54 protein-coding genes and 1 pseudogene (1 of these 55 running past the window's edge) are annotated in these 57,245 nt (G+C 71.5%); 15 read left to right on the top strand and 40 right to left on the bottom strand.

The genetic code is table 11. The features are described from left to right. Both D6B71_RS23685 and D6B71_RS00275 read left to right on the top strand, forming a co-directional pair. Positions 1-1,678, top strand: the 3' portion of a protein-coding gene (locus D6B71_RS23685) for a M4 family metallopeptidase (RefSeq protein ID WP_126688165.1). It extends 1,214 nt beyond the left edge of the window; only the last 1,678 of its 2,892 coding nucleotides appear in the window; the start codon falls outside the window, past its left edge; it ends in the stop codon at positions 1,676-1,678. Positions 1,679-1,780: 102 nt separating this feature from the next. Further along, positions 1,781-2,422 carry a lysoplasmalogenase gene (locus tag D6B71_RS00275; protein ID WP_121250888.1) on the top strand — a complete coding sequence of 214 codons (642 nt, stop codon included), beginning with the start codon at positions 1,781-1,783 and terminating at the stop codon, positions 2,420-2,422. Between the two features lie 15 nt (positions 2,423-2,437). Here D6B71_RS00275 and D6B71_RS00270 read toward each other — a convergent pair whose 3' ends face one another. The 4 genes from D6B71_RS00270 to dapA all read right to left on the bottom strand — a co-directional run bounded on the left by D6B71_RS00270 (position 2,438) and on the right by dapA (position 7,149). Continuing rightward, entirely contained in the window at positions 2,438-3,139 is a 702-nt protein-coding gene (locus D6B71_RS00270; RefSeq protein ID WP_121250886.1) for a potassium channel family protein, read from the bottom strand. Beyond that, entirely contained in the window at positions 3,132-4,310 is a 1,179-nt protein-coding gene (locus D6B71_RS00265) for a TrkH family potassium uptake protein (protein ID WP_240640902.1), read from the bottom strand. Before D6B71_RS00265 ends, D6B71_RS00270 begins: the two co-directional genes overlap by 8 nt. Before the next feature lie 246 nt (positions 4,311-4,556). Next, complete coding sequence (locus tag D6B71_RS00260; protein WP_121250884.1) at positions 4,557-6,242, bottom strand: ribonuclease J; 1,686 nt, start codon at positions 6,240-6,242, stop codon at positions 4,557-4,559. 10 nt (positions 6,243-6,252) lie between these two features. Beyond that, positions 6,253-7,149, bottom strand: a complete 897-nt coding sequence (dapA, locus tag D6B71_RS00255; protein WP_121250882.1) for a 4-hydroxy-tetrahydrodipicolinate synthase — start codon at positions 7,147-7,149, stop codon at positions 6,253-6,255. Between the two features lie 208 nt (positions 7,150-7,357). On the opposite strand from dapA, the gene D6B71_RS00250 reads away from it, so the two are divergent. Beyond that, positions 7,358-7,894: a flavodoxin domain-containing protein gene (locus D6B71_RS00250; RefSeq protein ID WP_121250880.1), complete on the top strand. Its 537-nt coding sequence runs from the start codon at positions 7,358-7,360 to the stop codon at positions 7,892-7,894. A 15-nt stretch (positions 7,895-7,909) separates the two neighbouring features. Here D6B71_RS00250 and D6B71_RS00245 read toward each other — a convergent pair whose 3' ends face one another. The 6 genes from D6B71_RS00245 to gcvT are packed head-to-tail and all read right to left on the bottom strand — an operon-like array spanning position 7,910 to position 12,513. Further along, complete coding sequence (locus D6B71_RS00245; protein ID WP_121250878.1) at positions 7,910-8,845, bottom strand: LLM class F420-dependent oxidoreductase; 936 nt, start codon at positions 8,843-8,845, stop codon at positions 7,910-7,912. Positions 8,846-8,887: 42 nt separating this feature from the next. Next, a complete protein-coding gene (locus D6B71_RS00240) occupies positions 8,888-9,400 on the bottom strand; it encodes a dihydrofolate reductase (RefSeq protein ID WP_121250876.1) in 513 nt (170 codons plus the stop codon). 19 nt (positions 9,401-9,419) lie between these two features. Beyond that, positions 9,420-10,247, bottom strand: coding sequence for a thymidylate synthase (locus D6B71_RS00235; protein WP_121250874.1), 828 nt, complete (start codon positions 10,245-10,247; stop codon positions 9,420-9,422). A gap of 30 nt (positions 10,248-10,277) precedes the next feature. Then, positions 10,278-11,111, bottom strand: a complete 834-nt coding sequence (locus D6B71_RS00230; RefSeq protein ID WP_121251803.1) for a PhzF family phenazine biosynthesis protein — start codon at positions 11,109-11,111, stop codon at positions 10,278-10,280. An 18-nt stretch (positions 11,112-11,129) separates the two neighbouring features. Next, positions 11,130-11,387 carry a hypothetical protein gene (locus tag D6B71_RS00225; RefSeq protein WP_121250872.1) on the bottom strand — a complete coding sequence of 86 codons (258 nt, stop codon included), beginning with the start codon at positions 11,385-11,387 and terminating at the stop codon, positions 11,130-11,132. A 4-nt stretch (positions 11,388-11,391) separates the two neighbouring features. Continuing rightward, complete coding sequence (gene gcvT, locus D6B71_RS00220; RefSeq protein ID WP_121250870.1) at positions 11,392-12,513, bottom strand: glycine cleavage system aminomethyltransferase GcvT; 1,122 nt, start codon at positions 12,511-12,513, stop codon at positions 11,392-11,394. A 43-nt stretch (positions 12,514-12,556) separates the two neighbouring features. Here gcvT and D6B71_RS00215 point away from each other — a divergent pair, with 43 nt between their 5' ends. Further along, positions 12,557-14,056: a leucyl aminopeptidase gene (locus D6B71_RS00215; RefSeq protein ID WP_121250868.1), complete on the top strand. Its 1,500-nt coding sequence runs from the start codon at positions 12,557-12,559 to the stop codon at positions 14,054-14,056. Positions 14,057-14,172: 116 nt separating this feature from the next. On the opposite strand, the gene D6B71_RS00210 is transcribed toward D6B71_RS00215, so the two are convergent. Further along, complete coding sequence (locus D6B71_RS00210; RefSeq protein ID WP_121250866.1) at positions 14,173-14,532, bottom strand: hypothetical protein; 360 nt, start codon at positions 14,530-14,532, stop codon at positions 14,173-14,175. Between the two features lie 238 nt (positions 14,533-14,770). On the opposite strand from D6B71_RS00210, the gene lpdA reads away from it, so the two are divergent. The 3 genes from lpdA to D6B71_RS00195 all read left to right on the top strand — a co-directional run bounded on the left by lpdA (position 14,771) and on the right by D6B71_RS00195 (position 19,200). Continuing rightward, positions 14,771-16,153, top strand: coding sequence for a dihydrolipoyl dehydrogenase (lpdA, locus tag D6B71_RS00205; RefSeq protein WP_121250864.1), 1,383 nt, complete (start codon positions 14,771-14,773; stop codon positions 16,151-16,153). Positions 16,154-16,227: 74 nt separating this feature from the next. Further along, positions 16,228-18,048, top strand: coding sequence for a 2-oxoglutarate dehydrogenase, E2 component, dihydrolipoamide succinyltransferase (gene sucB / locus D6B71_RS00200; protein WP_121250862.1), 1,821 nt, complete (start codon positions 16,228-16,230; stop codon positions 18,046-18,048). A gap of 261 nt (positions 18,049-18,309) precedes the next feature. Continuing rightward, entirely contained in the window at positions 18,310-19,200 is an 891-nt protein-coding gene (locus D6B71_RS00195; protein WP_121250860.1) for a TIGR01777 family oxidoreductase, read from the top strand. Between the two features lie 21 nt (positions 19,201-19,221). Here the strand turns inward: D6B71_RS00195 and D6B71_RS00190 are convergent, their stop codons facing one another. After that, the gene (locus D6B71_RS00190; RefSeq protein ID WP_121250858.1) at positions 19,222-19,734 is read right to left on the bottom strand and encodes a GNAT family N-acetyltransferase; all 513 of its coding nucleotides are present in this window, start codon (positions 19,732-19,734) and stop codon (positions 19,222-19,224) included. Between the two features lie 10 nt (positions 19,735-19,744). Continuing rightward, entirely contained in the window at positions 19,745-20,389 is a 645-nt protein-coding gene (locus D6B71_RS00185; protein WP_121250856.1) for a hypothetical protein, read from the bottom strand. 106 nt (positions 20,390-20,495) lie between these two features. On the opposite strand from D6B71_RS00185, the gene lipB reads away from it, so the two are divergent. The 5 genes from lipB (at position 20,496) to D6B71_RS00160 (ending at position 25,081) form a co-directional block, all read left to right on the top strand. Continuing rightward, a complete protein-coding gene (gene lipB, locus D6B71_RS00180; protein WP_206051485.1) occupies positions 20,496-21,227 on the top strand; it encodes a lipoyl(octanoyl) transferase LipB in 732 nt (243 codons plus the stop codon). 101 nt (positions 21,228-21,328) lie between these two features. Next, a complete protein-coding gene (locus tag D6B71_RS00175; protein ID WP_121250854.1) occupies positions 21,329-22,300 on the top strand; it encodes an ABC transporter ATP-binding protein in 972 nt (323 codons plus the stop codon). Continuing rightward, positions 22,297-23,295 carry a hypothetical protein gene (locus D6B71_RS00170; protein ID WP_121250852.1) on the top strand — a complete coding sequence of 333 codons (999 nt, stop codon included), beginning with the start codon at positions 22,297-22,299 and terminating at the stop codon, positions 23,293-23,295. Before D6B71_RS00175 ends, D6B71_RS00170 begins: the two co-directional genes overlap by 4 nt. 65 nt (positions 23,296-23,360) lie before the next feature. Continuing rightward, positions 23,361-24,308, top strand: a complete 948-nt coding sequence (gene lipA / locus D6B71_RS00165; RefSeq protein WP_206051484.1) for a lipoyl synthase — start codon at positions 23,361-23,363, stop codon at positions 24,306-24,308. A 65-nt stretch (positions 24,309-24,373) separates the two neighbouring features. Beyond that, positions 24,374-25,081 (top strand): DUF4191 domain-containing protein, encoded by a 708-nt coding sequence (locus D6B71_RS00160; RefSeq protein ID WP_121250850.1) that lies wholly within the window; start codon positions 24,374-24,376, stop codon positions 25,079-25,081. A gap of 91 nt (positions 25,082-25,172) precedes the next feature. On the opposite strand, the gene D6B71_RS00155 is transcribed toward D6B71_RS00160, so the two are convergent. Both D6B71_RS00155 and D6B71_RS00150 read right to left on the bottom strand, forming a co-directional pair. Then, complete coding sequence (locus D6B71_RS00155; protein ID WP_121250848.1) at positions 25,173-26,042, bottom strand: SCO4651 family lipoprotein; 870 nt, start codon at positions 26,040-26,042, stop codon at positions 25,173-25,175. 78 nt (positions 26,043-26,120) lie between these two features. Then, positions 26,121-26,537 carry an RDD family protein gene (locus D6B71_RS00150; RefSeq protein WP_121250846.1) on the bottom strand — a complete coding sequence of 139 codons (417 nt, stop codon included), beginning with the start codon at positions 26,535-26,537 and terminating at the stop codon, positions 26,121-26,123. Positions 26,538-26,767: 230 nt separating this feature from the next. On the opposite strand from D6B71_RS00150, the gene glnA reads away from it, so the two are divergent. Further along, positions 26,768-28,192, top strand: coding sequence for a type I glutamate--ammonia ligase (gene glnA, locus D6B71_RS00145; RefSeq protein ID WP_121250844.1), 1,425 nt, complete (start codon positions 26,768-26,770; stop codon positions 28,190-28,192). An 848-nt stretch (positions 28,193-29,040) separates the two neighbouring features. Here glnA and D6B71_RS00140 read toward each other — a convergent pair. The 19 genes and pseudogenes from D6B71_RS00140 to D6B71_RS00045 all read right to left on the bottom strand — a co-directional run bounded on the left by D6B71_RS00140 (position 29,041) and on the right by D6B71_RS00045 (position 48,655). Then, on the bottom strand, positions 29,041-30,018 hold the full coding sequence (locus tag D6B71_RS00140) for a baeRF3 domain-containing protein (protein WP_240641016.1): 978 nt from the start codon (positions 30,016-30,018) through the stop codon (positions 29,041-29,043). Between the two features lie 223 nt (positions 30,019-30,241). After that, complete coding sequence (locus tag D6B71_RS00135) at positions 30,242-30,862, bottom strand: hypothetical protein (RefSeq protein WP_126688163.1); 621 nt, start codon at positions 30,860-30,862, stop codon at positions 30,242-30,244. A gap of 533 nt (positions 30,863-31,395) precedes the next feature. Continuing rightward, positions 31,396-31,689, bottom strand: a complete 294-nt coding sequence (locus D6B71_RS00130; protein ID WP_121250838.1) for a helix-turn-helix transcriptional regulator — start codon at positions 31,687-31,689, stop codon at positions 31,396-31,398. Positions 31,690-31,793: 104 nt separating this feature from the next. Beyond that, positions 31,794-32,279 (bottom strand): annotated as a pseudogene (locus D6B71_RS23250) (universal stress protein). Between the two features lie 276 nt (positions 32,280-32,555). Next, positions 32,556-32,882, bottom strand: coding sequence for a monovalent cation/H(+) antiporter subunit G (mnhG, locus tag D6B71_RS00115; RefSeq protein WP_121250832.1), 327 nt, complete (start codon positions 32,880-32,882; stop codon positions 32,556-32,558). Then, entirely contained in the window at positions 32,879-33,160 is a 282-nt protein-coding gene (locus tag D6B71_RS00110; RefSeq protein WP_206051483.1) for an MrpF/PhaF family protein, read from the bottom strand. Before D6B71_RS00110 ends, mnhG begins: the two co-directional genes overlap by 4 nt. Beyond that, positions 33,157-33,540 (bottom strand): Na+/H+ antiporter subunit E, encoded by a 384-nt coding sequence (locus tag D6B71_RS00105; RefSeq protein ID WP_164519482.1) that lies wholly within the window; start codon positions 33,538-33,540, stop codon positions 33,157-33,159. Before D6B71_RS00105 ends, D6B71_RS00110 begins: the two co-directional genes overlap by 4 nt. Next, entirely contained in the window at positions 33,537-35,084 is a 1,548-nt protein-coding gene (locus D6B71_RS00100) for a monovalent cation/H+ antiporter subunit D family protein (RefSeq protein ID WP_121250830.1), read from the bottom strand. The genes D6B71_RS00105 and D6B71_RS00100 overlap by 4 nt, the downstream gene beginning before the upstream one ends. Continuing rightward, entirely contained in the window at positions 35,081-35,425 is a 345-nt protein-coding gene (locus D6B71_RS00095; RefSeq protein ID WP_121250828.1) for a sodium:proton antiporter, read from the bottom strand. The genes D6B71_RS00100 and D6B71_RS00095 overlap by 4 nt, the downstream gene beginning before the upstream one ends. Then, positions 35,422-38,154: a hydrogen gas-evolving membrane-bound hydrogenase subunit E gene (gene mbhE / locus D6B71_RS00090; protein WP_206051482.1), complete on the bottom strand. Its 2,733-nt coding sequence runs from the start codon at positions 38,152-38,154 to the stop codon at positions 35,422-35,424. The genes D6B71_RS00095 and mbhE overlap by 4 nt, the downstream gene beginning before the upstream one ends. A gap of 42 nt (positions 38,155-38,196) precedes the next feature. Beyond that, positions 38,197-39,285, bottom strand: coding sequence for a calcium/sodium antiporter (locus tag D6B71_RS00085; RefSeq protein ID WP_240640901.1), 1,089 nt, complete (start codon positions 39,283-39,285; stop codon positions 38,197-38,199). A gap of 501 nt (positions 39,286-39,786) precedes the next feature. Further along, positions 39,787-42,489: a cation-translocating P-type ATPase gene (locus tag D6B71_RS00080; protein ID WP_121250824.1), complete on the bottom strand. Its 2,703-nt coding sequence runs from the start codon at positions 42,487-42,489 to the stop codon at positions 39,787-39,789. After that, on the bottom strand, positions 42,486-43,964 hold the full coding sequence (locus D6B71_RS00075) for a V-type ATP synthase subunit B (RefSeq protein WP_240640900.1): 1,479 nt from the start codon (positions 43,962-43,964) through the stop codon (positions 42,486-42,488). Before D6B71_RS00075 ends, D6B71_RS00080 begins: the two co-directional genes overlap by 4 nt. Continuing rightward, complete coding sequence (locus D6B71_RS00070) at positions 43,961-45,787, bottom strand: V-type ATP synthase subunit A (RefSeq protein WP_121250822.1); 1,827 nt, start codon at positions 45,785-45,787, stop codon at positions 43,961-43,963. The genes D6B71_RS00075 and D6B71_RS00070 overlap by 4 nt, the downstream gene beginning before the upstream one ends. Next, positions 45,784-46,146: a hypothetical protein gene (locus D6B71_RS00065; protein WP_126688162.1), complete on the bottom strand. Its 363-nt coding sequence runs from the start codon at positions 46,144-46,146 to the stop codon at positions 45,784-45,786. The genes D6B71_RS00070 and D6B71_RS00065 overlap by 4 nt, the downstream gene beginning before the upstream one ends. A gap of 62 nt (positions 46,147-46,208) precedes the next feature. Next, positions 46,209-47,093: a V-type ATPase subunit gene (locus tag D6B71_RS00060; protein WP_121250818.1), complete on the bottom strand. Its 885-nt coding sequence runs from the start codon at positions 47,091-47,093 to the stop codon at positions 46,209-46,211. Beyond that, entirely contained in the window at positions 47,090-47,686 is a 597-nt protein-coding gene (locus D6B71_RS00055; RefSeq protein WP_121250816.1) for a V-type ATP synthase subunit E family protein, read from the bottom strand. The genes D6B71_RS00060 and D6B71_RS00055 overlap by 4 nt, the downstream gene beginning before the upstream one ends. Before the next feature lies 1 nt (position 47,687). After that, positions 47,688-47,909, bottom strand: coding sequence for an ATPase (locus D6B71_RS00050; protein ID WP_053208071.1), 222 nt, complete (start codon positions 47,907-47,909; stop codon positions 47,688-47,690). 5 nt (positions 47,910-47,914) lie between these two features. Next, a complete protein-coding gene (locus tag D6B71_RS00045; RefSeq protein WP_121250814.1) occupies positions 47,915-48,655 on the bottom strand; it encodes a V-type ATPase 116kDa subunit family protein in 741 nt (246 codons plus the stop codon). An 82-nt stretch (positions 48,656-48,737) separates the two neighbouring features. Here D6B71_RS00045 and D6B71_RS00040 point away from each other — a divergent pair, with 82 nt between their 5' ends. Next, complete coding sequence (locus D6B71_RS00040; protein WP_121250812.1) at positions 48,738-49,721, top strand: hypothetical protein; 984 nt, start codon at positions 48,738-48,740, stop codon at positions 49,719-49,721. Between the two features lie 254 nt (positions 49,722-49,975). Here D6B71_RS00040 and D6B71_RS00035 read toward each other — a convergent pair whose 3' ends face one another. From D6B71_RS00035 to D6B71_RS00020, 4 genes are all read right to left on the bottom strand, one after another. Continuing rightward, entirely contained in the window at positions 49,976-50,359 is a 384-nt protein-coding gene (locus tag D6B71_RS00035; protein WP_121250810.1) for a hypothetical protein, read from the bottom strand. Between the two features lie 2 nt (positions 50,360-50,361). Beyond that, on the bottom strand, positions 50,362-51,051 hold the full coding sequence (locus D6B71_RS00030) for a V-type ATP synthase subunit D (RefSeq protein WP_121250808.1): 690 nt from the start codon (positions 51,049-51,051) through the stop codon (positions 50,362-50,364). Positions 51,052-51,314: 263 nt separating this feature from the next. Next, complete coding sequence (locus D6B71_RS00025) at positions 51,315-52,412, bottom strand: baeRF3 domain-containing protein (protein ID WP_126688160.1); 1,098 nt, start codon at positions 52,410-52,412, stop codon at positions 51,315-51,317. Then, positions 52,409-53,368, bottom strand: coding sequence for a TerC family protein (locus tag D6B71_RS00020; RefSeq protein WP_121250804.1), 960 nt, complete (start codon positions 53,366-53,368; stop codon positions 52,409-52,411). The genes D6B71_RS00025 and D6B71_RS00020 overlap by 4 nt, the downstream gene beginning before the upstream one ends. A gap of 214 nt (positions 53,369-53,582) precedes the next feature. On the opposite strand from D6B71_RS00020, the gene heR reads away from it, so the two are divergent. Beyond that, positions 53,583-54,383: a heliorhodopsin HeR gene (gene heR / locus D6B71_RS00015; protein ID WP_164519481.1), complete on the top strand. Its 801-nt coding sequence runs from the start codon at positions 53,583-53,585 to the stop codon at positions 54,381-54,383. A 2-nt stretch (positions 54,384-54,385) separates the two neighbouring features. Here heR and D6B71_RS00010 read toward each other — a convergent pair whose 3' ends face one another. Both D6B71_RS00010 and D6B71_RS00005 read right to left on the bottom strand, forming a co-directional pair. Then, positions 54,386-55,831 (bottom strand): hypothetical protein, encoded by a 1,446-nt coding sequence (locus D6B71_RS00010; protein WP_126688159.1) that lies wholly within the window; start codon positions 55,829-55,831, stop codon positions 54,386-54,388. A 134-nt stretch (positions 55,832-55,965) separates the two neighbouring features. Then, positions 55,966-56,376 carry a DUF2784 domain-containing protein gene (locus D6B71_RS00005; RefSeq protein WP_164519480.1) on the bottom strand — a complete coding sequence of 137 codons (411 nt, stop codon included), beginning with the start codon at positions 56,374-56,376 and terminating at the stop codon, positions 55,966-55,968. Positions 56,377-57,245: the final 869 nt, after the last annotated feature.

The following is a 57,245-nucleotide window of genomic DNA, read 5'->3' as shown; positions in this document are numbered from 1 at the left end:
CGAGAACTCCGAGAACAACCAGGCGCCGCGACCGGTCGGTCTCTGCTCGCAGTACACCCGCGGCCACGTGGGCCTGACGATCAACTCCCCCGAGTCGGTCGCCGGCCCCTGCGAGGCCGCCCCGGCGTCGTTCGGCCCGACGTTCACCAAGGAGGGCGTCACCGCCGACGTGGTGGTCGCCAAGGACGCCTCCGGCGAGGGCGACACCGACACCAACGGCTGTGACGACTTCACCAACGCCGCCGACATCGCCGGCAAGTGGGCCTACGTCGACCGTGGCGTGTGCACGTTCGCCAGCAAGGCCGAGAACGCCGAGGAGGCCGGCGCCACCGGCATCGTGATCGGCAACAACGACCCCGAGGCGCCCGAGCCGTTCTCGATCAGCGGCACGGCCGACATCTACGGCGTGATGGTCAGCACCTCCGACGCCGCGAAGTTCCGTGAGGCCGGCACGCTCAACGTGACGGTCAAGGACATCGACGAGGACGAGAAGGTCGACTCCCACCGTTGGCTCTCGGGCGAGAACGACCGGGCGTTCGGCGGCGCGATCCGCGACATGTGGAACCCGACCTGCTACGGCGACCCCGGCAAGGTCTCCGACGCCGAGTACAAGTGCAGCACCGACGACCAGGGCGGGGTGCACAGCAACTCCGGCGTGCCGAACCACGCCTACTCCCTGCTGGTCGACGGCGGCGACTACAACGGTCAGAGCGTGCCCGGCATCGGGCTGACCAAGGCCGCGCACCTCTTCTGGCGCACCCAGGCCAACTACCTGACCCCGACCTCGGACTTCACCGACCTGGCCGACGGTTTGGCCGCGTCCTGCGCCGAGCTGACCGGTCAGGCGATCAACGAGCTGTCGGTCGCGACCAGTGACCAGCGTCCCTCCGACGAGGTCATCTCCGGCGAGGACTGCGCGGCGGTGTCGGCGATGACCGCGGCGGTCGAGCTGCGCCGGGCGCCTGAGCAGTGCGACTTCGAGCCGCTCCTGGCCAAGGGCGCCCCGGGCGCCTGTGGCAAGGGCACCCGCACTCGCACGGTCTTCAAGGAGGGCTTCGGCAAGGGGCTCAAGGGCTGGAAGCGGAGCAGCACCGTCGTCTACGACGGCGGCCGCAGCTTCCCGTGGCGGGCCACCGCCCAGGCCCCGGCCACCGGCAGCAAGGTCGCCTACGCCCCGGCCCCGGACGCCGGCGACTGCTCGACCGGCCCGAACGACATCTCCAGCTCCAACGGGCTGATCAGTCCCCGGGTGAAGGTGCCCGGCGGCGTCGGCCGGTTCCTGGAGTTCCGCCACTACGTCGCCACCGAGGCCGGCTACGACGGCGGCACGGTCATGGTGAAGGTGAACAAGGGCAAGTGGAAGGTCGTCCCCGCCGGCGCCTACGAGTTCAACGAGCCCGGGCAGATCGCCTCGGCCGCCGAGGGCAACACCAACCCGTTGGCCGGCGAGCCCGGCTTCACCGGCACCGACGGCGGCGTGGTCACCGGCTCCTGGGGCACCTCGATCGTCAACCTCAAGAAGGTCGGCGTGAACGCCGGCGACAAGGTGCGGGTGCGCTTCGAGATGGGCCGTGACGGTTGCGGCGGCATCGACGGCTGGTACGTCGACGACGTGAAGGTGGTCGTCTGCAAGGCCGGCAAGGGCCGCGCGGCGGTCGCGGGCCGCGAGAACGGCTGAGCGCAGCGATCTCGTAGCACGAGCAGCACCTGGAGAGGCCCGTCGGACACCGTCCGACGGGCCTCTCGTCGTCCCGGTGCCGGGCACTGGCATGCTGCCCCGGTGCCCGCCGAGATCGCGTTGACCGCCTGTGCCGTGCCCGCGGTCGTGGACTGGTGGGCCGTGGCCCGCGGCCACCGCGAGCTCGAGCGGTGGGCCAAGCCCGCCACCCTGCTCGCGCTACTGCTGACCGTGGCCCTGCTGGGCGGAGCCGACACCAGCGCCGGCCGCTGGCTGCTGGTCGCGCTCGCCTTCGGGCTGGCCGGCGACGTCGCGCTCCTCTCCGACTCGCTGCCCCGGTTCCGGGCCGGCCTGGCGGCCTTCCTGGTCGGTCACCTGGCCTACCTGGCCTGCTTCGCCGCGCTCGGCCTGCCCGCCCCCCGGTGGGCCTGGCTGGCGGCGCCGGTGCTGCTGGCCGTCGCCTACGCCATCCGCGACGTGCTCCCTTCGACGCACCGCGAGGAGGGGTGGGCGCTCGCGGTGCCGGTCGCGGCGTACTCCCTGGTGGTCGGGGCGATGCTGGTGCTCGCGTGGCTGACCGGCATCTGGCTGGTCGCTCTCGGAGCCACCGTCTTCGTGGTCAGCGACGCCGTGCTCGCCGTGGACCGGTTCGCCCGGCCGGTGCGCCACGGCCACCTGGTGGTGATGGTGACCTACCACGTCGGGCAGGGACTGATCGCCGCGGGCGTGCTGCTCGCGACCTGACGCGGCCGCGGGCGGTCAGTCCCGGGAGTTCCGACGCCGAGGACGTTCGCCCGGCGGGGACGTGCTGGCAAACGCCTCCACCTGTGCGGTGGCACCCGCCACGATGATCTCGTCTCCGGCGCGGAGGACGGTCTGGGCCGTGGCGTAAGTGAACTCCCCGCCGACCGGCTTGACGCCGACCACCGTGACGCCGTACTCCTCGCGCACCCCGTAGCCACCGAGGCTACGGCCGTACAGCGCCTGCGGTGCGGTGGTCTTGGCGAAGGCATAGCCCTGGTCGAACTCGATGTACTCGATCATGCCGCCCCGCACCAGGTGGGCGACGCGGCGACCCATGTCGTGCTCGGGACGCACCACATGGTGCACGCCGATCTGCCCCAGGATCCGGGCGTGGGCCGCACTGATCGCCTTCGCCCACACCGTGCGCACGCCGAGCGACAGCGCGACCGACGCCGACAGGATGCTCGACTCCAGGTCATTGCCGACACCGACCACGGCGACGTCGAACTCGCCGACCGAGAGCTGCCGCATCGCTTCCTCGTCGGTGGTGTCGGCCTCGACGACGTGGGTGAGGCGCCCGGCCAGGGACTGCACGATCCGGGGGTCGGCGTCCACGCCGAGCACCTCGACGCCGTCCGCGGCGAGCTCCAGCGCGAGCGAGCGGCCGAACCGCCCCAGGCCGCGCACGACGACACCGTTGGTGAGCTTGCTAGCCAATGATCGGCCGTCCTTCCGGGAGGCGGTGCAGCCTGCCGCGCTCGCGGAGTGCGAGGGCGGAGACCAGAGTGATCGGGCCGAGCCGGCCCAGGAACATGAGGACCACGAGCACGAGCTGGCCGCTGGTGGGCAGGGCGGCGGTGATGCCGGTCGACAGCCCGACGGTCGCAAAGTCCGAGACCACCTCGAAGAGCACCTGTTCGGTGGCGAAGTGGGTGATCTCCAGCATCAGCCAGGTCGAGGAGACCACGGCTCCGAGGGCGAGCAGTGCCACGGTCAGGGCCTGCCGGACCGCACGGTCGCCGATCCGGCGCGAGAAGACCTCGACGTCCCGCTCACCTCGCACCTCGGCCCAGATCACGAACAACAACAGGAAGAAGGTCGTCACCTTGATGCCGCCGGCGGTGCCGGCCGAGCCACCGCCGATGAACATCAGCATCTCGGTGCCCAGCAGGGTGCCCTCGCGCATCTGCCCATAGTCGACGCTGTTGAAGCCTGCCGTGCGCGGCATCACCGCCTGGAAGAACCCGGCGAGCAGCCGCCCCGGGGCGTCGAGCGAGCCGAGCGTGCCGGGGTTGGTCCACTCGTTGGCGGTCACGAAGACCGTGCCGAGCACCAGCAGCGCCGCGCTCACCGTCAGCGTCATCTTGGTGTGCAGGCTCCACCGTCGCGGCTCGCGAAGGTGTCGTCGCAGCTCAAGCCAGACGGGGAAGCCGAGGCCGCCGGCGATCACCGCGAACGCGATCGGCAGGCAGATCCAGGGGTCGGTGGCGAATCGCGTCAGGCTGTCCGACCAGAGCGCGAAACCCGCGTTGTTGAACGCCGAGACCGCGTGGAAGCCGCCGAGGTACGCCGCGCGGCCCCAGGGCTCGTCGTAGCCGAGGGCGAAGCGCAGGATGAGCGCGACCGCTGTGAGCAGTTCGAAGAGCAAGCTGATCAGCACCACGCCCTTGACCACGGTGCGCACCTCGCCGAGGCCGGTGGCCTTGGTCTCCGCGGCGGCGGTGATTCGCGAGCGCAGGCCGAGCCGGTGCCAGACCAGCAACCCCAACAGCGAGGCGAGCGTCATGATGCCGAAACCACCCACCTGGATCAGGGCCAGGATCACGCCCTCGCCGAACGTCGACCAGTAGCTGGGCGTGTCGACGACCGCGAGCCCCGTGACGCACACGGCGCTGGTGGAGGTGAACAGCGCGACACGAACGGGGCGCCGCCCTCTCCGGTGCGGGCGACGGGCAGCATCAGGAGGACGGTGCCGAGCAGCACGGCCGCCGCGAAGGCCGCAACCACCACTTGTGCGGGGTGGCGCAGCGGCCGGCGGGGAGCGCGGCCGCGAGCACGCGGGGAGAGCACCGGCACGCGCCGAGGCTACGCCCGGGGGCCGGTCGGGCCGGCCACCGGCGTCTCGACACGACTCTCAGGCCTCGAGCACCACCGGAATGATCATCGGCCGCAGCCGGTGGGTGTTGCTCACCCAGCGGCCGACCACCCGGCGTACGGTCTGCTGGAGCTGGTAGGAGTCGGTGTTGCCCTCGGCGATCGCGCGGTCCAGGGCGTCGACGATCGGCTGCTTGATCGCCTCGAACTCCTCGTCGCCGAGCACGTTGCCGCGGGCGTGGATCTCGGGACCGGACGCGACCTTGCCGCTGACCGAGTCGATCACCACGATCACCGAGATGAACCCCTCCTCGCCCAGGATCCGGCGGTCCTTGAGGTCGGACTCGGTGATGTCGCCCACCGAGGATCCGTCGACGAAGACGTAGCCGCAGTCGACCTTGCCGGCCACCTTCGCCACCCCGTCGACCAGGTCGACGACCACGCCGTCCTCGGCGATCACGACGTTCTCGACGCCGGTGGCGCGCGCCAGCTCGGCATTGGCCAGCATGTGCCGCATCTCGCCGTGCACCGGCAGCACGTTGCGCGGCTTGACGATGTTGTAGCAATAGAGCAGCTCACCGGCGCTGGCGTGGCCGCTGACGTGCACCATCGCGTTGCCCTTGTGCACCACCCTGGCGCCCCAGCGGGCCAGGCCGTTGATCACCCGGTAGACGGCGTTCTCGTTGCCGGGGATCAGGCTGGAGGCCATGAGGACGGTGTCGCCCTCCTCGATGTGCACGAAGTTGTGGTTGCGCTGCGCGATCCGGCTCAGGGCGCTCATCGGCTCGCCCTGCGAACCGGTCGAGATCAGCACCTGGCGCTCCGGCGGCAGGTCGGCGAGCTGCTTGGCGTCGACCATCACCCCCGGCGGCACCTTGAGGTAGCCGAGGTCCTGGGCGATGCCCATGTTGCGCACCATCGAGCGGCCGACGTAGGCGACCTGCCGCTCGTGGGCGTACGCCGCGTCGAGCACCTGCTGGACCCGGTGCACGTGAGAGGCGAAGCAGGCCACGATCACCCGCTGGTTGGACTCCCGGAAGACCTGGTCGATGACCGGGGTGATCTTCTTCTCCGACGGCGTGAACCCCGGCGTCTCGGCGTTGGTGGAGTCGACCAGGAAGAGGTCGACGCCCTCTTCGCCCAGCCGCGCGAACGAGCGCAGGTCGGTGATCCGGCCGTCCAGCGGCAGCTGGTCCATCTTGAAGTCGCCGGTGTGCAGCACCATCCCGGCGCCGGTGCGGATCGCCACCGCCAGCGCGTCGGGGATCGAGTGGTTGACCGCGACGAACTCCAGGTCGAACGGGCCGAAGGTGACCCGGTCGCCCTCCTTCACCTTGTGGTGCACGGTCTCGCGGAGCCGGTGCTCGCGCAGCTTCGAGCCGAGCAGCGCCAAGGTGAGCTCGGAGCCGACCAGCGGGATGTCGCCGCGCTCGCGCAGCAGGTAGGGGGTCGCGCCGATGTGGTCCTCGTGCCCGTGGGTGAGCACGAGCGCCTCGACGTCGTCGAGACGGTCGCGGATCGAGGACCAGTCGGGCAGGATCAGGTCGACGCCGGGGTGGTGGTCCTCGGGGAAGAGCACGCCACAGTCGACGATCAGCAACCGGCCGTCGTACTCGAAGGCGGTCATGTTGCGGCCGACCTCGCCCAGTCCCCCGAACGGGGTGATCCGCAGACCTCCCTTCGCCAGCTCGGCCGGAGCGGTGAGTTCGGGGTGGGGATGGCTCAAGTGGGTTCCTTTACGTCAGTAGCCCGGCCGCGACGAGCCCGGCGCGCAGCGCGGCGACCTCGTCGTCGTCCAGCGGCGCCAGCGGCGAGCGGACGAACCGGTTGTCGAGGACGCCGAGCAGCTCGAGCGCTGCCTTGGCGGTGGTCGCTCCGTAGTTGGGGACGCCCATCATGGCGTCGATCGCGGGGAGCATCCGCGAGAAGATCTCGAGGGCGCCGGCCGGGTCGGCGCGGTAGGTGTCGTGCAGCGCCCGCAGCTGGTCGCCCATGGCGTGGCCGCACACGGAGACGAACCCGGCCGCGCCGTGGGCCAGCCACCCGAGGTTGGCGGCGTCGTCGCCGGAGTAGATCGCGAACCCGAGCTGCTGCAGCCGGACTCCGCGCGCGAAGTCGCCGACGGCGTCCTTGATCGCGACGACGCTCTCCCAGCCGGCCATCTCGCGGTAGCTCTCCATCGAGATCTGGCTGCCGGTGCGGCCGGGGATGTCGTAGAGCATCACCGGCAGCTCCGCGGCGTCGGTGACCTGGCGGAAGTGCTCGAGGATGCCGCGCTGCGCGGGCTTGCTGTAGTAGGGCGTGACCAGCAGCACCCCGTCGGCGCCGTGCTTGCGGGCCTGCTGGGCGAGCACCAGGGAGGTGCGGGTGTCGTTGGTGCCGACGCCCGCGACCACGGTGACGTCGGCGCCGACCGCCTCGCGGACCGCGGCGAGGATCTCGCCGTCCTCGTCGGGCGTGGTCGTCGGTGACTCGCCGGTGGTGCCGGAGACCACGACCCCGTCGTGCCCGTGCTCGACCAGGTGGCGGGCGACCCGGGCGGTGCCGTCGAGGTCGAGCGAGCCGTCGTCGTGGAAGGCGGTCGCCATCGCCGTCAGGACGTGGCCGAACGGCGCGGCGGGCGAAGACGTCATGGGCCCCAGGTTATCGCTCGCGGGCCGGGGTCCGAACCGGCACGCCGTCCGCGGGCGGCCGGGTCGTGTGCCCCAGGACGCGCCATGGCGCGTTGTGGGGTACACGACCCCGTGAGTCGGGCCGGGGGCCGAAGGTACTCCGAGTCGGGCCCTTCGTCCCTGCGACTTGGCCGCCGGGCAGGGCAGGGTGGGGCCGAAGGGGGTCCGGATGACCGTGCTCGTGGCCTACGCCAGCCGTTACGGCGCCACTCGACAGATCGCAGGCCGCATCGGAGCGGTGCTCAGCGTCAACCTCGAACCGATCGGCCAGGACGTGCGGGTGCGCCGGGTGCAGGAGGTCGACGACCTCACCCCCTACGACTCCGTCGTGGTCGGCGCCGCCACCTATCGCGACGCCTGGCTGCCCGACGCCGTCGCGTTCGTCGAGCGCCACCACCAGGCGCTGGTGGACCGGCCGGTCTGGCTCTTCGCCTCCGGCCCGCTCGGTGCCGCCGACGCCGACCCCTCGCAGCAGTGGGGCGAGGCCCCCGAGCTGGCGCGCGTCGCCGAGACGCTCGGCGCGCTCGACTTCCGCCGCTTCGCCGGCGCGCTGCAGGTCTCCCAGCTCTCCGTGCCCGACCGGGTCCGCTGGCTGCGCGCCGGCGGCCGCGACCGGCTGCCCCAGGGCGACTTCCGCGACTGGAACGCGATCGACGCCTGGGCGCACCGGGTCGCCGACGACCTGGGGGTCATCGGCTGCCGGTAGCCCTCCGGGGCGGGCTCAGAGATCGCGCACCTGCGGCAGCACCTCCGCGGCGACCAGTCGCAGGTGGTCGAGGTCGGTGAGGTCCAGCACCTGCAGGTAGGCGCGCTGCGCGCCCAGCTCGGCGTACCGGGCGAGCTTGTCGACGACCTCCGCGGGAGTGCCGGCCAGCCCGTTCTCGCGCAGCTCGGCCTTGTCGCGCCCGATGGCTGCGGCGCGGCGGTCGAGCTCGGCCTCGTCGCTGCCGACGCACAGCACCAGCGCGTTGGACCAGGTCATCGTGGCCGGGTCACGGCCGATCTCCTCACACGCGGCGCGGACCCGGGCGAACTGGCCGCGGGTGGTCTCCTCGTCGACGAACGGCAGGTTGAACTCGTCGGCGAACCGCGCGGCGAGCGCAGGGGTGCGGCGCTTGCCGAGACCGCCGATCAGCAGGGGCGGGCCGGGCTGCTGCACCGGCTTCGGCAGCGCCGGGGAGTCGGCGACCTGGTAGTGCTCCCCCTCGAACTCGAAGGTGCCGCCCTCGGCGGTGCGCCACAGGCCGGTGACGATCGCGAGCTGCTCCTCGAACCGGTCGAAGCGCTCCTTGGTCGATGGGAACGGGATGCCGTACGCCGTGTGCTCCTGCGCGAACCAGCCGGCCCCCAGGCCGAGCTCGACCCGGCCCCCGCTCATCTGGTCGACCTGGGCGACCGAGATCGCCAGCGGGCCGGGGAAGCGGAAGGTGGCGCTGGTCATCAGCGTGCCGAGCCGGATCGTGCTGGTCTCGCGGGCCAGGCCGGCCAGGGTCAGCCACGCGTCGGTGGGGCCGGGCTGTCCGGGCACGTTCATCGCCAGGTAGTGATCGGAGCGGAAGAACGCCCCGTAGCCCAGCTCCTCGGCGGTCTGCGCCACGCGCAGCAGGTCGTCGTAGGTGGCCCCCTGCTGGGGCTCGGTGAACACTCGCAGCTCCATGGGGCAAGCCTGCCAGGCGGTCGGGCGCGCGGCGGCGGCCGGTCAGGCCCGGCGCAGCCAGACCCGGTCGTAGCCCGCGCGGGGTTCGCGACGGACCTCGGCCCAGTCGACCGGGTCGTACGCCGGGTAGTGCACGTCGCCGTCCGGCTCGAGGTCGACCAGGCTGAGCACCTGCTCGTCGGCGGTGTCGAACAGCGCGGCGTAGACCTGGGCGCCGCCGGCGACCATCACCGCGACCTCGCCGTCCTGGCCGGGCAGCCCGTCGGCGGCCCGGTCGGCGAGCAGCATCGCCTCGTCGACGTCGTGGGCCACCAGCACCCCGTCGGCACGCCAGGCGGCGTCGCGGGTGAGCACGACCGTGGCCCGCCCGGGCAGCGGCCGGCCGATGGACTCGAAGGTGGTGCGGCCCATCACGAGCACGTGCCCGAGGGTGAGCTCCTTGAACTCCCGCTGCTCCCCCGGGACCCGCCACGGGATGTCGGGCCCGTCGCCGATGACGCCGTTGCGCGCCACCGCGGCGACCAGCACGACGCGGCGGCCGGCGGGCGTGGTCATGGAGTCGACGCCGGGGCGGTCATACCGCGATCGGCGCCTTGATGCCGGGGTGCGGGTCGTAGCCGTCGAGGTCGATGTGCTCGAGCTCGAACGCGTCGAGCTCGGTGACCGCCGGGTCGAGCCGCAGCGTGGGCAGCGGGCGCGGGTCGCGGGTCAGCTGCAGCCGGGCCTGGTCGAGATGGTTGAGGTAGAGGTGCGCGTCACCGAGCGTGTGCACGAACTCGCCGACCTCGAGGTCGGCGACCTGCGCGACCATGTGGGTGAGCAGCGCGTAGGAGGCGATGTTGAACGGCACGCCGAGGAACACGTCGCCCGAGCGCTGGTAGAGCTGGCACGACAGCCGGCCGCGGCCACCGGGCTCGGCGGGCGGCGCGACGTAGAACTGGAACAGCGCGTGGCAGGGCGCCAGCGCCATCCGCGGGATGTCGGCGACGTTCCAGGCCGAGACGATGTGGCGGCGCGAGTCGGGGTCGCTGCGGATCTGGTCGACGACCCGGGCGAGCTGGTCGACGTGGCCGCCGTCGGGGGTCGGCCAGGAGCGCCACTGGGCGCCGTAGACGGGGCCGAGGTCACCGTCGGCGTCGGCCCACTCGTCCCAGATCGTGATGCCGCGCTCCTGGAGCCATTTCACGTTGGTGTCACCGCGCAGGAACCACAGCAGCTCGCCGAAGACCGAGCGGGTGTGCACCTTCTTGGTGGTGACCAGCGGGAAGCCGCCCCCTCGCGCGGGGTCGAGCTCGAAGCGCATCTGGTGGCCGAAGACCGAGAGGGTGCCGGTGCCGGTGCGGTCGCCCTTCTCGACGCCGTCGGCGAGCACACGCTGGAGCAGGTCGAGGTACTGGCGCACGCCGGTGAGCCTAACCGCCGGGACCCTCGGTCAGAGTGCGACGTCGCCGACGATGGTGGTCAGGGTCGCCCCACCGACCCAGATCGTGCCGTCGGTGCCGGTGTCGACGTGCACCCGGCCGCGGCGGCCGAGCGCGGCCCCCTGCGCGGCGACGTACGCCGTGGGGAGCCGGCCGCCGGCCAGCCACTGGGCGATGCCGGCGTTGAGGCTGCCGGTGACGGGGTCCTCGCCGATGCCCAGCGACGGCACGAAGGCGCGCACCTCGACGTCGGCGTCGCTCTCGCCGCGGCCGTGCGGCCCGACCGCGCCGATCTCGAGGCCGCCGAACGCGGCGAGGTCGGGGCGCAGGTCGAGCACCGCGTCGGCGTCGTCGAGCAGCACCGCGACCCAGCCGGGCCCGTTGTCGACCCAGGCGGCGTCCACGACGTCGGACTCGGCGATCCGCAGCGCCCGGCAGATGCGGGCCAGGTCGGTCTCGTCGACGGGGCCGGAGCGCACCAGCGGCGGGGCGGCGAAGGCGAGCCGCTCACCGGTGCGCCGCACCCGCACCAGGCCGGCACCGCACTCCTGCACGACCTCGCCGGCCTCGGCGGGCACCCCGCCGGCCTCCAGCCAGGCGTGCGCGCTGCCGAGGGTCGGGTGGCCGGCGAACGGCAGCTCCCCGCCGGGCGTCCAGATGCGCAGCCGGTAGTCGGCGCCCGGCGTGGTGGGCCGGAGCAGGAACGTGGTCTCCGAGAGGTTGGTCCACCGCGCGAACGCGGCCATCTGGTCGCTGCTCAGGCCGTCCGCGTCGTGCACCACCGCCACCGGGTTGCCGAGCATCGGCTCGGTGGAGAACACGTCGACCTGCCGGAATGCGCGCATGCTGCGCACTCTAGGACCTCAGGCGTGCAGCGACATCGGGCCGTAGACCTGTCGGTCGTGCTCGAAGAGCGTCACCGCGTCGACGCCCTGCTCGGCCAGCTCGGCCCAGAACTCACCGACCCACGACTCGGCGTCGGCCTGGCTGGCGAACCGCTCGCCCGACCACTCCTCGGCGACCGGGACCTCGTCGCCGGCGGCGTTCTCGAGGCGCCACCACCAGGGGCGCTCGGCCGGCGACGGCGGACGGAACAGCGGGGGCGGGTCGGGCAGGTTCACGGGTTCAGCTCCCTCTCACCGACGGGTCCACGAACGGCGGCTTGGTCACCTGGAAGATCTCACGCCGGCCGCGCACGTCGACCCCGACCTCGGCGTCCTCGGCGACGAACGCGGGCAGCAGCGCGAGCCCGACCCCCTTGCGCAGGGTCGGGGAGAACGTGCCGGAGGTGACCTCGCCGAGCAGCACGTCGGGGGTCAGGCTCACCGACATGCCGGGCCGCGGGATGCCCCGGCCCACCGCGACCAGGCCGCGGAGCAGGCGCCGCGGGCCCTCCGCCTTCTCGGCGAGCAGCGGCGCCCGCCCCCAGAACGACTCCTTCTTCCAGCCCACCGCCCAGCCGAGGCGGGCCTGGACGGGCGTGACGTCGAGAGAGATGTCCTGGCCGTGCAGCGGGTAGCCCATCTCGGTGCGCAGGGTGTCGCGGGCGCCGAGACCGCACGGCAGCGTGCCGGCCGGCTCGCCGGCGGCGACCAGGGCGTCCCAGAGCTCGGTCGCCACGGCCGTGGGGGCGACCACCTCGTAGCCGCGCTCGCCGGTGTAGCCGGTGCGGCAGACCACCACGGCGGCCGAGCCGAACTCCGCCTCGACGAACGACATGTAGTCGTGCCCGACCGGCAGCCCGGCCCGCTCGAGCACCTCGTCGCTGCGCGGCCCCTGCACGGCCAGCACGACGTGGTCGCGGTGCTGGTCGGTGACCGTGACGCCCTCGGGCGCGGCGCCGGCCAGGCGGCGTACCACCTCGGCCGTGTTCGCGGCGTTCGGCACCAGCAGCACCCGGTCGTCGGCGTGCAGGTAGGCGATCAGGTCGTCGACGATGCCGCCGGTCTCGTCGTCGCAGCAGAGCGTGTACTGGGCCTGACCGGGCCCGATGCGGGCGAGGTCGTTGCTGAGCGTCGCGTTGACGTACGCCGCGGCACCGGGCCCGGCGACCAGGGCCTTGCCGAGGTGGCTGACGTCGAAGATGCCGACGGACTCGCGGACCGCGGTGTGTTCCTTGACGACACCGGTGGGGTACTCAAGCGGCATCGACCACCCCCCGAACTCCGCGAACTTGGCGCCGAGGGCGGCGTGCCGGTCGTGGAGCGGCGAGCGCAACAGCTGGTCGGGGGCGGGCTGGTCGGCCATGCCGCGAACCTACCGCAGCGGACCCGCTGGCTATCCTGCGTCGGTGACGTCGTACACCCTGCGCAACGCCAGCCCCGCGAAGACCCGGGCCGACGCCGTCGTCGTCGGCGTCCTCCAGTCGGACAAGGGCCCAGAGCTGGCCGCCGGAGGCGACGACGTCGCCAAGGCCTACGGCCGCAAGCTGCGGCCGCTGCTCTCGACGCTGGGCGTGACCGGCAAGCCCGGCGAGGTCGTGAAGGTGCCGACCGCGGGCACCCTCTCCTCGCCTCTGCTGGTGCTGGTCGGGCTCGGCAAGGAGGCCACCCCCGCTGCGGTACGCCGCGCGGCCGGCGCCGCGAGCCGGGCGGCCACCAACGCCGCGTCGGTGGCGCTGGCACTGCCGGCCGACTCGCCCGAGCTGGTGCGCGCGGCCACCGAGGGCCACGAGCTCGGCGGCTACACGTTCACGGCGTACAAGCTGGACAAGGCCGACCCGACGCACGTCGGCGAGGTGGTGGTGTTGAGCCCCCTGGCCCGCAAGAAGCAGGCCACCACCGCCTTCGAGGAGGCGCGCATCGTCAGCCGCGCCGTGGCCGCGACCCGCGACTGGGTGAACACCCCTCCCGGCGACCTGACCCCTCCGGCGTTCGCCGACGCGGTCGTGGCCGCCGGCAAGGAGCTCGGCAAGGGCCGCGGCGCTCCCAAGGTCTCGATCCGGGTGCTGGACGAGAAGGAGCTCGCCGACCTCGGCTGCGGCGGCATCCTCGGTGTCGGTGCAGGCTCGGCGGCGCCGCCCCGGCTGGTCGAGCTGAGCTACTCCCCCCGGGGCGCCAAGCAGCACCTGGCGCTGGTCGGCAAGGGCATCACCTTCGACTCCGGTGGTCTCACCATCAAGCCGGCCCAGAGCATGGGCGAGATGAAGTCCGACATGGCCGGCGCGGCCGCGGTCGTCCAGGCGACCTTCGCGATCGCCGAGCTGGGGCTGCCGCTGAAGGTCAGCACCTTCGCCCCGATGGCCGAGAACATGCTCTCCGGCGCGGCGCTGCGCCCCGGCGACGTGCTCACGATCTATGGCGGCACCACCGTCGAGGTGCTCAACACCGACGCCGAGGGCCGCCTGGTGCTGGCCGACGCGCTGGTCCGCGCCACCGAGGTGAAGCCAGACCTGGTGGTCGACGTCGCCACCCTGACCGGCCACATGGTGGTCGCGCTCGGCGACAAGGTGGCCGGGGTGATGGGCAGCGACGAGGTGGTCCAGCAGGTGCTGGCCGCCTCGCGGGTCGCCGGCGAGGAGCACTGGCCGATGCCGATCCCCGAGCACATGCGCGAGCGGATCACCGGCAGCAAGATCGCCGACCTCGCCCAGCACGACTGGATTCGCTGGGGCGGCGGCCTGTTCGCGGCGGCGTTCCTGCGCGAGTTCACCGCCGGCCTGCCCTGGGCCCACCTCGACATCGCCGGCCCCGGGTTCAACTCCGGCGGCCCCTCGGGCCACGTCACCTCCGGCGGCACCGGGTTCGCGGTGGCGACGCTGGTCGACTTCGCCCGGGGCCTGGTGGACTGAGAGCACCGGGTGGTCGATTCACCGGTCAGGCGGTGAATCCGACGGTTGGCCCATGAAGGTTCATCGGCCAACCGTCGGATTCGTTGGCCCACGGTGACGTGTGTGACCGATGGGACCTACAGCCCCTGCTCCTTGCGGCGCCGGTTGAAGTCGCGCATCCGCTGCGGGATGCCGACCACCGCGGCGTCGTACGACGGCACCTGGTGCTTGTTGCAGAAGTCGTGCGCCCAGCCGATCGAGGGCACCCGCCGGCGGGTCCACTCGCCGTCGTGGGCGACGAGCAGCAGCGTCACGTCGCTGACCGCGGTGCGCGGCTCGACGAACCCCTCGACCCCGCGGCGCTCGGCGACCCAGGTCTGGAGGTGCTCCTGGTCGACCTTGTCGGAGGCCCGCACACGGGTGGAGCCGGTGCGGGCGGCGTCCTGCGCGGGTCGGCGCATCTTCGGCCCGCGGCGGAACCGGTCGAACAGTGACATGGCACCAGTGTGCCCGGTCGCCCTGGGTCGTGTGCCCCCGGACGCGCCATGGCGCGTTCTCAGGCACACGACCCGGGCCACGGCCCGAAAAGACACCCGGTGCGACCGCGGCCGACCGGGTACCGCGGTCGTGGCCGCCGTCACGGCCTGGGTGTGGCGGTGCTGGCGTGAGGTGCAAAGATGGACCGGCCCGGTCTGACCGGGTCGCGGAGCAGGGCCGACGGAGGGAAGGACCAGCGTGGCCGACGCCGACTTCGACGTACTCGTCCTCGGGGCGGGCTCAGGCGGCTACGCCTGCGCACTCCGGGCAGCCCAGTTGGGGCTCACGGTCGGCCTGGTCGAGAAGGACAAGCTGGGCGGCACCTGCCTGCACGTCGGCTGCATCCCCACCAAGGCGCTGCTGCACGCCGCCGAGGTCGCCGACTCGGCCCGTGAGGCCGGCCAGTTCGGCGTGCGTGCCTCGCTCGACGGCATCGACATGCCCGGTGTGACCGCCTACCAACAGGGCGTCGTCGACCGGCTGCACAAGGGCCTCGCCGGGCTGGTCAAGAGCCGCGGCATCCAGGTGATCGCCGGGTCGGGCCGGGTCACCGGCCCTCGCCAGGTCACCGTGGACGGCGGCGACGTGCTCACCGGCCGCCACCTGGTGCTCGCCACCGGCTCCTACCCCCGCACGCTGCCCGGCCTGGAGATCGACGGCGAGCGGGTGATCAGCTCCGAGCAGGCGCTGCGCCTGGACCGCGTGCCCGCCTCGGTCGTCGTGCTCGGCGGCGGCGTGATCGGTTGCGAGTTCGCCAGCGTCTGGCGCAGCTTCGGGGCCGAGGTCACGATCGTCGAGGCGCTGCCACGGCTGGTGCCCACCGAGGACGAAGCCTCCTCGAAGGCCCTCGAGCGCGCCTTCCGCAAGCGCGGCATCACCGCGCGCACCGCCACGCCCTTCCAGAGCGTCAAGACCACCGACGACGGCGTCGCGGTCACCGTCGAGGGCGGCGACGTGATCGAGGCCGAGCTGCTGCTGGTCGCCGTCGGCCGCGGCCCGGTCACCGACGGCCTCGGCTACGAGCAGCAGGGCCTGCGCCTGGACCGCGGGTTCGTGCTCACCGACGAACGCTGCCGCACCGGCGTCGAGGGCGTCTACGCCGTCGGTGACATCGTGCCGGGCCCGCAGCTGGCCCACCGAGGCTTCGCCCAGGGCATCTTCGTGGCCGAGGAGATCGCCGGGCTCGAGCCGCGTCCGATCGATCAGGACGGCATCCCCCGCGTCACCTACTCCTCCCCCGAGGTCGCCTCCGTGGGTCTCACCGAGGCGCAGGCGGTGGAGCGCTACGGCGCCGAGGCGGTCGACACGCTGACCTACGACCTGGGCGGCAACGGCAAGAGCCAGATCCTGCGCACCCAGGGATTCGTGAAGCTGGTCCGCCGCGACCGCGGCCCCGTGGTCGGCCTGCACCTGGTCGGCGACCGGGTCGGCGAGCTGGTGGGCGAGGCCCAGCTGATCTACGGCTGGGAAGGGCACGCCGAGGACGTCGCGCCGCTGCTCCACGCCCACCCCACCCAGAACGAGGCGCTCGGCGAGGCCCACCTGGCCCTGGCCGGCAAGCCCCTGCACGCCCACTCCTGACACACACCCCGCACCACCCCGCACCACCTGGCACCGAGACGACGAAGTCCACCCGAAGCGAGCGAAGGAACTCCATGGCCACCGAAGTCAACCTCCCGGCACTCGGCGAGTCCGTCACCGAAGGCACCGTCACCCGCTGGCTCAAGCAGGTCGGCGACCAGGTGGCCGTCGACGAACCGCTGCTGGAGGTCTCCACCGACAAGGTCGACACCGAGATCCCCTCACCGGTCGCCGGCACCCTGCTGGAGATCAAGGCGAACGAGGACGACACCGTCGAGGTCGGCGGCCTGCTGGCCGTGATCGGCGACGAGGGCGAGTCCGCCGGCGACTCCGGTGGCGGGAACGAGCAGGCCGAGCCCGAGGCCCAGCCGGCCGACGAGGGCGAGGCCGAGAAGAAGGCCGAGCAGGAGCAGGAGGTCGCCGAGGAGACCGGTGACCTGCCTCCGGGCGACGAGACGCCGGAGGCTGACAAGCAGGACGCTCCTGCCGCCGGCGGTTCCGGCGGCGGTGGCGGCGGGGGCACCCCGGTCGTGCTGCCGGCGCTGGGTGAGTCGGTCACCGAGGGCACCGTCACCCGCTGGCTCAAGCAGGTCGGCGACGAGGTGGCCGTCGACGAGCCGCTGCTGGAGGTCTCCACCGACAAGGTCGACACCGAGATCCCCTCACCGGTCACCGGCACCCTGCTCGAGATCAAGGTCAGCGAGGACGAGACCGTCGAGGTCGGCGCCGAGCTGGCGGTCATCGGGTCCGGTGACGCAGCCCCGGCCCAGAAGGAGCCCGAGCCCGAGCCGGAGCCGGAGCCCGAGCCCGAGCCGGAGCCGGAGCCCGAGCCCGAGCCGGAGCCGGAGCCCGAGCCGGAGCCGAAGAAGGAAGAGGCGAAGTCGGAGCCCGCCGCGGCCCCGCAGAGCCAGCCGGCCCCGGCCCAGCAGAGCCAGCCCGCTCCGGCCCAGACGGCGGCGCCGTCCGGTGACGGTCCGGGCTACGTCACCCCGCTGGTGCGCAAGCTCGCCGCCCAGCACGGCGTCGATCTGTCGGCGGTCACCGGCACCGGTGTCGGCGGACGCATCCGCAAGCAGGACGTCCTCGAGGCCGCGAAGGCCAAGGAGACTCCCGCCCCCGCCGCCGCCGCTCCTGCCGCGCCGGCCCCGGCCGCCGCGGCCGCCTCCTCGGAGGCGGCGGCGAAGCTGCGCGGCACCACCGAGAAGATCAGCCGACTGCGCAAGATCATCTCCGAGCGGATGCTCGACTCGCTGCAGACCACCGCCCAGCTCACCCAGGTGGTCGAGGTCGACGTGACCAACGTGGCCCGGCTGCGCGACACGGCGAAGGCCGACTTCCTGGCCCGTGAGGGGGTCAAGCTGTCCTACCTGCCGTTCTTCGCCAAGGCGGCGGTCGACGCGCTCAAGGAGCACCCGAAGCTCAACGCGGTGATCGACACCGAGGCCGGTGAGATCACCTACTTCGACCGCGAGAACCTCGCGATCGCGGTCGACACCGAGAAGGGCCTGCTCACCCCGGTGGTCAAGGACGCCGGCGACCTCTCCATCGCCGGGCTGGCGAAGAAGATCGCCGACATCGCCGAGCGCACCCGGACCAACAAGATCGGGCCCGACGAGCTCTCCGGCGGCACGTTCACGATCACCAACCTCGGCAGCGTCGGGGCGCTCTGGGACACCCCGATCATCAACAAGCCGCAGGTGGCCATCCTCGGCCCGGGCACGGTCGTCAAGCGCCCCGTGGTCATCGACGACCCGAACCTCGGCGAGACGATCGCGGTGCGGCACATGGTCTACCTCGCGCTCACCTACGACCACCGGCTGGTCGACGGTGCCGACGCGGGCCGGTTCCTCAGCGACGTCAAGCAGCGCCTGGAGGCCGGCCAGTTCGAGGTGTGACCAGCCCGCGCACTCTGCGTGATCACCGGGAGCCGGTGCCGACGTCGTCACGTCGGCGCCGGCTTCCGGCGTTCGTGGGGCGCACGGCGGTGCAGGTTCACCAAGGGATGCAGGTCAACCTGCACTTCCCTAGCCGGATTCGCCTGGGGAAGTGCAGGTTCACCAAGGGATGCAGCCGAACCGACACCCGCAGCTTCGTCTGCATCCCTTGGTGAACCGACACGACAGCGGACCCGACCCCCCGGCTGGCAGGCTGGAGGCATGCACATCGTGATCGCCGGCGCCTCCGGCTTCCTCGGCAGCCACCTGCGCGCGGAGCTGCTGGAGCGCGGCCACACCGTCACCGCGCTGGTACGCCGGGAGGCGCGGGGGGCGGACGAGGCCCGGTGGGATCCCTACCGCGGCGACCTCGACCCGGGGCTGGTGGAGTCCGCCGACGTCGTCGTCAACCTCGCCGGCTCGCCGACTGCGGGCAACCCGCACTCGGACCGGTGGGCCCGTGAGCTGCGCGAGAGCCGGGTCACCACGACCCGCGTGCTCGCCGAGGCGATCGCCGCGGCGACCAGCCGTCCGGCATACCTCGCCGGCAACGGCATCTCCTACTACGGCGACCACGGCGACGCGCTGCTCACCGAGGCCTCCGACAGCCGCGGCCACGCGCTGCTGACCGAGGTCACCCGCGAGTGGCAGGCCGCCACGACGCCCGCAGCCGAAGCGGGCGCCCGCGTGTGCGTGCTCCGGACCGCGCCGGTGATGGACCGTGCCGCGGCGCCGCTGAAGCTGCTGCTGCCGCTGTTCAAGGCCGGCCTCGGGGCGCGACTGGGCAGCGGCCGGCAGCACATGGCGATGATCTCGCTGCGCGACTGGGTCGGCGCGGTCGCGTTCCTGGCCGAGCACCCCACCGTCAGCGGCCCGGTGAACCTCACCTGCCCGCAGCCGCCCACCAACGCCGAGTTCACCCGGGCACTGGCCCGCGCGGTGCACCGGCCCGCCGCGCTCGCCGTGCCCTCGTTCGCGCTGCGCGTGGGAGCCGGGGCGATGGCGCCGGAGCTGCTCGGCTCGCTCAACGTGCGCTCGGCGGTGCTCGAGGAGGCCGGCTACGGGTTCCGCGACCCCGACGTCGAGGCGATCCTGACCACCGGGCTGCGCTGACGGCGGCCGGTTCGGCGAGCGTCAGTCGATCCAGTAGCGCCGCTTCTTGACCTCCGCCCCGTCGACGTCGACCACCGAGTCGAGCACCCCGCCGCAGCGCTCGATCGTCGCTGCCGAGGCGAGGTTGTCGTCGTCGCAGGTGACCAGGGCTCGGTCGACGCCGACCGCCCGCGCGACCACGAGCGACTGGCGCAGCATCTCGGTGGCGTGGCCGCGGCGCCGGTGCCCAGGCCTGACGGCGTAGCCGATGTGGCCGCCGAACCGAGCCAGCCAGTCGTTGAGCTCGTGGCGCACCGAGACCCGCCCCACCAGCACGCCGCCCACCTCGGCCACCAGGAAGGAGGAGGGCACGAACCGCTCGGGGAGGTCGCGTCCGCAGCGGATGGCGGCGTACCGCTCCACGAGCGAGGCCCAGTCGTCGCCGGGCTGCCACAGCTGCAGGAAGTCGAACCCGTCGACGGCGAGCTCGTCGTGGGCGCGCACGGCCTCGGGCTCGTCGTCGAGGCGGAGCGGACGCAGTCTCAGCTCGGTCACCCGGACATCCTCACCCAACCGCCCCTCGCGGCTCACCTCGATATGCGGGGGGCTCGCGGCGGGTGGCCCCGGCCCGCACCGAGGCGACCCGCCACCGGCCGTCGCGGCGGCGCAGCTCGACGACCCGCTGCACCGGCACCGAGACCGGCAGCCGCACCTCGCGGCCGGACCCGAGCCGGGCGGTGGCGCCGGCCACCCGCTCGGTCACCTGCACGACGAATCGGCGCCGGCGCTCCACGAGCACCTGGGCGGCGAGCAGCTGCGTGCGCAGACCGGTGACCGCAACACCACGAGCACGCCAGGCGCGAAGCATGGCGCGATCACGGGCCCCGGCCCGGGACCGCGGGAGGTAGAGCGACACCAGCCGTCGCGGGTCGCCGGCGGCCCAGGCACGCGCGCGGCGCTGGTCCCAGGCACGCAGCACCGCGAGCGCCCCCACCTCCTCACGAGGCGCCACGGGCGCCACCTCCGCCGGCTCGAGGCGGGCCGCGACCACAGTCGGTGACCCGCCGGCCGGTGGCAACAGCACGGCCACCACCAACGGCACCGCGGTGACCAGCACGGCGAGCACCAGCAGCCACAGCGACGGCGGCCGGACCGGCTGCCGGGGCAGCGCGGCCGGCGGCATCGCTGGGGTGGCCGGGTCGTCGTGCACTCCCCCACCATGCCCCGATCCACTGGAGTCCCGTCGACGTCATCCACAGGCCGCCGCGCGCCCACGGCCTGTGGGCCATCGCCACCGTCGGCGTAGGGTCGACCGCGTGAGCGACCCGATCTTCACCATCGCCGGGCTGGGCGACGCCGCGGTCGACTACCTCGCCGCCTGGGAGCTGCAGCGCGAGGTGCACGACCGGGTCGTCCAGGGCGAGCAGCCAGACACCGTGCTGCTGCTCGAGCACCCGCCGGTGTTCACCGCCGGCAAGCGCACCGACCCGCACGAACGGCCCGCCGACCCCGGCGGCGCCCAGGTCATCGACGTCGACCGGGGCGGCAAGATCACCTTCCACGGCCCCGGCCAGCTGGTGGGCTACCCGATCGTGCGGCTCCCCGACCACGTCAAGGTCGTCGACTACGTACGCCGTGTGGAGGAGGCGCTGATCGCCGTCTGCGCGGACCTCGGGGTCGAGACCGCCCGGGTGCCCGGCCGCAGCGGCGTCTGGCTGCGCGCCGACGGCATCCGGCCCGAGCGCAAGATCGCCGCGATCGGCATCCGGGTCAGCCGGGGCGTGACCATGCACGGCTTCTCGCTCAACTGCGACGTCGACCTCGGCTGGTACGACCGGTTCGTGCCGTGCGGCATCGCCGACGCCGGCGTGACCACCCTCAGCCAGGAGCTCGGCCGACGGGTCACCGTCACCGACGTGCTGCCCGGCGTCGAGCGGCACCTGGCCCACTACCTCGCCTGGACGCCGTACTCCCCCACGCCCGACTACGAGCCCCGCCCCGAGCCGGGCCGGACGCCGCGCATCGAGCTGCTCACGCCCGGCGGCTGATCGGCCGCGCGCCCCCCGGCGGGTCGATGCGGCCCTCGATGCCGACGACTGGTTGGATCGTCGGGCGCCCGCCCGGGGCGCTCGGGCGTCAAGGGGGACAGATGAGCGAGCTCGTCATCGAGGCGGAGGGGCTCCGCAAGGAGTTCCGCACCCGCCGGGGAGAGCTGCGGGTCGCGGTGCAGGGGCTGGACCTGGCCGTGCCGGCCGGCGGCGTGCACGGCTTCCTGGGCCCCAACGGCTCCGGCAAGACCACCACGATCCGGATGCTGCTCGGCCTGGCCCGGGCCACCGCCGGCACGATGCGGCTGTTCGGGCAGCCCGTGCCGCGCCGGCTCCCCGCCGTGGTCGGCCGGGTGGGCGCGGTGGTGGAGATGCCGAAGTTCTCCCCGAACCTCACCGGCCGGCAGAACCTGCTGTTGCTCAGCCGCAGCATCGGCGCCCCTGACACCCGGGTGGACGCCGCGGTGGAGAGCGTCGGGCTGACCGATCGCGACCGCGACCGCTACAAGTCCTACTCGCTGGGCATGAAGCAGCGACTGGCGATCGCCGCCACGCTGCTCAAGGACCCCGAGCTGCTGATCCTCGACGAGCCCACCAACGGGCTCGACCCGGCCGGCATCCGAGAGATCCGCGACATGATCCGCGGCCTCGGCGCCGCCGGGGTCACCGTGCTGCTGAGCTCCCACATCCTCGCCGAGGTGCAACAGGTGTGCAGCTCGGCCACGATCATCGGCAACGGCCGGCTGCTGGCCAGCGGCCGGGTCGAGGACCTCGTCGGCGGCGACGCGGTGCACCGGATCTCGGTGCCCGACGCCGCGGCGGCCCGCTCGACGCTGGAGTCCGCCGGGTTCGTCGTCGCACCCGACTCGTCCGGGCAGCCCGAGGGCACGCTCCTGGTCGAGGCCGAGCGGCCCGCCGAGGTCACCCGGGCCCTCGCGGGCGCCGGCATCTGGCTCAGCGAGCTGACCTCGATGCGCCCCGACCTGGAGACCGTGTTCCTCCAGCTCACCGCCGCCGACACCCTCGGCGGCCACCTCACGGCCCACACCGGCCCGGACGGAGGTCGGTCGTGATCGCGCTGCTGCGGGTCGAGCTGACCCGGCTGCGGTGGCGGCGTGCGGTCGTGCTGCTGCTGCTCGCCGCGGTCGTCATCCCGGCGCTGGTGCTCGCCGCCACTGCCTGGAACACCCGGCCGGTCTCCGAGGCCGAACGGCGCAACGCCGAGCTCACGGTCGAGCGCGAGGCCGAGCAGCCCTACATGCAGCGGCAGCTGAAGCGCTGCGAGGCCAAGCCCGAACGCTGGGGCGCCGCCGGCGGCGGGGCCGACGAGGTCGAGGCCGCCTGTGCGGAGGCGATCCTCCCCCAGGCCGAGTGGTACCTCACCCGTTCGCCCCTCGACCTGGTCCAGGAGCGCGAGGAGGGCTCCGCGATCGCGGTGGCCGTCGTCCTCGGTGCGCTGATGCTGCTGCTGGGCACCACGTTCGTCGGCCACGACTGGAACAGCGGCTCGATGAGCAACCAGCTGCTCTTCGAGCCACGCCGTGCCAGGGTGTGGCTCGCGAAGGGGCTGACGGTGCTCGCCGTGACGGCCGGCTTCGCGGCGCTGGTCCTCGCGGCGTACTGGACCGGACTGTGGGCGATCGCCAGCTCCCGCGACCTCGACCTGCCCGACGGCACGATGACCGAGGCCTACCAGCAGGTGCTGCGCGGCGCCGCCCTCTGCGGCGTCGCCGGGCTCGGCGGCTATGCCCTCACGATGCTGTTCCGCAGCACCGTTGCGACCCTGGGGGTGATGTTCGCCGTCGCCCTCGCCGGCGCCACGCTGCTGGGCGTGCTCGGGGTGCCGACCCACCACTGGGTGCTGCCCCACAACAACGCGATGGCCGTGCTCGTCGACGGCATCGAGTTCACCGTGTGGGAGCGCCCCGGCTGCGACGGCGGTCCCCGCGTGCCCGACCGCTGCGTGGAGCGGATCACCGCGTTCGGCGGAGCCGTCTACTTCGCGGTCATCACACTCGCCGCCAGCGCCGCGTCCCTGGCCTCCTTCGGCCGCCGCGACGTGCCCTGACCCTGCTCCGGCCGCGGCTCTCCCGCAGGCGGGTGCCTGTGGCCCGCGGCGTACAGTTGACCGACGTGACCGCCCCCGCTCCCGAAGGCCGCAAGCTCCTCCGTCTCGAGGCCCGCAACAGCGAGACCCCCATCGAGCGCAAGCCGGCCTGGATCAAGACCAAGGCCCGGATGGGCCCGGAGTACAAGGAGCTCCAGGGGCTGGTGAAGTCCGAGGGGCTGCACACGGTCTGCCAGGAGGCCGGCTGCCCCAACATCTTCGAGTGCTGGGAGGACCGCGAGGCGACCTTCCTCATCGGCGGCGACCAGTGCACGCGCCGCTGCGACTTCTGCCAGATCGACACCGGCAAGCCGCAGCCGCTGGACCGCGACGAGCCGCGGCGGGTCGCGGAGTCGGTGCAGACCATGGGCCTGCGCTACGCGACGATCACCGGAGTCGCCCGTGACGACCTGCCCGACGGTGGTGCCTGGCTGTACGCCGAGACGGTGCGCGCCATCCACGAGCTCAACCCCGAGACCGGCGTCGAGAACCTGATCCCCGACTTCAACGGCAAGCCCGACCTGCTGCGCGAGGTGTTCGAGTCGCGACCGGAGGTGCTCGCGCACAACGTCGAGACGGTGCCGCGCATCTTCAAGCGGATCCGGCCGGCGTTCCGCTACGACCGCTCCCTCGACGTGCTCACCCAGGCCCGCGACTTCGGTCTGGTCACCAAGTCGAACCTGATCCTCGGCATGGGCGAGACCCGCGAGGAGGTCAGCCAGGCGCTTCGCGACCTGCACGACGCCGGCTGCGAGCTGGTCACGATCACCCAGTACCTCCGCCCCTCGGTGCGCCACCACCCGGTCGAGCGGTGGGTGAAGCCCGAGGAGTTCGTCGAGCTGGCCGCCGAGGCGGAGCAGATCGGCTTCTCGGGCGTCATGTCCGGCCCGCTGGTCCGTTCGTCCTACCGGGCCGGGCGGCTGTACCGTCAGGCCATGGACGCGCGCACCGGCGCCGCCGCCGTCGGCGGCTGACCCTCGGCTGCCTGCCCCACCTCCCATCCGCCGCACCACGCCTCACGCAGGAGACGCAGACCGTCATGGCCAAGGCCGTCGATCCCGACAAGATGACCAAGCGAGCTCAGTTCGTCGAGACCTTCCGGATGACCCGGCGGTCCGACCCGGCCGTCGTGTGGTGGATGCTCGGGGCGTTCGTGCTGGCTGCGGCGCTGGCGTTCGTCATCTTCTGGGTGCTGCCGGGCGACGGCGTGCTGAGCTGGATCATCACGATCACCGGCACCCTGATGTTCGGTCTGCTCGGCGCCACCGTGGTCTTCGGGCGCCGCGCCCAGTCCGCGGCGTACGCCCAGATGGAGGGCCAGCCCGGCGCCGCGGCCGCGGCACTGCGGATGCTCAAGCGCGGGTGGCACTCCGACCCGGTGATCGCGTTCAACAAGCAGCAGGACGTCGTGCACCGCCTGGTCGGCCCGCCCGGCATCGTGCTGATCGGCGAGGGCAACCCCAACCGGCTGCGGCCGCTGATGACCGGTGAGCGCCGCAAGCACGAGCGGGTCGCCGCGGAGGCCCCGATCCACGAGGTGGTCTGCGGCAACGGTGAGGGTCAGGTGCCGCTGCCCAAGCTGGTGCGGCACGTGCAGAAGCTGGGCCGCTCGGTGAAGCCCGCCGAGATGACCGACATCATGAACCGGCTCAAGGCGCTCGACGCGCACCGGTCCAACATCCCGCTGCCCAAGGGCCCGATGCCCACGAACATGAAGGGCCTGCGGCAGAACATGCGCGGCCGCTGAGCCGGCCCGCGTCGCGACGCGCGACCACGAGAACGCCGCCGGCCCCGGGTCTCCCCGGGGCCGGCGGCGTTGTGTCGAGGCGAGGCCCGGTTCAGCCTGCGACCTGGCCGCCCATCTGGCCGAGCTGGTCGAGATCCGGCATCTCCTCGACCTGGTCGGCCGGCGGCGCCTCGATGGTGACCGGCTCACCCCAGCCGGAGAACTCCATGACCGTGCTGCCGGCGTCGCCCATGTCGACCGCGGCCTTGCGGACCAGGCCGTCCTCGCCGAACCAGATGTCCTGGGTGACCTCGGCGGGCATCATCGCGGTCGCGTCGGCGCCGAGCTCCCCGAGCCCGCTGGCGGCGAACATCTCCTCGACGTCGATGGTGAGCGTGTAACGGTCGGTCGTCTCGCCGTCGACCTCCTCCTCTCCGGCGTAGACGGCCTCGGTGACGGCCTCCGACATCGACTCCAGCGCCGCCCGGGGGTCGGCCATCTGGTCCAGGGTGCCGCCCAGCGGGAGGCCGGAGCCGTCGGCGTCGCTGGGGTCGAGCGACCAGAACTTGTTGTCGCTCAGCGCGCCGAGGTTCATGTAGACGACGCCGTCGACGAACCTGACCTCCGTCTCGTCCTCGCCGAGGAACGGGTTGGTCATCGTCATCGCGGTCTCCGGCTGGTCGCCGGCGTAGCTGCCGACACCCTCGGAGACCATCTCGGCCCCCATCAGCGTCATCGTCATCTCGACGGAGACCGTCTCGCCCTCGGTGAAGCTGGCCAGCATCTGTTCGCCGACGTCCGCGGCGTCCACGGTCTCGCCTTCGGCGACCTCCTCGACCTGCGACTCGAGCGCCACGTTGCCGGATGACGCCGCGCTGCCCTCGTCGTCACCGCAGGCGGTGAGTGCGGCCAGGGACAACGGCACCAGCACGGCTGCGGCGGTGCGGCGGGCCCGCGTCGGGCGGGCGAGGGGACGGACCACGGGTGACCTCCGAGGGGGTGGTGCGGACGTTGCCGCGAGCCTAGCCGTCGCCACCTTGCCGCCAACGGCATGACCGGGTCAGACGGCGGGCATCCCGCGCAGAGACCGGTAGGTCTGCAGGGTGACGGTGGCACTGCCGGCCGCGAGGTCGTGCAGGCCTCGGCCGTCGGGACGGAAGACCAGGGGCGGTACGACGGCGGCGATCAGGACCGAGCGCAGCAGGGCGCGCATCGGGTCGATGGGTCGGGGGTCGCCGTTCTTGCGGACCAGCCGCAGGCGGGTGGCGAGCTTGCCGAACGACCCGCCGGCCAGGGAGCTCAGCACCGTGTTCTCGACGACGTAGACGGCGAGCACGTAGAACCCGGCGTTCGAGTCGTCGCGCCAGCCGTCGAAGCCGAGCAGCGTGATCACCACGAACGTGGACGCCGCCCAGTCCACGAGCAGGGCCAGCAGGCGCCGGGCCCAGGAGGCGGTGGGGAGGTCATGCTCGGGCACCGCAGCAGCCTAGGGCCCGCTGCGCTCGCTGCCTCGCGCGGGTGCTGACGCCGGGCCGGTGGAGGGGCGCAGGTCACCCGACACACCTGTTACACGCCCGAAACAAAGTGGATATGGTCGAGAAACTGCCCGTGCATAGTTTGCGAGCACGCCCGGCGCAACGCCGCCCGGGCACCCACACGCAGGCTTTCTGCCGGCTGCCGCCCCGAGTCCGCAGCCAAGGAGGACGAATGTTCCAGAACAGCGACGAGCTGCTCAAGTACGTCAAGGACAACGGCGTCGAGATGATCGACGTCCGCTTCTGCGACCTGCCCGGCGTCATGCAGCACTTCACGGTCCCCGTCTCGTCGTTCGACCAGTCGGTCTTCGACGACGGGCTGAGCTTCGACGGCTCGTCGATCCGTGGCTTCCAGGCGATCCACGAGTCGGACATGTCGCTGTTCCCCGACCCGACCACCGCCTACCTCGACCCGTTCCGGGCTGCGAAGACGCTGGTGGTGAACTTCTTCATCCACGACCCGCTGACCGGTGAGGCCTACTCCCGCGACCCGCGCAACATCGCGCGCAAGGCGATGGCCTACCTCGGCACCACCGGCATCGGCGACACGGCGTACTTCGCACCGGAGGCGGAGTTCTACGTCTTCGACAACGTGCGCTTCGAGACCAAGGCGAACGCCGGCTACTACGAGATCGAGTCCGACGCGGGTGCCTGGAACACCGGGCAGGACCTCGAGCGTGGCAACCGCGGCTACAAGGTCAAGTACAAGGGCGGCTACTTCCCCGTCGCCCCCACCGACCACTTCGGTGAGCTGCGCGACGAGATGGTCATCGAGATGGAGCGGGCCGGCCTGCAGGTCGAGCGGGCCCACCACGAGGTCGGCACCGCCGGCCAGGCGGAGATCAACTACCGCTTCAGCGAGCTGCTCCAGGCCGCCGACGACGTGATGAAGTTCAAGTACATCGTCAAGAACGTCGCCTGGCGCAACGGCAAGACCGCGACCTTCATGCCGAAGCCGATCTTCGGCGACAACGGCTCGGGCATGCACTGCCACCAGTCGATCTGGAACAACGGCGAGCCGCTGTTCTACGACGAGACCGGGTACGCCGGCCTGTCCGACATGGCGCGCTACTACATCGGCGGCATCCTCAAGCACGCCCCGTCGCTGCTGGCGTTCACCAACCCGACGGTGAACTCCTACCACCGCCTGGTGCCGGGCTTCGAGGCCCCGATCTCGCTGGTCTACAGCCAGCGCAACCGCTCGGCGTGCGTGCGCATCCCGATCACGGGCTCGAACCCGAAGGCCAAGCGCATCGAGTTCCGCTGCCCCGACCCGTCCGCGAACCCCTACCTGGCGTTCTCCGCGCTGCTGCTGGCCGGTCTCGACGGCATCAAGAACAAGATCGAGCCCGCCGCGCCGATCGACAAGGACATCTACGAGCTGCCGCCGGACGAGATGGCCGACATCGAGCAGGTGCCGACCTCGCTGGGCGCGGTGCTGGACAACCTCGAGGCCGACCACGAGTTCCTCACGGTCGGCAACGTGTTCACGCCCGACCTGATCGAGACCTGGATCGACTACAAGCGCACCCAGGAGATTCTCCCCGTGCAGCTGCGGCCGCACCCGCACGAGTTCGAGCTCTACTACGACATATAGTCACTTGTGCACGTAGAGCTCGAACTCACGGTTCGAGCACGAGGGCTCCGGGATGCCGGAGCCCTCGTTTTCGTTTGGCACTCTCGTCAGTCGGTGCTACGACCTACAGTCACTTCTCCGGGGTCGCGACGGATTTGCATGATTGCGCCCAGGACGATGTCGGCGCCACCGCACACTGTGGTGACGGCATTAGCTTCGCCGGCGTCGGGCCGTTACAGAAGGGATCGGGATTGTCGAAGCAGATGGAGCGACTCTATGGAGACCGAACGTCGTTCGACCTCCACCGAGGGCCACGTCGTTCCGGCCTTGGACGGAGCGGGCTGCCAGTTCAGATGCCTAGCAATTGTCGGGTTCCGCGACGCAGGTCGGGTGGCCGCGAATCGCGCCGAGGAGTAGGAGTGTTCCACCCGGCAACCCGGTGACGGCAACTGCCGATGCGGTGTCGGAGGCGCGCAGCCACATGGTGCCGATGATGGCGACAATTTTCGCGGTGGAGACCCAATACCCAGCGGCGCGACCCACCGGATCGTTCGGAAAGAGTCCCCATGGACCCCAACGCTCCCGCCGCGCTCACCAGGGTGAGCAGCCATCCGATGTCTCGAGCTGGTTCCAGTGGGGAGAAGTCGTCGCGTATTCCTTGCTGCCGTCGGGGTCGGAGCGGCGGCCGCCGTCGGTTTCTGATCGGTAGACGCTCACGTGGTCTCTTGTTCGTGCGCATGTCGGGTGTCGAACGTAAGCGAAGGTGTCGCAGTGGGTGCGTGCTTGGCCTCAAATGGGTGGGGAGGCGAGGGAGAAGCGGTCCGAGGGAGTCGCGGAGGCACGGGACCCCGCTATCGCCTGGTGTTCGTTCACGGGACCCTCAGGAGCGCGATCCCGCCGAACTCGTGCAGTTGAGCATCGTCGACGAAAGCGATGAGGTTGCCGGCCTCGATGGCGTGCTCAAGAAGATCATCGACCAAGTCATGCGACACAGGCTCGCCACCTTCTCTGGATGGTCGAGGATGGGTGTATCCCTGCTCGACGACCAGCGTGCCCGGGATCCGGTCTTCCACGGCCGTCCAGCACTGGTCCAGCCCGGCCACTACCAGTTCAGGATGGTTGGCGGCCGCCTCGTACAGGTCCTCGAGGGTCTGCTGACCACGTCGGTGCAGGTAGTCCTCCAGGCACAGTGCTGTCGTTCTGAAGAGCTCGGCCGGTTTGTCGGCCTCGGCGCCGACGACGTGGCCCGCGAGGCGGTGCAGCCACCGCGCGGTGCTCTTCAGCTCGTCGATGAGTGCCGCGTCGCCGGCCAGGACGAGGGGAGCCGGACGCTCTAGTCTCAGTTGTGCCATGCGCGCGTCAATCCGGGCGAGCAGGTCGCTGCGGTCGTCGGCCTCGCGCTCCGGGGTGGATCTGTCGAGGCCCGACAAGTCCATGGATTGTGCGTGGCCTTCGGGTATCCGCTCAACGGTGTCGAGCAGCGTGACCCGTGACGCAACCCAGTACAACCGAGCCCCGAACTCGTCGACACGCACGACTAGGTGCGGCGGAGTCCGGTGCAGCGCCCGGAGGAGGTCACGGGTGGCGAAGGTGGACTCGACCACGACCTTCTCGTGGACCGTCACCGGAAGAGTCCAGGCGCGCGAGGCACTGTGGCTGACGAAGAGGCCTAGCGCATGCTGCGTGTTGGAGTCCTGGGCGATGCGGGCCTGTCGTCGCAGTTCGTACATCAGCCGCTCGCGGTCGCCCAGCGGCTGGTCGTCGAGGCGGCGCTCGACGTCAAGGAGCAGGCCGTCGAGGCGCGCGCGGTCCGCGATCCCCATCCGGGTAGCCGGGGTGGTCGGCATCAGCACGGAGATGCAGGGGTACCCACCGGTCGCGGTCAGGTGTGCGGCAGCCTCCGGTGTGAGGTCGCGGGGTAGGCCTCGGCTGGTCCCGCCGCCGTGGCTGTCATCGGGGGTGAGGGCCGACGCCTTCGTGTTGGGAGCGTGGCCTGACGCGGCGCCTCTATCGGTGTGAATCATGATGTTCTCCCTCCCGGAGCACTCCATCGTTGATGCTCGCGGACCGTCATGGCGTCCGCGGTGCCAACCGACGTGCCCGTCGAACGTGGCGCGCCGTGGGGTGGGTTCTGACCACTTCGGTCCGCACGAGCGGGGTTCCTGGCCACAGCTGGGTGATCTCGCCCTCGCGGTCGGCGAGGTCGAGTGCCATGCGTCGTTCCCACAGCAGGTGGAGCTCAGGGTCGCGCGAGACCGGGGAGTGGGGCACCGTCAGCACCAAGTGGACTTCGCGTCCGACGGACACCCAGCGGTGCAGCGCGTCGATGACATCCCACTCCAGCGGTTCCGCCGCAGGGACCAGCACGTGTGGCCTACCTTCGCAGGACCCAGTCTTGTCGTGGTACCTGTCGTCGAGGTAAGGCTCGGGCTGCGCGAGGAGTTCGTCGAGCCGACGCTCGCCGGCTCGCGGGTGTCGCGCTCCGCCGATCCCGCGCCGCCATGCCCAGGCCTCCCACCATCGACTGAACCGGCTCGGATGGCGTTCGATCGTCACCAACACGCGACTCGCGTCAAGGCCCACGACCCGGGCAAGGTCTTCGAGACGGTCACGCACGCCGGTCTCGCCTCCGGCAGGACCGTGCCGCCACGCCCTCGAAAGCAGTCCCTCGTGCGAGATCGTCAAGGTCACGTGCACACAGTCCCCGCGCTGGAGGTGTTCTGCGACCTGGAGGAGCACTTCGCGCGACCAGGCCCCCGCGATGGGCAGTCGCACGTGGGGGTGGGACCGGTCGAAGTTCTCCATCCCAGCAGCGGACAGTCTGAGGAGCATCATGTCCGTTGGCCGATCGAATCGAGGTGCGGGCCGTCAGGTCCTCCCTCGTGCACAGACCCGGAGTGTGAGCGAGGTTGACTGCGCCGTGCAGCAGCGCTCGCCTGCCCTCGCCTGACACCGCACCAGCCAAGCTCGCGCGCCGCCCAGAGGCCGAGCCAGACAGCGAGTCCGAGGAGAATGAGAACGTCGTCCATGCTGATCACCACCGTTGTCGTCGGTCCGGGCCTGTTGCCCGGCTGGTGATCAGGAGTGGTCTCTCCCGTCCCGCTATGGAACCCGGTCGCCGGGCCGATCAGTTGGGGAAATCAGCCGTGGTGACGTGCAACCGGAGGTGGGTTACTCCCCAACCCTGATATACGCCTACTTTATCACGAATCGGTCTTCGCATGTCAAGAGGTGGCAACAGACTTGCTGACGAGGTCCACGAAAGCACCGAGGGTCACACCGGACTCCAGTTCGTGCCGGAAGTGCGACTCGCGGGTGACCCGGTACCGGTTGCGCCGACCGACCTTCTCCTTGTCCAGGTAGCCGTGCTCGACGAGGTCCGCGACGATCTGCTGCACGGCCCTCTCGGTGATGCCGACGGCGTCCGCGACGTCGCGGGTGCGCGCGTCGGGGTTGCGCGCGAGGGCGACCAGGACGTGGCCGTGGTTGGACAGGAAGGTCCAGTCGTCGCGGATCATAACGATCAATGTTACGCGATTTCCAGTTCGTCCGCTGGCCGAGGGCTTCGCTTCCTCCCGCGCCCCTCCGGTCGACACGGCCGCCACCGGTTCGTGCTGCGCGATCAGGTTCGCGGGTTTCGCCAGACCCCCGCGTGCCGGCGCCATCCCAGTGCGACAACTGACCCATCGAGGCCATGCCAGCAAAATCGGTCATCGGGAGGGCCAGGCCCGACCACGACGACTGGAACCGGCGAGTGGTGGACCAGGTCCGAGGAGACGCTGCCGAGCAGGCGGTTGGACAGACCACGACCGCGACGCCCGACCACGATGAGGTCCATGCCTTGATTCCTCGCAAATCACCGCAGCGCTTCCGCTGGCGGACCGGCGAGCACCGCGGAGTTCACCACTCCTACCGTGCCCTCGGCATGGTCGGCTGAGGAGGCCAATCGCTGCGTAGCGGCCGCAATGTCCGAACGGGTGGCGTCGTCGGTCGCGTCGAAGTGAACCACCTTCGCCAGAATCAGCACTCCGCATTGAGCCCCGAGGACGTCGAGCGCCCAGACAAGAGCCTCCTGCGACCCCATTGACCCGTCCATCCCGATCAGCACCCGGGGGTTAGCTGGCGCAGCCTGCCGGGCCGGCATTGGGCCGGACACGGCCATACGGGGGCGCTTCTCGACCCGTTCTAGAGCGATTGGCACCCGTGCGCCCCCTGCGCACGTCGGGTATCTCCTCCCGCCGCGGAGCGGAGGGAGAACCCGATTGGCCACCGCTCCGGCCGTGGTGACGAAGCGGCGGGAGCACTGATCCCACCCCTGACATACGCTAAGCATATCACGATATCGTCTTCGCATGATTCGCTCACCTTGGCCCGCTGACGTGCCTCAGGGCGGTGGGTGCGGGTCGTACTGCGTCCCGGGCACCGGGGGTGCCCCCGAGCGCCAGGCCGCCTCGGCGATGGCGACGCCGGCGATCGGGACCGTGAGCAGCTGGAACACGATGGCGAGGCTGAGGGTGATCGCTGTGGGGACGTTCGGGTCGTGGACCAGCACGCCTACCAGGACGCTGACCACCCCCAACCCTGCGGCTTTCGCGGCCGCGTTGGCTCGTGTGTAGGCGTCGGGCAGCCGCAGCAGCCCCACGGACGCAGTGGCGAACAACACCGCGCCAAGGAGCACCAGCAGTCCGGCAACCGAGTCCTGGGCACTCACGGTGACCGCCGTTCTACCAACCGGGCCAAGGCGACCGTGGTGAGGAACCCGGCCAGGGTCGCGACCATGACCAGGCTGTAGAGCGTTGGTTCGTCGAGCCTCACGGCCAAGATCGCGACCGCGGCGATGAGCACCGCGAAGCCCACGTCGGCGGCCAGCGCGCGGTCAGCGTCGGTGGGACCACGCGCCACCCGCAGCATGGCTACGCCGAGCGCGGCTGAGAGCATCAGTAGCGCGATGTCCAGCACCGGATCCAGAGAAAGTTCCACGTTGCTCACCCTGCTTTCTGTTCGTCCGAAGCCGCCTCGCTTCGCCCCGGCCGGCGCATGGCTCGCAGCAGCTGCTCTTCCAGGTGTGCCAGGTCTGCGCGGAAGGAGGCCACGTCGGGGGCGTGCATTCCGTGCACGAGCAACCGAGTGCGGTCAGGCGTGAGCGAGACGGCCATGGTGCCGGGGGTCAAGGTGATCAGACCCATGTAGGCAGCCACCTCAGCGGGCGTCCGGCACCGCAGCCGCACCACGACCAGGACCGGCGCCAGCCGCGGCCGGCCCGTCAATACGGTGGCCGCGACCTGCGCGTTGGCCTTGAGGAAGCGCCACCCGTACGCCACGGCGAGGACCGCCAGGCGGACGGCGCGAGTGCCACCAAGACCGGTCACGGTGAGCTCACCGCCTCGACGTAGGCGCGAACGTCGATGAGGCCCTCGGCTGCTCGTTCGCAGACCTCGAGCAGCGGCTCCGCTGCGAGACCGAGCACGACGGCCAAGCCGGTGAGCAGGAGCATGGGGGCCAGCAGCAGGCGCCGCGGCGCGATCCGACCGGCCTTCGGAAACAGCGCAACCGCAGGTGCCGGGGCCAGAACGCTTGTGGACGCAGTCGGCCGGCCGGCGTCCGGTGGCGCCGAGTGTTCGGGCTCGGTGAAGACCGCGTTCCAGAGCTTCAGCATCGAGGTCAGCGTGAGCAGGCTGACGACTGCCACCGCTGCCACTGCGACGTAGTGTTGCTCGGAGACCGCAGCCTGCACCAAGTGCAGCTTGGCCACGAAGCCGGACAGCGGCGGCACACCGACCAGAGCTAGGGCGGAGACGCCGAAAGCAATCGCGAGTGCGGGCTCGGTCCGGCCCAGTCCGCCCAGGCGACGGAGCTCGTCGGTGCCATAGGTGACCTCGATGGCCCCGGCGCACATCAGCAGTGCCGCCTTGACCAGGACGTACTGGATGAGGAAGAAGACCCCGGCTGACAGCCCGGCAGTCGTGAACAACCCCAACCCCAGCAGCATGTAGCCGATCTGGCTGACCATGTGGAAGGTCAGCACCGATCGCATGGAGCGCTCCCCCAGCGCGGCCAGCACCCCGACCACCATCGTGATCACTGCAAGGACCAGGAACACCCACAACCAACGTCGGTCGCCGTCGAAGACCACGGCGTAGACACGGAACAGCGCGTAGACGCCGACCTTGGTGAGCAAGCCGGAGAACAGCACGACCACCGCCGGCCCTGCTACCGCGTAGCTGCCAGGCAGCCAGCTGTGCCACGGCACAACTGCGGACTTGATCCCCAGAGCGAGCAGCACCACCGCCGTCGCGATGGCTGCCGCCGGGGCCCGCGCCGCCCCGGCGAGCTCGCCGAGGCTGACGGTGCCGGTGACGCCGTAGAGCAGGCCGACGCCAGCCAGGAAGAGGGTCGAAGCGAGCAGGTTGACGCTGACATAGCGTTGCCCGGCTGCCAGCCTGCGCTGTCCCCCGGATCGGATCAAGAGCACGTAGCTCGGGACCAGCATCATCTCGACGAACACGAACAGCGAGAACAGATCGCCGGTGAGCACCGCGCCATAAACGCCCGTGGACAGCACCATCGCCAGCACGATCATGTGACCGTCGTCCTCGCCGGTGGCTGCGGCAAAGACCAGGCTGAGCAGCACCAACAGCGCGGTGACCGTCATCATGAGGGCAGCTAGGACGTCGGCGACCAGCACGATGGCGATGCCGGGCGGCCAGCCGCCCAGCTGCAGCGTCTGCACCTCCCCGTCGAGGGTGTCGGTCAGCAGCGTCACCGACACGGCGAGCACGGTCGCGGTGACGCCCCAGCCGACGACCCGAGGCACCGCCGGTGAGCCGCCAAGGTGATTTCGCGACCACAGCACCAGCAGGCCTGCGGCCCCCAGCGGGGCGAGGACTGGCAGCGCGAGCAGCACGGGCGTCACGGGCCGGCCTCCACGTCGTCCTGGCTATCGTCATCGCTGTCGTCACCGGCGGTGGACTCCGCACGTAGCAGCCCCAACAGATAGACAGTGACCCCGAAAGCGATTACGACCGCGGTCAGCACGAAGGCTTGCGGCAAGGGATCAGCTGCGGCGGCGACGTCCTCGACCCCCTCGCCCACGAATGGCGCCCCACGACGATCGAGGCCACCCGACGCCAGGATCAGCACGTTGACGCCGTGCCCCAGGAGCACGAAGCCAAAGATCACTCGCAGCAGACCTGGCTGCGCCAGGAACCACACCCCACCGGCGACCAGCACGCCGACGACGATCGCCGCGGTCATGGGTGCACCTTCAGCGGGTCGGATCGACGGGTGTCGGCTCCGAATCGGTCCAGGGCGGCCACCAGCATGCCGAGAACCATGAGCATGACGCCGATGTCGAAGATCAGCGCCGAACCGACGCCGAGGACCTCCAATCCGGGCAGCTTGAATGGGGCCAGCACGGCCTCGCCCATCGCCAGCGCCAGCGTCGCGGTGCCCACGCAGACCAGAATCCCGCAACCCACCAGTTGCTCGGGTCCCAGCCACCGCGGCAGCTGTCCGTGGGCCAGCTGGTGGACCGCGGCCGCGGCCCCGGCGACTAGAGCGGCGATGAAGCCACCGCCGGGCGCGTCGTGGCCGACGTAGAGCAGGTAGGCGGCCACCAGGGCGGCACCCGGCACGACCAGCCGGGCGCTGGCCTGGAGGAACACTTCGGCGGCGGCGCTGTCACGGTCCTGAGTTGAAGCCCTTGGCTCGGCCACGCCCCCGCCGGCGGGGCCGAGGAGGGCCAGCAGCCCAATCGCCACCACCGCCAGGACGACCGCCTCGCCGAGTGTGTCCATCGCCCGGAAGTCCACCAGGATGGTGTTGACCACGTTGGTGCCCCCCGTGGCTGCCTCGGCGTTGTCGAGGAAGTACTCCGATGCCACCGAGGCACTTCGCCGGCCGGTCAGGGCGTACGTCGCAGACGCAGCAGCCAGCCCGCAGGCGATCGCGAGCATCCCGGCCCCCCACAGGCGACGCCGCTCCACGGCCGGCAAGCGTGTTGGCAACCGGCGCAGCACCCAGACCACGACGACGGCGGTCAGCACCTCCACCAGCACCAGGGTCAGCGCGACATCCGGCGCACCGGCACTCACGAACAGTGCCGCCATGAGGAGACCGACGAAGCCGAGGGATGCCAGCGCCGCCAGCGTGTTGCGGGTGGCCAGGGTGGCCGCGACGCCGAGGGCGACCAAGCCTGCCACCACCCAGTCCGCGGCGGTGTCGGAGGGTCGCACCTCGGGGAGGTCGCGGACCGCGAGGAAGCCGACTAACGCGAGTCCGAGTGCGCCGAGCAGGGGCCGAACCAGGTGATTGACCGTGCCGTCCGCTCGGTCGGGCTGCCCGATTCGGTAGCCGAAGGAGATCAGCCTGGCGTGGCCCCGGTCGAAGGCGGCGCCGGCGTCGGGAACCGCGATCCGGTCCAGCAGTCGATCGACGTGGTGTCGGCGCAGGAAGAGCAGCAGCCCGGTACTGATCGCGATGCCCGACATGACGATCTCGGGGCTCAACCCGTGCCAGAACTCAAAGGCCGCCAGCGGTTGCCCGGGGACGACATCGGCGCCGGCGCGCGCCACGAGCGGGTTGAGGAGGTCGATGCCCGGCCCCAGGAGCAGACCGGTCAGCGCTGCGACCGCGGCGGGCGCCAGGAACGCCGGTGATGGCTCGTAAAGGCCTGGTTGCCGGGTGCCGCCGAAGGCGCCGTAGAAGATCCGCAGACCGTAGGCGGCGGTGAGGGCCGAGGCTGCGACGGCGATCGCGCCGGCGACCACGCCGGCTGCGGGGGCGAAGTCGGTCTGGAAGAAGCCTTGGAAGAGGTACTCCTTGCTCACGAAGCCGAGCATGGGCACGATGCCGGCCATTGACAGGCCGGCCAGGGCCGTCATTGTTGCTGTCACCGGCATCACCCGCCACAGTCCGGACAGCTTTCTGATGTCGCGGCTACCGGCCTCTTTGTCGATGATGCCGATGAGCATGAACAGGGTGGCCTTGAACAACGCGTGGGCGATGGTGTGGAGCATCGCGGCGGCGAGCGCGATCGAGGTGCCGACACCGATGGCGGCGACCAGCAATCCGAGCTGGCTGACCGTTGAATGGGCGAGGATGGCCTTCAAGTCGTGTTGCCGCAAGGCCATGAAGGCGCCCCACAGTGCCGAGGTCAGTCCGACCGAGACCAGGAGCGCCGACCAGGCCGGTAGGCCGGCGAAGATGGGCGAGACCCGCATCAGTAGGTACACCCCGGCCTTGACCATGGTCGCTGCATGCAGGAAGGCGCTGACCGGGGTCATGGCCACCATCGCGCCGGGCAACCAGAAGTGCAGCGGCACCTGGGCTGACTTGGTGAAGGCGGCGAAGGCGACCAGCGCCCCGATTGGCAGCGCCAAGGGGGACTCGAGGATCACCTCGCGGTCGGCCACGATGTCGCTGATCACGGTGCTGCCGGTGACGGCGGTGAGCAGCACCACCGCGACCAGGAGGGCCAGGCCACCCGCGGCGGTGATCAGCAGTGCTCGCCGGGCTGGCCGGGTGGCCTTGCCGCCTGCCAGCCCGAGCAGCAGGAAGGAGCAGAAAGTGGTGGCCTCCCAGAACACGAACAGCAGCACCACGTCTGCTGCGAGCACCAGTCCGAGCATGGCGGCAGCGAAGAGGGTGAGCAGTCCGTAGACCGCCCCGTGGGGATCCTGGGGGCCGAGATAGCGAGGGCAGTAGGCCAGGATGAGGGCGCCCACCCCGAGCACCATCAACGCGAACAGCGACGAGAGTCCGTCGAGCCGCAGCGCGAAGGTGACCCCCAGCGACGGCAGCCACTCGACCGATGTCTCGACCGTGCCGCCATCGAGGATCCGCGGCACCTGAGCGGCAATCACGGCCGCGACCCCGAGGAAGCTTGCCGCCAGCAGGTAGCCGAGCTCCCGGCCGCAGCCTCGACGGGCCAGGACCGGCGACAGGACCGCCATCGCGGTCAGGACGCCCAGAGCGAGCAGCACGCCAGCCTCCTGGGGTGGTAACGGTCGAGGGTCACGGGGCGGTCAGGAGGGCACGAACGGCTCGCCGGCGGCCCGGCGCCGACCGGCCTCGTAGGACACGAGAACGATCAAGGTGATCGCGACCAGGGGCAGGGTGAACCCTGCCATCACGACGGTGAAGCCGTCGAGCGCGTCGTGCTCGGTGGCCGCCAGCACCAGGTAGGCGGTGAACGCGGCGTACAGAGCAAGGAACAGGGCTCCCTCCCAGCGGGCGATGGCCATCCCGGTGAAGGCCACCGGCAGCAGGGCGATTGCGGTCGCGACCATGAGCGGGATGTCGAGCGCGACCGCCGCCCGGGCGACCGGCACCCCGTCGTCGGCCACCACGGCGGCGATACCCAAGACAGCGGCGATGTTGAAGATGTTGCTGCCCACGATGTTGCCGACCGCCAGGTCCCGTTCACCGCGACGGACCGCGATCAGCGACGTCGCCAGCTCCGGCAGAGAGGTGCCTACAGCGACGACCGTCAGCCCGATCACCAGGCCGCTCACCCCGAACCCCTCGGCGATGCCCACAGCACCCTCCACCAGCAGTTGGGCGCCGGCGACCAGCAGGGCCACCCCGCCGGCCACCGCCGCGAGCTGCAGCCACAGTGGCCGGTCGGCGTCACTTACCGACGACGGGGGGTCCTTCGGTGAGGTGCGTCGCCCCACGAGGACCGACACCGCGGTGTAGGCGACGATCCCGATGAGCAGAAGCAGCCCGTCGCCGAGGCCGAGGCGGCCATCCAGCGACAACAGCAGCAGTCCGATCGAAGCCGCGACCATGACCGGGACGTCGAGGCGGATCAGCTGGGCGCGAACCGTCAACGGCAAGAGCAGCGCCGAGGCGCCGAGGATCAACAGCACGTTGACGATGTTGCTGCCCACGACGTTGCCGACGGCTAGGTCAGGTTGTCCCTCGAGGACTGCGCCGACGGTGACGGCGAGCTCCGGGGAGGAGGTCGAGAAGGCCACCACGGTGAGCCCGATGACCAAGGAGGAGAGGCCGAGACGTCGTGCGAGGCCCGCGGCTCCTCGCACGAGCAGTTCTCCACCTCCGACAAGGACGACCAGCCCGACCAGGAGGAACGCGGCGTTCGCTGCGGTCACCGTCTCACTCGAGGCCGTGCCCGGCCCCGCCTCCGCTGACCGACCGACGAGTGGTCGCCGATGAGGTGGTCGGTCCATCGCTCACCTACCACGATCATGCCTCCTTCTCGGGCGCTTCGCGGCGCTTCGCACGGTCTGCATCGGCGCACCGAGAGCGATGCCCATGCCGCCGGCAACCATGCTGCACTGACACTGGTCGGATAGTCGCGCGCCGCGCCAAGAACTGCGACCACTCCGCCGGCGACGGCACGCATGAACACCGCTGACGGCTCCAATGGTGGCTCGGGCGCGTCGGGCGCTCCCCGCGGTTGCTGCGCCCGAGCAGGCGTCCGCGGTGCGCCCGGAGTCGGCCGGGAGCGTGCTGGGTGGGGCGCGGGTACCCTCACTGCTGGCTGCGTCGGACCACCGAGGTCGGGCGAGGGGTCGGGCCCGCGATCGTCGGGGAGTCGCGCCTGATCTTCGTGACCGGTCTCGTCCGGGAGGGCCGCCGGCTGTGCCTTCTCAGCCACGGGCCACCTCTGGTGGCTTCCGTGCCCCCAACCTGGTACCGAGCTTGACCAGCTCCTCCACGACGAGCACCGAGAGCGCGACGCCCACGCACACCAACCACTGGGCCGCGCTGAGGGCGACGGTGTCGAAGATGGCCTGGCCCCACGGCGTGTGCACGGCCGCGATGTGCAGGAGCGCCACCGTGGCCAGCGACGCCCACAGCCACCGGTTGGTGAAGGTGTGACGCGCGAACACGGTCGTGTGCTCCGCACGTGCGTTGAGCGCGTTGACGAGCTGGAAGAGCACGAACGTGGTGAAGGCCATGGTCAGGCTGACCTCATCGCCCCACTCGTCGCGTGCGAGGAGCAGGACGGCGAGGGTGCCGATGGCCATCACCAGTCCCACGCGGGCCAAGCGGACCAATCGTGCCGGGGAGAGGATCTGGTCGCCGCTGCGGCGCGGGGGCTCGGACATGATCCCGGGTCGGGCGGGGTCCACGCCCAGCGCCATGGCGGGTGGGCCGTCCATGATGATGTTGACCCACAGGATCTGCACGGCGGTCAGCGGAGCCGGCAGGCCCATCACGGAGGCGCCGAGGAAGGTCGAGATCGCTCCCATGTTGGTCGAGAGCTGGAAGCGCACGAACTTGACCACGTTGTCGTAGATCGATCGGCCCTCCTCGACCGCGCCGACGATGGTGGCGAAGTTGTCGTCGGTGAGGATGACGTCGCCCGCCTCCTTGGTGACCTCGGTGCCCGTACGCCCCATGGCCACGCCGATGTGCGCCGAGCGCAGCGCGGCCGCGTCGTTGACGCCGTCGCCGGTCATGGCCACGACGTGACCGCGCGCGGTGAGCGCCTTGACGATGGCGACCTTGTGCTCCGGCGCCACCCGGGCGAAGACGGTCACCTCGTCGACGACCTCGGCGAGCTCGTCGGTCGTCAGCTCGGCGAGCTCAGCTCCGGTCATCGCGCGGCCCTCGATGCCCAGCTCGCGGGCGATGGCGACGGCGGTGGCGACATGGTCGCCGGTGATCATCTTGACCGCCACCCCGGCCCGGTGGCACAGGGCCACGGCCGACATCGCCTCGGGCCGCGGTGGGTCGGCGATGCCGAGCAGGCCGAGCAGGGTCAGCCGCGACACATCGGAGTGGGGCTCGGTGGACGAGGGCGACTCCACGAGGCGGGTGGCCACCGCGAGCACGCGCAGCCCGCGCTCCCCCATCGTCGCGATGGCGTCGTCGAGCCGGTCCCGGTCGGACGAGGTCAGCTCGATCTCGTCGTCCCCGAGCAGCCACGCGTCGCAGCGCCGCAGCAGCACGTCGGCCGCACCCTTGACCAGCAGGCGCGACGCGGGTCCCTCGTCGTGGTAGGTGACCATGTACTTGTAGTCGGCGTCGAACGGGATCTCCGCCGAGCGGGGCCACTCTGCGCGGCGCGCCGTCACGTCGAGCCCGGCCTTGGCCGCCAGCACGACCAGGGCACCTTCGGTCGGGTCGCCGATGATCCCGTCCCCCTCACCATCGTCCGTGAGCTCGGCGTCGCTGCACAGGGCCAGCGCGTCGAGGAGGAGCGGTGGCAGGGTGGCCGGCTCGCCGCGGGCGTCGAGGACCTCGCCCTCGGTGTCGTAGCCCTGGCCGTGCACGGTCAGCGCGAGGTCACCCACGAGCACCTCGCGGACGGTCATCTCGTTAAGGGTGAGGGTGCCGGTCTTGTCGCTGCAGATGACCGTGGCCGAGCCCAGCGTCTCGACCGAGGCCAGCCGCTTGACGATCGCGTTGCGCTTCGCCATCCGGTGCACGCCCAGCGCGAGCGTGAGGGCCAGCACGGCCGGCAGGCCCTCCGGCACGGTCGCGACCGCGAGCGCCACGGCCCGCAACGCGATGTCGGCAGGGGCCTCGCCCCGCGCAAGGGCCAGCGCGACGTAGATCGTCACGGCGACCAGGCCGAGCACGGCCAGTCGCTTGCCCAGGGTGTCGAGCTGGCGCTGGAGCGGGGTCTGCGGCTCCTCACCGGAGGAGAGCATCTCGGCGATGGCGCCGACGGAGGTCTGCATGCCGGTGGCGGTGACCACCGCCTCCGCCCGCCCGCGGGTGAGAGCGGTGTTCATGTGGACCATGCCCTCGCGGTCCGCGAGGGGCGCGTCCTGCTCCGCGGTCGCGTCGGACCGCTTGGGGACGGGCTGGGACTCGCCGGTGAGCGCCGACTCGTCGACCTCCACCGAGGAGGCCAGGACCAGCCGGGCGTCCGCCGGCACGCGGTCGCCCGCCTCCAACAGGACGACGTCGCCAGGCACGAGGTCGCCGGCGTCGGCGACGAGGGTGCGCCCGTCGCGGCGGATCCGGGCCGACGGGCTCAGCATGTTGCGCAGCGCCTCGAGGCTCTTCTCGGCACGCTGCTCCTGAAAGAAGCCGATGCTGGCGTTGATGACCAGCACCACGGCGATGACAATCGTGTCCTTGACCTCGCCCACCAGGCCCGCGAGGACCGCGGCCCCGATCAGCACGAGGATCAGCACGCTGCGGAACTGGTCGAGGAAGCGCAGCAGCACTCCTCGGCGTACGGGCTCGGCGAGCTGGTTGGGTCCGAACCGGTCCAGACGCGCCCGGGCCTCCTCGCTGCTCAGGCCGTGCGCGACGTTCACCTCCAGGGCCGCGGCCACCTCCTCGGCGGTGGCGGCGTGGGGGATGCTCACGGGGACGGGGGTGACGGTCATGACTGGCTCCTCGCAGCCGTGGCGGTGGTGGCGGTGGGTCGGTGGTGGCGGGCGATGTGCTCGGCTCCGACCCGGCCGAGCTCGTCGGGCTCGAAGTCGCCGAGCAGCTCCCAGCCGAGGTCGAGGGTCTGGGTGATGGTCCGGCGGGCCTCGCCCTGGCCGACGAACTCCTCCTCGAAGCGGCGGGCGAAGGCGAGGTAGCGGCGGTCTTCGGCTGTCAGGCCGCTCTCGCCGACGATCGAGACCAGGCGCCGCACCTCGACGCCACGGGCGTAGCAGGCGTAGAGCTGGTCGGCGAGTCCCCGGTGGTCGGCACGCGTACGCCCAACGCCGACGCCCGCGTTCATCAGGCGCGAGAGCGACGGCAGGACGTCGAAGGGCGGGTCGATGCCGCGCCCGGCCATGTCGCGGGAGAGGACCACCTGTCCCTCGGTGATGTAGCCGGTGAGGTCCGGCACCGGGTGGGTGATGTCCCCATCGGGCATGGTCAACAGCGACAGCTGGGTCAACGACCCGGTCGAGCCGTGCACCCGCCCCGCCCGCTCGAAGAGAGACGCGAGGTCGGTGTACATGTAGCCGGGGTAGCCGCGCCGCCCCGGCATCTCCTCGCGGGCCGCGGCGATCTCGCGCAACGCCTCGCAGTAGGCCGTGACGTCGGTGAGGATCGTCAGCACGTGCAGGTGCTTCTCGAAGGCGAGGTACTCGGCCAGCGTCAGGGCGACCCGGGGGGTGAGCAGTCGCTCGATCGTCGGGTCGTCGGCCAGGTTGAGCAGCAGCACGTTGCGGTGCCCCGAGGCGCTGGCGGTGAACTGGTCGCGGAAGAAGTCGGCCTCGCGACGGGTGACTCCCATCGCTGCGAAGACGACCACCACCTCGTCTGTCTCCCCGGGCACCCGGGCCTGGGTGGCGATCCGCGCGGCCACCTCGGCGGCGGGCAGGCCCGCCGCGGTGAAGACGGGCAGCTTCTGCCCGCGGACCAGGGTGTTGAGCCCGTCGATGGCCGAGAAGCCGGTCTCGATGAACTGGTCGGGGTGGATGCGCGCGACGGGGTTGAGCGGCAGTCCGTTCACCGGCCGGTACGCCTCGGCGGTCGGGTCCGGCCTGCCGTCGCGCGGTCGCCCGGCCCCGTCGAGGACGCGCCCGAGGACGTCGGTCCCCACGCCGGTGACCGCTGCCCGGAACCTCGCGCGGACGGCGACGTTGGCCTGGCCCATGCCCTCGGTCCCGCCGAGCACCTGCACCACAGCGCGGGTGCGGTCGACCTCGAGGACCTGGCCGTCGCGCTCGCTGCCGTCGTCGGTCACGACGGTGACGACATCGCCGAAGGCCAGGTTGTCGGCGCCCTCGACCACCAGCAACGGCCCCGCGACGCGTCGGACGTCGCGCATCTCGATGGTGGGCAGGATCCCCACCGGCGCAGCGGCGACGGCACCCCGGGCGCGGGCTGTGATGTTTGGCGCGTCCGTGGGGGTCATCGCAATTCCTCCTTGGTGGTCGGTGCGGTGGTGAGTGCGGCGCGCACCGTCGCGGCGGCCTCCTCGAGGTGCCGCTCGAGCGTCTCGTCGGCCGGCCAGCCGCGTGCGCCGGCGATCGTGCGCAGGACGGGATGGGCGACGACGTCGGCCACCGGCCTCCCGGATTCGACGGCGGCGGTCATGGCCGCCTCCGCGGCTTTGACCAGGCGCAGCATCGCGACCTGCTTGCGCGGCGGGCAGCTGGCGTCGAGAGGGTCGAAGGAGTTCTGCTGCAGGTAGTCCTCGCGCAGCATCCGGCCCACCCGCAGGGTCACCCGCTGGGGCGCCGCCACCGCCTCTACCCCCAGCAGACTGACCACCTCCAGCAGACTCCCCTCCTCTTGCAGCGTGCGGACGGCCCATGCGCTGAGGCGCGACCAGTCCTCGGCGACGTGCTCGTCGAACCACTCGCCCAGCCGGTAGGTGGTGTAGCTGCGTGTCCAGTTGATCGACGGGAAGTGCCGGGCGCGGGCCAGGCTCGCGTCGAGCGCCCAGAAGCATCCCGCCACGCGCAGGCTGTTCTGGGTGACGGGCTCGGAGAAGTCACCGCCCGCCGGCGACACCGCGCCGACGACCGTGACGGACCCTTGGCGAGGCGTGGAGCCGAGGGAGTCGACGAGCCCGGCTCGCTCGTAGAAGGCCGCCAACCGGGTGGCGAGGTAGGCGGGGTAGCCGTCCTCGGCGGGGATCTCGCCGAGCCGCCCCGAGACCTCGCGCAGCGCCTCGCCCCAGCGGCTCGTGGAGTCGGCGAGCAGCACGGCGTGCAGTCCCTGGTCGCGGTAGTACTCGGCCATGGTGATGCCGAGGTAGACGCTGGCCTCACGGGCGGCCACCGGCATGTTGGAGGTGTTGGCCACGAGCACGGTCCGCTCCATCAGGGGGCGCCCGGTCCGCGGGTCGGCGAGCTGCGGGAACTCCTCGAGCACCTCGGTCAGCTCGTTGCCCCGCTCGCCGCAGCCAACGTAGACCACCACGTCCGCCTCGGCGTGCTTGGCGATCGCCTGCTCGAGCACCGTCTTGCCGGTGCCGAAGCCACCGGGGATGATGCCGGCGCCGCCGAGGGCGATCGGGAAGAGGCCGTCGAGGACCCGCTGTCCGGTGAGCAGCGGCCGGCTCAGCGGCTGCTGTCCTCGCACCGGACGGGGCCGGCGGATCGGCCAGCGCTGCAGCATCTGCACGTCGTGGCCCGCGACGCGGGCAACGACCTCGTCGACGCGTCGCGGCCCGGACCTCACGTGCTCCACCACGCCGCGGATGTCCGGCGGGACGAGGACGCGGTGGCGAAGCGCCGCGGTCTCCTGCACGGTGCCCAGCTCGTCGCCCGCCTCCACTCGGTCGCCCACCGCCACCGACGGCACGAAGTCCCAGGTCCGGCCGCGGTCGAGGCCGGGCTGGTCGGCGCCGCGCGGGATGTAGATGCCGTGCTCGGCGCCCAGCGCGGCGAGCGGGCGCTGGGTGCCGTCGAACACGGTGCCGAGCAGGCCCGGACCCAGCTCGATGGTCAGCGGTGCACCGGTGCCGACCACGGGGTCGCCGGCGCGCAGCCCCGAGGTGTCTTCGAAGACCTGCACCGTGGCGACGCCGCCGTCGAGGCGGATCACCTCCCCGGGCAGGGACTGTGCGCCGACCCGCACCACGTCGTAGAGCCGCGCGGCGTGCAGGCCCGCGACCTCGAGGACGGGTCCGGAGACCCGCACCACCGTTCCCACCTCGGCGCGGTCCAGGTCCGGCGCGCCCCCGGCTGGCGTCGTGGCCGTCGTGGCCGTCGTGCTGGTCGGGCTCATGGGTGGTCTCCTTCGGGGACGAAGCTGATCTCGTAGCCAACCGCTCGACCGAGCAGCCGCTGGAGCTGGTCGTGGGGCTCGGTGTCGACGGCCGGGGCGTCGGGCGGGAGGCCGACGACGAGGACGTCGGTGCGTTCGGCCCAGGCGTCGCGTGCGGAGATCGGCAGTCGCGACCAGGCGGTGTGGTGCACCAGGACGACCGCTCCTGTGTCGCCGGGCAGCCGCACGGCCGTCTCGATCGCTCGCGCGACGGCCTCGGCGCCGCCCTCTGCGTCGGCGTGCCCGTCGGGGCAGGTCTCGGGCACCACAGTCGCGGCGCCGGCGAGGCGGAAGCCCGCGTCGACGGGTCGTGGGGCCACGACGACCACCGCTGATCCGGTGACCGGGTCGGTTCCCGAGTCCGTCGACCCGTGCGCGCTGCTCACGGCGTCGTCCGGTCCGCGCTGCCGGCCGCTCCGCCGGCGAGGACCAGCCCGGCCCGCCGGTGCCGGCGAGCGCGCTCCTCGAGGAGCAGGGCGTAGCCCACCATCGGTTCGGCGCTCTCGGCGTCGCCGCGGCGCAATCTTGCCAGGGCGCCGGCGGTGGCCTCGTCGTGCAGGTCCCGGTCCAGGTGGCCGGGGTTCCGGTGGCCCTCGTACGCCGCTGCGGCCGCCCGCCAGCGGGGGTAGACGCCCGTCACTGGCGCCCAGCGCCCGGCCACCGCGTGGTCGAGGTCGCGGGCGTCCAGGCGACCGACCGGCAGCAGGCGCTGTGCTTCCACACCCGCCCGGGCCAGGGCGACGACCAGGTTGCGCTGGTCCCGCTCGCGCGCGAGCAGGTCGGCCACCGGCCGGGAGCGTGGATGCGCGGTCCGCTCGGCCCACTCGGCGTGCGCGGCGGCCGTCAGCGCGAGCTCGAGCTCCTCGACGTCGCGGTGGAGCTCGAAGCGGGACCACAGCCGGGGCAGGGCAGCCGCGGCGGCCGGCGTCGGGAGGCGCAGCCGTTCAAGGAGAGCGGCGACGGCGGCCGCGTCCCGAGCGTGGGCGAGCTCGGCGGCCCGCTCGGGGGTGAGGGCTCCGACGGCGAGCACACCCCGGAGCCGGTCCTCGGGTGCGAGTCCCGAGGCCGCGCCACGCATCAGCGCGATCGCGCCGCCCAGGTCGTGCCGTCCGGTGAGCACCTGCGCCACTGAGCGTGCCTCGCCCACGAACAGTTCCGGCAGCCGGCGCAGCTCCTCGCGCTCCTCCTCTCCCACACCGCCCGGGGGCAGACGCGACATCCGGGCCCGCAGGGCGGTCGACCCGGCGACGTACAGCGGCGCCCTCATCGCGCGTCCACCTCCACGTGCCCCCCGGCGGGCGGCTCGAGCACCGCGTCGCGCAGCACCGGGCGCAGCAGCGGCCACGCCGCGTCCAAGCGGACGGCGGCGGTGTTGTGCACCGCTCGGCCCTGGGCATCACGCAGTACGACGCCGATCCCGACCGGCCCGGCCTGCACGTCCAGCTCGGGACGGTGGCGTCGCACGACGTCCACTTGGGCGGGGTCGACCGTGCAGGAGGTGGCCGACGGCAGGAGCGCCATCGCCTCCTCGAAGAGGCCGAGGGTGGCGGACGCCCCGCGCTCCGAGCCGGCCAGGTCCTGCAGCTCCTGCGCGGCCTCCGCGCGGATCCGGTCGAGCTCGGCGTCGACCGTCTCGAGGACGCGCGCACGCGCGGCGGCCGCACCGGTGGCGCGGAGCCGGGCCGCCTCCGCGCGCGCGGTCGACTCGGCCCGAGTGAGGACGTCGAGACGGTCGCGCTCGGCCCTCAGGCGGGCCGCCCGGAGGATCTCCCGGGCACGCCGTTCGTCCTCGGCCAGCACGTCGGCCAGCTCGCGACGACCCTCCTCCTCCATGGTCTCGAGCAGCGCTTGAAGGGTCATGTCAGCCGCCCAGCAGCAGCACGATCATGGCCGCGACCGCGAAGCCCAGGATCACCAGGGTCTCGGGGATGGCCACGAGCAGGATGGCCCGTCCGGCGAGCTCGGGCTTCTCGGCGATGGCGCCCATGGCGGCCGCGCCGATCCGCGCCTGGGCGTAGCCGGTCGCGAGGGCGGCGAGGCCGACCGCGAGTCCTGCTCCGAGGGCGATGAGTCCGGTTTCCATCTGTGTCACCTTTCGTGGATGGCGTCCAGGTTGCGGACGCCGCTGGTGGTGCCGTTCGGCGGGACGCCGGTCGGGCCGGGGGGCGGGTCGGGGTGTGGGCGGGGCGCGAGGGCACCGTGGGCGCCGAGCGGCCGGAACTCCCGGCCCTCGCCGTCGTGGAACTTGCTGAAGAACTCGACGTAGTGCAGTCGCAACGCCTGGACCATCGGGCTGAACGCCGCCAACCCAAGGTTGAGCAGGTGCAGGAGGACGGCCACGAGCAGTCCGACCACCAGCGGCAGCTCGAGGGCGAGCTCGTTGGCGACGTTGGCGAGGTAGACCGAGGCGAGACCCACCGCGGCGACCCGGAGGTAGGACAAGACGTTGCCGACCGTGCCGATGAGCTCGAGCGGACCGAGGAGGGCGCCGATGGGGCCATGAACCCAGCTGGTGGCAACGAGCCCTGCCAGGGCCGGGACGAGCGCGACCGCGATCACCCACGAGGGGGCTCCCAGCACGGCCGCCGCGATGGCCGCCGTCGCGCCAAGGAGCACGGCCAGGGTGCCGCCCACCTCCAGCGTGCGGTGGCGGTCGCCGCGGCGCAGCGAGGTCACCAGGCCGAGGACCAGCCCGAGGACGATGTGGGTCCAGCCGAGCGCCACCGCGAAGAGCAGCAAGGGCTCGAGGGCCGCCGGACCGCCGCGGTAGAACCACAGCGCCGGCATCCCCAGCATGTTGCCGAGGCTGCCCAGCGCCTCCCCGAACATCACCCCCCCACAGCACCGACCACACCCCACCGGCCACCAGGACCCGGCCGGCGTCGTCCATCACACCGCCCTTGCCACCTCCGTGGCCGTGCGTCCGTGCCGCTCGGCGGCGCAGCCACCAGCCGATGCCGGCGAGCAGTGCACCGTAGACGACGTCACCCACCATCACGCCGAACAGGAAGGGCAGGAAGACCGCCATCATCCCGGTCGGGTCAAGCCCGCCGGGGGACGGCCAGGACAGGAACCCGACGAGCCGGCGGTAGGGAGACCAGGAGGCGCGTCCGGTGAGCTCCACCGGCGAGGGGCCGGGTACCTCGTCCGACGGGGCGTCGACGACGGCCACGTCGGCGAGGCCGTCGCGGTCGAGCTGTGCGCGCACCTGGCGGCGGCGGTCCGCTCGGATCCAGCAGCGCAGGAGGAAGGTGCGCGCCGACAGGTCGGCGGCACCTACGGCGTCGTCGCGCTCGGTCAGCACGAAGAGGGCACGCTCTGCGGCGCGCAGCCGTGGGGTCTCGCGTCCCCAGAGCGCGTCGAGGTCGGCGCGGACGGCGTCGAGGTCGCGCTGCAGGTCGTCCAGCCGCGCGCTCATCCGGACCAGGGTGGTGTGCAGGGACAGGTGGGCGTAGTCCTCCGGTACCTCGACCTGGCTGATCTCGTCGGCTCCCATGAGGGCGAGGACCTCGGGCAGGCGCTCGCGGGCCACGACCAGGAGGCAGCCGCGGGTGCGGCCGGGGTCGGTGCTGCGGAGCATGAAGCCGTTCCCCTCGAGCGCCCGCAGCTGGGTCTCGAGCAGTCCAACTACGAACCCGGTCGGGTCGTCGAGCACCAGCGCGGTCATCGCCAGTCCCAGCAGCTCGAGCTCGGCATCGGACAGCGAGGTCAGTTCCGGGACGAGGGCCTCGAGCTGGCTGAGAACGTTCACGTAGCGCGCCAGCGTGTCGCGCTCCTCCTCGAGCGAGGCGAGGGCACCACGCAGGGCCTCAACCTCGAGCTCGAGCGACGCGATGTCGACGTCGGCCTCGTGGGGATCCACGAGAGCGACGTCCGCGCCAGCATCAACCACTGACCCGCGGGCCACCGACACGTCCTGCGGCGCCCACTCCAGCACGCGCTGCACACGCGCCAACAGGTCGTGCCCGGCCACCTGATCCACGCTCAGGTCCGGAGCGCGGTCCGGAGCGCGGTCTGGCGCGCGGTCTGGGCGGTCGTTCGGCGTACCGGGCGGCGTCACCTCCACGCTCCCTGCCCGCTGGAGCGACTCCACCGTCTCGAGAAGTTGCTCGCTGCGGCCCAGGAGCTGGACGTGGTGCAGTCTCCGGATCATCGGCTCGCCTCCGGTGTCCGGTCGGTCCGCTCGGGATCGGTCTGGGCGTCGCTCCCGGCGACGGTCACGATCGCGGACACGGTCGAGGCGACGAGCTCCTCGCGAAGCCGCGCGGCACGTTGAGTCGCCTCGACGCCGATCCGTTGTTGCTCGGCCTCATCCGCCTGCACCCACTCGCGCGCCTCTTGCAGGATGCGCGCGGACAGGCGATCGGCCTCCGCGGCAGCTTCGGCGGCGGACTCGACGACGAGCAGTTCCGCCTGCTCCCGGGCCGCCTCGACCCGCGCGCTGCTGTGCCGCGCCTCTTCCAGGCGCGCCTCGATGAGGCGCTCGAGCTCGCGCACCTGGCGCATCGCAGCCGGATCCTGGGCCTGCGTCATCGTCATGCCTCCTCGGGTCCGTGCGCATGGTGGTCTCGTTCCCCGCGGTTCTGCGCCGGGGGGTCCTGTGTGGCGCGTGCTCGATCCCGAGCCCGCTTGAGCCGGGAGTGCTCCTCGCGCTCGCGCTCCTCGAGGACCGCGGTGATCCGCGCGGCCTCGTCCTCCAGGCCCGGGATGACCACGTTCTCCAGCGCGTTGACCTGGCGCGTGGTGCGGGCCACCTCCTCGGTGAGCCGGCGCACCGTCGCCTCGAGGGCCACGAACCGCAGCACGTGCTCGAGGTACCGCTCGTAGGCCTCGGCCGCCGACGTGATCGACGGAGCAACCAGAGCGGGAGCCGCACCGCGCTCCTCGGCCGTACGTCGTACGGTCGAGGTCTGCACCGTGACGACCCGAACGCCCACCACCATCCGGTCCTCGCGCTCGGCGACGACGCCGGTGGCCGCGCCCGCCGCGGCCGCAGCCACGGCGGCCGGGCCCTCCTCTGCGGTGCTCTCCTCGAGCAACGCGCGAGCCTCGCGGGCGAGGACGGCGGCGGCCTCGCGCTCGGCAGACACATCGGCGTCCAGGCGGTGCAGCTCGCGCACCAGCGCCATCCGCTTGTCGACGAGCAGGTCACGCCCCTGGGCCGCGAAGGAGATGGCCGAACGACGCCGCAGCAGCTCGGTGCGGGTCGCCGTCAGAGCCGTCATCGTCCCAACCCCGTCGACACGTCACGTGCGAGCGCATGGCCAAGCTGACGGCTGGGGTGACGGCTGGGGTGACGGCAACCGAGCCGACGTAGGTCCATGGAATGCCTCCCGACAGTGGTCGGAAGGTCTTCCCCGCCGCACCGGGAGGTGCGGTCAGCCACCGGGTCGTAGAACGACCGGAGTGTCGATGGCCGGTTGGTGGGGTACTCCCCTTCGGTGTCTTGCGAACTAGATTACGTGAACCTTGTTGCTACGTCAAGGACTCAGCGCCGCATGACCAGCGCGATCCGGTCGTGGGCGGCGAGGTCGCCGTCGGCGACCAATGCCAGCTGCCCGCCCGCCAGGATCACCTGCTCCATCAGGTCGTCGACCAGGTCGTGCACGTCGGAGACGCCAGCAGTGCCACCGGGAGCGCCCCGTCCGCGGACCGAGGTGCCGGCGATGATGAAGTTCTCCTCGACCAGGAGCATCGCCGGGCGCCGCCGCCCCAGGGCTCGCCAGCACCCATCGATGCCCGAGGCCACGTCCACGGATCGATCCACCTCGGCGCGCCTCAGCATCGTGAGTGCGTCGTCTCGTCGCGTGCGCAAGTAGGCCTCGACAGCGGTGATGCTGGCCAGGGCCAGGTCGAGGGCCGTGGCACAGTCGCGGTCGTCGACCCGGCCGGCGAGTCGCTCCAGGTGGGAGCTGACGGCGCAGAACTCCTCGAGCAGTCGCGGCGGCCCGACCAGCACGAGTGGGCTCGGGTGGTCGGCGCGATAGTCGCCGAGCATCTGGTCGACCCTGCGCAGGAACCGGGTCATCAGCTCCGCCCGTGCAGTCGAGGCGTCTGGCTGACCGGCTCCGGGCACCCGGATCGGGTGCCCGGAACGAAACGGCTCGTGGCGTCCGACGGGACGCAGGCCGCCGTCCTCGGAGGCGTAGAGGTGGGCGCAGGTGGAGTGCAGGAGCAGCACCACGTGGGGTGGCATGCGGTGCAGGGCCGTGATGAGCGGCCGGGTGGCGAAGGTGCTCTCCACCACCGCTCGGGCGGTCACCGGCTGCGGCAGCCGGAACGAGCGTGCGACCGCCCGGCTGACGTAGATGCACAGCCCTCGGTCGGTCGGCTCGTCGGCCGCGCGGTTTACCTGCTCAGCCAGCTTGTCCAGGAGCTTTGTCCGGTTCGTCGCGCCCCGATCGGCGAGCTGCTGCTCGACGTCCCGGACCAGCTCGTCCAACCTGGACCGGTCAGCCGGTGTCATGCGGGAGGCCGGCTTGGTGGGTAGGAGGACCGAGATGCACGGGTAGCCGGCGGTGACCGCCAGGTCGGCGATGTCCCTGGTCCTCAGGGCCACCGGCGAGCCGCTGACTCGGGGCCTCATCGCAGCGCCTCCTCGCGCTCGACCGCCGCGCCATCGGCGATGGGGTGCCGGTCACGAGTCGCGCGGAGACTGGCGACCACCGCGACGGTGATGCAGGTGGCGATCACGCCGAGGGAGAGCCAGATCGGCACCTTCCAGACGTCGAGGAGCAGCATCTTGATGCCGACGAAGACCAGGATCGCCGCGAGTCCGGCCTTGAGGTAGATGAAGCGGTCGATGAGGTCGGCGAGCAGGAAGTACATCGCCCGCAGTCCCAGGATGGCGAAGGCGTTGCTGGTGAAGACCAAGAAGGGGTCCTGGGTGACGGCGAAGATCGCGGGGATCGAGTCGACGGCGAAGATGATGTCGGTGGTCTCGACCATGATGAGGACGAAGAACAGGGGCGTGGCCACCCACTTGCCGGCCTGCTTCACCCAGAACTTCTGGCCGTGGTACTCCTCCGTCGAGGGGATCCTCTTCTTGGCCAGGGCCAGCAACTTGTTGCGCGAGAGGTCCATCTGGTCGTCGCGGTGGCGGAACATCTTCCAGCCGGTGTAGACGAGGAAGGCGCCGAACATGTAGAGGATCCAGGCGAAGTTCTCGATCAGGACGGCGCCGCCGGCGATGAAGATGGCCCGAAAGACGAGCGCGCCGAGGACGCCGTAGAACAGGACCCGGTGCTGGTACTCCCGGGGCACGGCGAAGTAGGTGAAGATCAGCGCGAAGACGAAGACGTTGTCGACGGCGAGGGACTTCTCGATGAGGTAGCCGGCGTAGTACTCACCGCCGGCCTGGGCGCCGTACGCCCACCACACGATGCCGCCGAAGGCCAAGCCGAGGCTGACCCAGATCGCGGACCAGGCGGCCGCCTCCTTGACACCGACGACGTGAGCGGTGCGGTGGGCGAACAGGTCGATCGCCAGCATCACCACGATGACGGCCAGGACCGCGGCCCAGGCCCAGATAGGGACATCCATGTGCTCGAATCCTCCAGCGTGACCGCTCGACCAGCCGGTCGAGCGTGACGTTGGAGGTCTCCCCCGCCGCCGGCCGAGTGGACCGGCGACCGCCGCACCGGACCGGGCAGGGCCGGTCGAACTGTCGATGTCAGCGAGGGTGGGGTACTCCCCTCATGCGCTAGAGTATTCACGAAGATTGTTTCGGAAGTCAACCCCGACCTGAGGAGCCGCCATGACCGCACCGCACCGTGACGCCTCGGCCGGGACCTCGGCACCCGACGTGGACGCGCTCGCCCCGATGCTCCGACGTGACAACGTCGTCGCCGCCGTGGTCCACCTCGGCCAGGCCGTCGCGGTGCTCGCGCTCGCGACGAGCTTCGCGCTCCCGGTGACCGCGACCTACCTCGCCGGCCCGCCGGGAACGCCGCCCGCGGAGCAGGTCGTGCTGTTCGACCTGCCCACCGGTGCGGCCGTGGCGGCATTCCTGCTGCTGTCCGCGCTGGCCCACGTCGTCGTCGCCACCAGCTGGTGGAGCGGCTACCGAGCGGACCTCGCCCGGAGACGCAACCGGGCCAGGTGGATCGAGTACTCCCTCTCCTCGTCGTTGATGATCGTGCTGATCGCCCAGCTGGTCGGCATCTCCGACGTCGCCGCCCTGGCGGGGCTGTTCGGCGTCAACGCCGCGATGATCCTGTTCGGGTGGCTGCAGGAGCACTACGAGGAGCCGGGGTCGCGCGGCTGGTTGCCCTTCGTCTTCGGCTGCGTCGCCGGCATCGTCCCGTGGGTCGCGATCGCGGTCTACCTGGTATCACCGCAGTCCACCTCCGGCGCAGAGCCGCCCGGGTTCGTCTACGGCATCTTCGTGTCGCTCTTCGTCTTCTTCAACGTCTTCGCGCTCAACCAGTGGTTGCAGTACCGCGGCCTCGGACGATGGCGCGACTACCTGTTCGGCGAGCGGGTCTACATCCTGCTCAGCCTGACCGCGAAGTCGGCGCTGTCGTGGCAGGTGTTCGCCGGCACCCTGGCCGGCTGATCTCACAGCCGTGCTACAAGTCGGGTGCTGTCGCAGCTGGGCACCGCGGCGAGTCGGCGTTCGACGTCGGCGCGGACCAGCACGTCGTAGCCGCAGATGGTGGCGGCCGGCTCGTAGTGCTTCTCGAGCAGTGAGCGGAGGCGGCCGTCGTCGTCGATGTCCCAGGAGTTCACCCCGTTCAACACGATGAACCACGTCGGCCTCGCGGGTCCCTCGAGCAGGCGCTCGAAGCGTTGCTGCTCGGGGTCGAGGGTCCGCATCGGGAGGCTCCACAGGTAGGGATAGGGAGTGGGAAGATCGGCGGCCTCCATGACCTGGGTGTTCCCGTACGCGACGACCATGGTGTCGCCCTTCTTGGCGGAGTCGGCCACCCACCCGCCGATGAGCTGCGGGTACCAGAGCCGCGGCGAGGTCTGGTAGGCGATCGTGGTGGTGGCCACTGCCATGAGCGAGGCGACCGCCGTCCATAGCGCCAAGCCGCGCATCAGTCGCCGGCCACCGCCACCACCGGCGATCACCAGACCGGCTGCGAGGCCCGCGCCGGGCGCCAGGGCCTGGAGGTAGTCCAGCCAGTAGCTCCCCCCGAGCACGATGCCGGTCGTGCTACACCCGAGCAGGGCAAACAGCGCCCAGTGCTCGGCCCTGAGCGTGCGACGTCGTCGCAGCAGCCAGGCCGACCACGTCACCACGACGGGGACCGCCCCACTGGTGACGGCGGCGAGCACGAGGAGCCGAGCACGCTCCATCGGTGCCGAGTGGTGGGATGCGGCCAGCACCTGTCCCGCCTCGACCCGGAACACCATCACGTCCGCCCACATCGCCTCCGCCGGCACGCCCTCGAGGAGGGCCCATGCCGCCAACGCCGCGGCGGCGACGACGGTGCCGCCGGCGAACCCGGCGGCCAGCACGCCGAGCCGCTTCCGGGAACTTCGGTGCCGCAGCGCTGAGACCGCGATCAGCACCCCGGCGAAGACGACCGCGTCGACGAAGTTCTGCTTCGCCAGCGGCGCCGCGGCAGCGAGCACGCCGGCGGCCAGCCCCCACGCGACGGTCGCGCGGAGGCCGCCGGCCCACCAGCCGTACAGCAGCGCGGCGATGCTGCCCGTAACGAACAGGAGCGCGAACATCACGCTGTCGGCCTGGTCGGCAGAGATCGCCGGGGAGCACATCAGAGCAGCGGTCACCACCGCTGCCCACCTGGTGGCGACCGGGCCGGCCAGCAAGCCGGCAGCGTGAGCAGTCGCCAGCACGATCGCCACGACCACCGGGATCGTGATGACCCGGATCGCCGCGTCGTCCTCCCACAGCGCCGCGAGCCCGAAGAACGCCATCAGCACCGGCGGGCGGTCGACATGGAAGTCGCCGTAGACGAACTCGCCCTCGCCCGGCGCCCAGTTCCGCGCGACGTACAGGTACCCACCCTCGTCAGAACGGATCGGCTGGGCCACGAAGACCGAACGAACCGCTACCACCGCGGCACAGATCACCCAAAGCACGCGCCTGGTGACACGCTCGTCGTACGACGGATCAAACCGACGCGCAGGCCCGGGCACCGCCCCGCGGTCGGCCAGCGCGCTGTCCATCACCCGGACTCGACGCCCCGCGAGCTCACGCCCGCCGCCCCGGCCCCATCACCGGAAGCCTGCACCGAACGCCATCGAAGCCGCGTCAGCACGTAGGCGTAGGTCGCGACGATGACCACCAAATGGGCCCCGTAGACGAGGGCCTGGGTGCCATCGGGGAACAAGATCCCGAAGAGGTAGTGATCGAGGAACGAACCGGCATACGGCGTGCCGCCGGCGCGCTCGATGAGGTTCTTCTCGAGCACCGTGAGGGGACAACCGCCCTGCGTGATCACGATGCCGACACCCCACGCCACCACGGCGAGGTGCGGGACGAGCCACGCCCGCGACACCAGGCCCAACAGGGCGCCGAGCATCTGGAAGAGCAGAAATGCCAGGTGGAGCAGGACGACTGCCCACGCGATCGTCATCCAGACCATCACCGCGCCTGCCCCCCTGGGTCGGCGACGCCCGGCGTGGTGATCACGTCCACCGCTGGCGGCGCGTGTGCGGCTTGGTCACCGCGAAGGTACGACCGAGCGCGCGCACAAGACGACGACACCGGGCAACGAACCGCGCTGGCCATGCTGTGTGGCTCGGACCGGAAACCTGCACCTGGAGGATCATGAGGAGACTCCATGCCTCGGCGAGCCGCGGTTCACGTCTCGCTGCGGATGGTCTCTCCCGCCCCTTCCGGGACCGGGCTCCGGGGGCCGATGGCACCGTGTTGACGAAGCCCACCGAGGGGATACTCCCCATTGCACGAATCATTATTCACGCTTTTTGTATCGTTTTCAAGGGCGGGCCGGAGGACGTCGTGGGCGACGCGGCTCGATGCAGATTGCGAGAAGGGTCAGGGTTGGCCGGACGCGCGCCGCGGACGGATTCCACGTGCACCACAGGGCCGATCGGGCGTCACACCCTTGGGCTGGTCCCGGCGCACCGGCACTCCTAGTTAGGCGATGCTCGACGTCGGCGCCTATGCCCGTGGCGCCTGCCGATCAGGATGACCAACACGCTGCTCCGCATCTTTACGGAGTACAGCAACGGCTTTCACTGCTGTGTGCCCGCGCCTCTCGCCCCCGGGCCATCTCGGACCGTTCCCCGCCTAGGTGCTGCGAGCATCAAGGCAGCGCCCGTTACAAGCGTGATACAAACAGACAGGAGTCCTCGACATTTGCGCAGGTCAGCATGGGTGAGTCAGTCAGTACTACGACATCTAACCGGGCCTCTGGCTGTGGTGTCGGCAACGCTCGAAAATGAGGCCGATCCGACGCTCGAAAACGAGGCCACCGGTTCG

This window comes from Nocardioides ferulae (genome assembly GCF_003660455.1).
Lineage (GTDB): Bacteria > Actinomycetota > Actinomycetes > Propionibacteriales > Nocardioidaceae > Nocardioides > Nocardioides ferulae.
Note: the sequence above shows the minus strand (reverse complement) of the source record. Positions and strands in the feature narration are given on the sequence as shown.

What these genes read in the sequence shown, in the direction of transcription:
- D6B71_RS00175 (WP_121250854.1), top strand. Translation starts at nt 21,329, where the DNA reads ATGAGCGAGCTCGTCATCGAGGCGGAGGGGCTCCGCAAGGAGTTCCGC.
- D6B71_RS00140 (WP_240641016.1), bottom strand. Translation starts at nt 30,018, where the DNA reads ATGCCGACCACCCCGGCTACCCGGATGGGGATCGCGGACCGCGCGCGC.
- D6B71_RS00245 (WP_121250878.1), bottom strand. Translation starts at nt 8,845, where the DNA reads ATGGAGCTGCGAGTGTTCACCGAGCCCCAGCAGGGGGCCACCTACGAC.
- D6B71_RS00075 (WP_240640900.1), bottom strand. Translation starts at nt 43,964, where the DNA reads ATGACCCCCACGGACGCGCCAAACATCACAGCCCGCGCCCGGGGTGCC.
- gcvT (WP_121250870.1), bottom strand. Translation starts at nt 12,513, where the DNA reads ATGGCCGACCAGCCCGCCCCCGACCAGCTGTTGCGCTCGCCGCTCCAC.
- D6B71_RS00035 (WP_121250810.1), bottom strand. Translation starts at nt 50,359, where the DNA reads ATGACGCAGGCCCAGGATCCGGCTGCGATGCGCCAGGTGCGCGAGCTC.
- heR (WP_164519481.1), top strand. Translation starts at nt 53,583, where the DNA reads ATGACCGCACCGCACCGTGACGCCTCGGCCGGGACCTCGGCACCCGAC.
- D6B71_RS00195 (WP_121250860.1), top strand. Translation starts at nt 18,310, where the DNA reads ATGCACATCGTGATCGCCGGCGCCTCCGGCTTCCTCGGCAGCCACCTG.
- D6B71_RS00130 (WP_121250838.1), bottom strand. Translation starts at nt 31,689, where the DNA reads ATGATCCGCGACGACTGGACCTTCCTGTCCAACCACGGCCACGTCCTG.
- D6B71_RS00070 (WP_121250822.1), bottom strand. Translation starts at nt 45,787, where the DNA reads ATGAGCCCGACCAGCACGACGGCCACGACGGCCACGACGCCAGCCGGG.
- D6B71_RS00080 (WP_121250824.1), bottom strand. Translation starts at nt 42,489, where the DNA reads ATGACCGTCACCCCCGTCCCCGTGAGCATCCCCCACGCCGCCACCGCC.
- D6B71_RS00050 (WP_053208071.1), bottom strand. Translation starts at nt 47,909, where the DNA reads ATGGAAACCGGACTCATCGCCCTCGGAGCAGGACTCGCGGTCGGCCTC.
- D6B71_RS00025 (WP_126688160.1), bottom strand. Translation starts at nt 52,412, where the DNA reads ATGAGGCCCCGAGTCAGCGGCTCGCCGGTGGCCCTGAGGACCAGGGAC.
- D6B71_RS00240 (WP_121250876.1), bottom strand. Translation starts at nt 9,400, where the DNA reads ATGACCACGCCCGCCGGCCGCCGCGTCGTGCTGGTCGCCGCGGTGGCG.
- D6B71_RS00230 (WP_121251803.1), bottom strand. Translation starts at nt 11,111, where the DNA reads ATGCGCGCATTCCGGCAGGTCGACGTGTTCTCCACCGAGCCGATGCTC.
- glnA (WP_121250844.1), top strand. Translation starts at nt 26,768, where the DNA reads ATGTTCCAGAACAGCGACGAGCTGCTCAAGTACGTCAAGGACAACGGC.
- dapA (WP_121250882.1), bottom strand. Translation starts at nt 7,149, where the DNA reads ATGACGTCTTCGCCCGCCGCGCCGTTCGGCCACGTCCTGACGGCGATG.
- D6B71_RS00005 (WP_164519480.1), bottom strand. Translation starts at nt 56,376, where the DNA reads ATGACGATCGCGTGGGCAGTCGTCCTGCTCCACCTGGCATTTCTGCTC.
- D6B71_RS00045 (WP_121250814.1), bottom strand. Translation starts at nt 48,655, where the DNA reads ATGTTCGGGGAGGCGCTGGGCAGCCTCGGCAACATGCTGGGGATGCCG.
- sucB (WP_121250862.1), top strand. Translation starts at nt 16,228, where the DNA reads ATGGCCACCGAAGTCAACCTCCCGGCACTCGGCGAGTCCGTCACCGAA.
- D6B71_RS00055 (WP_121250816.1), bottom strand. Translation starts at nt 47,686, where the DNA reads ATGACCCTTCAAGCGCTGCTCGAGACCATGGAGGAGGAGGGTCGTCGC.
- D6B71_RS00095 (WP_121250828.1), bottom strand. Translation starts at nt 35,425, where the DNA reads ATGACCGCGGCGATCGTCGTCGGCGTGCTGGTCGCCGGTGGGGTGTGG.
- D6B71_RS00030 (WP_121250808.1), bottom strand. Translation starts at nt 51,051, where the DNA reads ATGACGGCTCTGACGGCGACCCGCACCGAGCTGCTGCGGCGTCGTTCG.
- D6B71_RS00160 (WP_121250850.1), top strand. Translation starts at nt 24,374, where the DNA reads ATGGCCAAGGCCGTCGATCCCGACAAGATGACCAAGCGAGCTCAGTTC.
- D6B71_RS00060 (WP_121250818.1), bottom strand. Translation starts at nt 47,093, where the DNA reads ATGAGGGCGCCGCTGTACGTCGCCGGGTCGACCGCCCTGCGGGCCCGG.
- D6B71_RS00250 (WP_121250880.1), top strand. Translation starts at nt 7,358, where the DNA reads ATGACCGTGCTCGTGGCCTACGCCAGCCGTTACGGCGCCACTCGACAG.
- D6B71_RS00210 (WP_121250866.1), bottom strand. Translation starts at nt 14,532, where the DNA reads ATGTCACTGTTCGACCGGTTCCGCCGCGGGCCGAAGATGCGCCGACCC.
- D6B71_RS00020 (WP_121250804.1), bottom strand. Translation starts at nt 53,368, where the DNA reads ATGGATGTCCCTATCTGGGCCTGGGCCGCGGTCCTGGCCGTCATCGTG.